We start from the raw sequence: 54,068 nt of genomic DNA, 5'->3' as shown, positions 1-54,068 counted from the left end.
CGGGGCTCGATGGTGATGGGAGTCGGGCGATGACGAGACGCATGGCGCCGCGCGGCCGCGCCGCCCGCGCCTGGCTCCGCGCCGCATTCCTCGCGCTCGTGCTCGCGCCCGGCCCCGAGGTGGCGGCGCAGCCGGCGCCTGCGGCGCCGGCGCCCATGCTCCGGGTCGCCACGGGGAGGCGCCGCCCTTCGTCATGCGGCGCGACGACGCCCTGACGGGCTTCAGCGTGGACCTCTGGAACGCCCTGGCCGAGAAGCTGAAGGTGTCGTCGCGCTTCGTCGACCTCGGCCGGCGCAGCGACGATGCGCAGCTCGAGGCGCTGCGCCGCGGCGAGGCGGATGTGGCGATCTCCGCGATCGCCATGACGCCGCTACGCGAGCAGCGCGTGGACTTCACCATAGCCTACTTCGATTCCGGCCTGCAGATCGGGGTGCATCCCGACGGCGGCGGCGGCGTGCCCGGCCTCGGCTTCCTGCGCGCGCTGCCCTGGAGCGCCATCGGCGACCTCGTCCTGGCTGGGGCGGTCATCCTCGTGCTGCTTGCCCATGTGCTCTGGTTGGTGGAGCGCCGGGGAAACCCCGGTTCCGGCGCGGCTACCTGCGCGGGGTTGCCGAGGGGCTCTGGGGCGTCGTCATGATCATCGCCACCGGCGAGCACGGCGACCGCGACGAATCGCTGCTCGGCAAGCGCCTGACGGTTGCCCTCATGTGGCTGTTCGGCGTGGTGCTGATCGCGCAGTTCACCGCGACGGTGACATCCTCGCTCACGGTCCAGCAAATGCAGTCGACCATCCGCGGTCCCGACGACCTGCCGGGCAAGGCGATCATCACGACGCCCGGCAGCATCGCCGAGGCCTGGCTGCGGGAACGCGGCCTGCCCTACCGCACGATCACGAGCGCCGACGAGGGACTGCGCCTGCTGCGGAGCGGGGAGGCGCAGGCGGCGGTCTACGAGGCACCCTCGCTGCGCTACTGGTCGCGGGTCTTCGGGCCTGACGAAGTCACCGTGGTCGGTCCGGTCTTTCGGCCGGAGAAGTACGGGCTGGCGGTGGCGCCCGGCGGCCCGCTGCGCAAGCAGATCAACGGCGCGCTGCTCGAGCTGTTCGCGGAAGGGCGGTACGAGGAGATCTCCCGGCGCTGGTTCTCGGACGTCCAATAGGATGGCCGGGGGCAAGCGGCCCATGGCGCGCGTGCAGCGGACAGGCGACATGCGGCCGGACGCTGCCATCGAGAGCGCTCCCGCGTGGCCCGGCTCCCTTGTCCGCCTGCAGGGGCGGCGCGGACACCGGCTTCGCTCGCCTCCACGCTCCGCTCCCCGCCCCGACGAGCGGCAGCCATGGTCGCGTCGGCGACCACTGCCCGAAGCCCCGAACGGACCCACGAAGCGGGTCGGATGGCGGCCTGGTGCCCGCCCTCGTCACGGCCAGACAGGGGCGCCCTCCAGCCCCGCGCTCTCCGGCAGGCCGCAGATCAGGTTCGCATTCTGCACCGCCTGGCCGGCCGCTCCCTTGCCGAGATTGTCGACCACCCCCATCGCGATCACCAGGTCGCGCTCCGGATCGGCCGCGTAGCTGACGAAGGCGAGGTTCGAGCCGGTCGCCCATTTGGTCTGCGGCGGCGTGTCGGTCACGCGGACGAAGGCCCGCCCGGCGTAGAAGCGCCGCGCCGCCTCCAGGCACTGGCCCGTGGTGGCGCGGCCGCGGCAGTAGATGGTGGCGAGGATGCCGCGGGTCATCGGCACCAAATGCGGCGTGAAGACCAGCCCGGCTGCGCTGCCGCCGCTCAGCCGCTCGATCGTGCTGGCCATCTCGGGCATGTGGACATGCCGGAGCAGGCCGTAGGGCACCAGGTTCTCGTTGCTCTCGGCATAGCCGAACCGGCTGTCGCCGCCGCCCCGGCCGGCGCCGGAGATGCCGGTCTTGGCGTCGATGACGATGTTGCCGGGCTCGATCAGCCCATCGGCCAGCAGCGGGGCCAGCGCGGTCAGCGTCGCCGCCGGGAAGCAGCCGGGGTTGGCGACGCGGGTCCGGCCCGCGATCCGGTCCGGCCAGATATCGGCAAGGCCATAGGCCCAGCCCTCGGCATAGCGGTGGTCGCCGCCGATATCGACGACCTTCACCTCCGCCGGCACGCGCGCCAGCGCCTCGGCCGAGCTGCCCGTGGGCAGCGACGCGAACAGCACATCGAGCTTCGGCAGGGAAGCGGGGTCCCACTTCTCGATCACCAGCCCGGCCAGCCTGGCCGGCAGGCCGGGGAAGCGGTCCGCCAGGCGGCTGCCGGCACTGCCCTCGCCCGCGGCGTAGACCAGCTCGAAGGAGGGGTGGCCGGCGACCAGGCGCATCGCCTCGCCGCCGCCGAAGCCGCTGATGCCGACGATGCCGACGCGAATGCTCATGGTGGTGTCCTTCTGGAGTTCGGGCAAAAGAAAACCCCCGTAGCCGAGGGCTGCGGGGGTTCGGGAAGACGGGCCGGGGCTGCTCCGGCGGATGGGGCCTAGATGAAGGCCGCCGCCACGCGGAAGGACGCCGATCGACGCGCAGCCCAAGGAGCCGCCGCAGGGGTGCAGCAGCGTCGGCGTCGGTCACAAGGCGTCCGGATCCTGGTCATGTCCCGCGACACTGTCGCTGCCCATGGCCGTCGTCAAGCGGAATGTCCGCTGGCCGCCGCGTGCGGAATCCGGCGCCCAGGCCGGTCGCGGCCAGCCCTACCGCTCCGCCCGCCAGCGCAGGAAGGCCGCCAGCTCCGGCAGCCGCCGCGGTGCCCCCACCGGCCCGGTCAGCCGCAGCCCCACCTCGGCCGAGTCCGCCACGGGCTGCGCCGCCACCCGCAGGTCCAGCGCCGCGCGGCCGAGATCGATCGCGCCGCTCGCCACCGCCTCCCCGCCCCCTCGGCGGTCAGCCGCATCCCCTCCAGCACCGCGCGGCCGGCCTCCAGCCTCGCCCCGCCCTCCAGCCGCTCGAAGGCCGTCGCGCCGCCGGCCAGGGCCTGGCGCAGCGCCGCTTCGGCCGCGCGCAGCTCGGGCAGCGCGCCGGCCGCCTGCAGCGCCGCCAGGTCGAAGCCCACCAGCACGCCGTCGCGCGCCGCGAGGCTCGCCTCCCCGCCAGGGTCGCCAGGATCGCCGCCATGCTGTGGCCCTCCGCCGTCAGCCGCGCCGTGCCCTCCACCCGTCCGGCGCCGAGGTCCAGCGGCAGGTCGAAGAGCGGGCCGGAGATGATGGCATCGGCCAGCGCGGCATCGAGCGAGAGGCGCGGCGGCGCCGCGGCGCCGTCGACCGCCAGCGTTCCCTTCAGCGTGCCGCCGCCGAGCCTGGCCTGCAGCCCGTCCAGCCGCAGCGTGCCGCCGGCCAGCTTCAGCGCCGTCGTGACGGCCTCGAGCACCGGCTCGCCGGCCGCCTCCACCCGGGCCACCTCCAGCGCCAGCTCGGCCTCCAGCGCCGCCAGCCGGTCGAGCCCGAGCGGCTGGCGCCCGCGCAGCGGCAGCGCCGGCAGGGGCAGCACCTCGGCGGCGAAGCGGCCGGTCAGCCGGGGCCGGGCGCCGTCCAGCGCCAGCGTCATCTGGCCGCGGCCGCGGACTGCGCCGGCGACCAGGTCCAGGTGCTCGGCGGTCACCGTCCGGCCCTGGCCGGACAACGCGGCGATGACGGAGAAGGAGCCGGGGCCGAGCCAGATCCCCCCTCGGGCCCGAGCAGCGGCGCCAGCAGCCGCGTCGCGCCGGGGTGCCGGAGGGTCAGCGTGCCGCTGCCGCGCCCCTGCAGCAGGTCGAGCGTCGCCCCGGCCTCGGCGCGCAGCGATCCGAGGTCGCCCTCCCCGCGCAGCGCCAGGGCCTCGGGCACGCCGCTGCCGGACAGCCGCAGCGCCAGTGGCTGGGCCAGCATCGGCGCCAGGCCCGCCCGGTCGGGCGGCAGCAGCGGCAGCAGCGCGGCACCGGCGCCGGCGAGCTCGAGGCTGGCATCCGAGAGGCGCAGCGGGGTGCCGAGCTGCAGGGCGCCGGAGGCGGCGGCATCCAGCTCCCCGGTCCGCAGCGCCAGCCGGCGCAGCGTGACGCGGCCGTTCTCGAGCGCGGCGTCGAGCGTGGCGCGCTCGGCGCTCAGCTCGCCCCATGCCACCTTCTCGGCGGCGAGGCGGAGGTTGAGGTCGAAGCCGGCGAGGCGGGCATTCAGCGTGGCGCCGTCCGGCAGCGGCGGCAGCAGGCCGTTGAGGTCGAGCCGGTCGATGGCGAGGCCGAGCCCGAAGGCGGGCCGTGTCGGCCCGACGGCACCCGCCGGTCCAGCCCCTGGCGCCAGACGCCGTTGCCGGTGAGGCGCGCGCCGTCGAGCGTGGCGACGAGGTCGGAGAAGGCGATCTCGTTGCCCTCCAGCGCCAGCTTGAAGCGGGCCTCGGCGCCCTGCAGCCGGGCGGGGTCGGTGCCGGCCAGGTTCAGCCCGAGCGCCGCCAGCGTCTCCCGCAGGGTCTTCGCCGCGACATGCACGGCGAGCTCCATCCGCGGCCCGGCGGTGGCGCCGGCGACCTCGATGCCGGTCTCGCCCGGCAGCAGGGCGGAGACGTCCGACAGCGAGAGCCGGTCGCCCTCGAGGAAGAAGGCGCCACGCAGCCGGCGCAGCGGCAGGCCGGCGAAGCCGGTCGACTCGGCCGAGAGGTCGATGCTGAGCGGCACCGCCTGGGGCAGCGCGTAGCCGCGCGACTGCCGCAGCGCCGCGACCCAGGCGTCGAGGTCGAGCCGCCCGGCCGCGAGCGCGATGTCGAGCCGCGCATCGGGCGCCAGGCGGAAGGTGGCGGCGCCGCGGGCGGGCTGGCCGTTGAGGTCGAAATTCAGGTCGTCGGCGGCGATCAGGTCGGCCGCCGCGGTCAGCCGCCCGGTGGCGCGCCAGGGACCGGAGGGCGCCGGCAGCAGGGCCGCGAGGTCGTTGCCGCCGGCTTCCATGCGCCCCTCGAAGCCACCCTCGGCGGCCAGCGCGCCGCGGGCCGAGAGGCTGGAGCCGCCGCCGGCGAGGCTGAGGTCGAGCGGGGCGACGCCGTCGAAGCCGGCGCGGCCGAGCTGCAGCGCGAAGCGGGCGGCATAGCCGCGCCAGGCGAGGCTGCCCTCGGCCACCACCGCCTCGGTCGCGCCGCCGGTCTGCAGCCGGGCATTCACCGCCTCGGCCTGCAGCCCGCCGATGCGCAGCCGGCTGTCCTCCAGCCTCGCGTCGAGCGGGCCGAGCCAGGGCGGCGCGCGGAAGCCCGGCAGCGCCACCGGCGGCCAGGGCAGCGCGATGTCGCCGCCGACCAGGGCCAGCTCGCGCGGCTCGAGCCGCCCGGCCAGCAGGGCGCCGAGGTCGAGCCGCAGCCGCAGCCGGCGGGCGGTGATGCTGATGCCGTCGGCGGCGGCGCCGACCGAGACCTGCTCCGCCTCGATCCGCGGCTGGGGCAGCAGGACCAGGGTGATGGGCCCGTCGAGATGCACCTCGCGGCCGAGCCGGGCGGTGGCGAGCTCGGCGAGCTGCGGCCGCCAGGATTCCCAGTCCAGCAGCCGCGGCACGAGCCAGAGCCCGCCGGCAAGGAGGAGGAGGAGGCCGGCGGCGGCCAGCCCGGCGCGGCGGATCACGCGGGGGCCGCGGCCGGCCGCGGCCGGAGGCGATGCGTCAGCCAGGGGAACCCCAGCCGCCGCCGCCGGGCGTCTCGAGCACCAGGGCATCGCCGGCGGCGAGCTCGGCGCTGCCGGTATTGCCGGGGATGGGGGTGATGCCGCCATCGGCGCGCTCGACCCATTGCCGGCCGGGCGCGCCATCGGCGCCGCCCTGCAGGCCATGCGGCGCGACGTTGCGGCGGGAGGCGACGACCACCGCCTGCATCGGCCGCAGGAAGCGGATGCGGCGGCGGGCGCCGTCGCCGCCGCGCCACCGGCCGGCGCCGCCCGAGCCACGGCGGATGGAGAATTCCTCGAGGCGGACGGGGTAGCGCAGCTCCAGGATCTCCGGGTCCGTCATGCGGGTATTGGTCATGTGGGTCTGCACCGGGCCCCAGCCGTCGAAGCCAGGCCCTGCGCCGACGCCGCCGCAGACCGTTTCGTAATACTGGTAGATCGAGTCGCCGAACAAAAGGTTGTTCATCGTGGCCTGGGCCGAGGCGCAGGCGCCGAGCGCGGCGAGCAGCGCGTTGCAGGTGACCTGGCTGACCTCGGTGTTGCCGGCGACCACCGCGGCCTCCGGCAGGGGCGAGAGGAAGGTGCCGGCGGGCACCACGATCTCGAGCGGCTTCAGGCAGCCGTCGTTCAGCGGGATCTCCTCCCCCACCAGGGCGCGGAAGCAATAGAGCACGACGGCGCGGCAGACCGCGGCGGGGGCGTTGAAATTGGTCGGGCGCTGGGGGCCGGTGCCGGTGAAGTCGATGGTGGCGCGGCGGGCGGCGCGGTCGACCCGGACGGCGACCTTCAGCGGGGTGCCGTCGTCGAGCCTCGTCTCGAAGGCGCCGTCCTGCAGCCGGTCGAGGACGCGGCGGACGCTCTCCTCGGCATTGTCCATGACGTGGCGCATATAGGCGCGGACGGTGTCGAGCCCGTAGTCGCGGACCGCGCGCTGCAGCTCCTGCACGCCCTTCTCGTTGGCGGCGACCTGCGCCTTGATGTCGGCGAGGTTCACGTCCGGGCTGCGCGCCGGGTACTTCGCGCTGGCCAGCAGGGCGCGGAACTCGGCCTCGCGCAGGTGGCCCTGCTCCACCAGCAGGAAGTTGTCGATGACGACGCCCTCCTCCTCCAGCGTGCGGGAGACGGGGGGCGTCGAGCCTGGGGTGAGGCCGCCGATATCGGCATGGTGGCCGCGGCTGCCGAGGAAGAACAGGATCTCCTTGCCGGCGGCGTCGAAGACCGGGGTGATGACGGTCACGTCCGGCAGGTGGGTGCCGCCGTTGTAGGGATTGTTGAGGGCGACCACGTCGCCGGGCCGCAGGGTCGCGCCGCGCTCGCGGATCACGGTGCGGACGCTCTCGCCCATGGCGCCGAGATGCACCGGGACATGCGGGGCGTTGGCCACCAGGGCGCCGGTCGCATCGAAGATGGCGCAGGAGAAGTCCAGCCGCTCCTTGATGTTGACGGAGAGGCTGGTGTTCTGCAGCACCGCGCCGGTCTGCTCGGCGATGCTCATGAAGAGGTTGTTGAACAGCTCCAGCATCACCGGGTCGGGGCGCCCGGTGGCCTCGACCCGCGTCGCGGCACGCGGCGTGGTGCGGCGGAGGACGAGGTGATTCAGCGTCGTCACCTCGGCAGTCCAGCCGGGCTCGACCACCGTCGTCGCATTGGCCTCGCGGATCAGCGCCGGGCCGGCCAGGCGGTCGCCGGCCAGCAGGGCGTCGCGGTCGAAGACCGGGGCGTCCTGCGCGCTGCCCTCGGCGAAGAGCGCGACGGTGTCGATCGGCGTCGGCGCCTCGCCCGCGGGGCGCGCGGCGAGGGCCGCCTCCGCCACCGCCTCGCCGGCCGCCGTCACCTCGGCGATGCAGGCCTCGACCACCACCTCGCGCTCCGGCGTGGCAAAGCCGAAGCGCTGACGATGCGCGGCGGTGAAGGCCTCCAGCACCGCGGCGTGCTCGCCGAAGGCGACGGGCAGGAAGCTGTCGGTGCCGGCATAGCGCAGGTGCAGCCGGCGGGCGGCGGCGATGCGGCCGGCCGGCGCGCCCTGGCGCAGCAGCTCGGCGCGGCCATCCTCGGCCAGGGCGTCGAGCCGGGCGGCGAGGCCCTCGATCGACTCCGCGGTGAAGGGCGCCTCGACCGCGCCCTCGCGGATCACGGTCTGGTCCGCGAGGCCCATGCCATAGGCGCTCAGCACCCCAGCGAAGGGATGGATGAAGACCGTCTCCATGCCGAGCTCGTCCGCCACCAGGCAGGCATGCTGGCCGCCGGCACCGCCGAAGCATTGCAGGGCGTGGCGGGTGACGTCGTGGCCCTTCTGGATGGAGACCTGCTTGATGGCATTGGCCATGTTGGCGACGGCGACGCGCAGGAAGCCCTCCGCGACGGCGCGCGGGTCCTGCGGCGTGCCGGTGGCGGCCTCGATCTCGCGGGCGAGCGCGGCGAGACCTCTCCCGCACCACCTCGGCGTCGAGCGGCGCGTCGCCATCCGGGCCGAACAGGCTCGGGAAATGCCGCGGCTGGATCTTGCCGACCATGACATTCGCATCGGTCACGGTCAGCGGCCCGCCGCGGCGGTAGCAGGCCGGGCCCGGCACCGCGCCGGCGCTGTCCGAGGCCGACCCGGTAGCGCGCCCCGTCGAAATGCAGGATCGACCCGCCGCCGGCGGCGGCGCCGTGTTGATCGCCATCATCGGCGCCCGCATCCGCACCCCGGCGACCAGCGTCTCGAAGGCCCGCTCGAAGGTGCCGGCATAGAGCGCGACATCGGTGCTGGTGCCGCCCATGTCGAAGCCGATGATCCTCTCGAACCCCGCCATGCCGGCGGTGCGGGCGGCGCCGACGATGCCGCCGGCCGGGCCGGAGAGGATGGCGTCCTTGCCCTGGAAGGAGCCGGCCTCGGCCAGGCCGCCATTGGATTGCATGAAATAGAGCCGCACGGGTTGTTCCCCGGCCGCGGCGGGCGCGGGATCCAGCTCGCCCGCCACCTGCTCCACGTAGCGGCGCAGGATGGGCGACAGGTAGGCATCCACCACCGTGGTGTCGCCGCGCGGCACGATGCGCGGCAGCGGGCTGGCCTGGTGGAGAGCGAGACCTGGGGGAAGCCGACCTCCCGGGCGATCGCGCCGAGCCGCAGCTCGTGGCCGGGATGCGCCCAGGCATGCATCAGGGCGATGGCGACGGCGCGGATGCCCTCGGCGAAGGCGGCCTCGAGCGCGGCGCGGGCGGCGGCCTCGTCGAGCGGCTCGATCTCCGCGCCGTCCACCGCGACGCGGCCGCCGATCTCGGCGACGCGCTCATGCAGCAGGTCGGGCAGGCGGACGTTCAGGTCGAACAGGCGCGGCCGGGCCTGGTTGCCGATACCGCAGCAGGTCGGCGAAGCCGCGGTTGACCAGCAGCAGCACGCGCTCGCCCTTGCGCTCGAGCAGGGCGTTGGTGGCCACCGTGGTGCCCATCTTCACCGCCTCTCGATCGTGCCGGGCGGGATCGGCGCGCCGGGCGGCACGCCCAGGATCTGGCGGATGCCGGCGACGGCGGCGTCGCGGTAGCGCTCGGGGTTCTCGCTCAGCAGCTTGGCGGTGGTCAGCCGCCCCTCGGGGGTCGCGCGCGACGATGTCGGTGAAGGTGCCGCCACGGTCGATCCAGAACTGCCAGGAACCGCTCATCGCATCCTCCGCCTGCCCGCGTCATCGCAATGCCGGGCCGCGGGCGCAAGGCCAGGGCCGCATCGCCAGTAATTCGTTGACGATTTATTGGTATCTTGTCAACGTCAGCGGGCAGGAGATCGCCCGCATGCCGAAGAATGCCAATGCCCCTGGCCCCATCGTCTCGTCCGCCCATCTCGCCGCCGGCGCCTCCCCCGGCCTGTCGGAGGTCGAATACGGCCTGATCCTGGCCGAGCCATGCCTTCCAGCGCTGGATGGTGCTCTGCGCGGCGGCGGCCGGGCAGCCCGGATTGTCGCCGGCCGAGGTGCTGATCCTGCACCCGTGCAGCACCGCGACCGGCCGAAGCGCCAGGCGGAGATCCTGCTGGCCCTGGCGATCGAGGACACGCACATCGCCACCTATGCGATCCGCAAGCTGGCCGCTTCCGGGCTGGTGAAGACCAGCCGGGCGGAGCAAGGAGAAGCTGGTGGCCATCACCCCGGACGGCGCGGCGCTCTGCGCCCTGCTATGCCGAGATTGCGGGAGCGGCTGGTCGCGGCGCCGGTCGGCCAGGGCGGGCCGGGGGCGGCGGAGGTTGTCGGCGGTGGCGGCGCTGCTCAGGACCCTGTCGGGGTTCTATGCACGCGGCGTCGCGGGCGGCGGCGACGCTCTAGAAGGAAGGAAGAGGACGGGAGCAAGGATTGCCCGAGCCCCTGCCAGCTTCCCGTGAGTCCGCAGGCTGCACCGCAAACCCGCAGGGATGGATGACGGGTTGGACGCATGCGTCCGGAGGGAGGGGAAATACCGTCTGCCCCAGCTCGCCGTCCTAGGCCGTCCGGGCCACCTCGTCATTCGTCGTCCGCCGCAGCTCCCGCGGCTCGTCCAGGTCATAGGCCCGGCCGCGATGCAGGGTGCAACGATTGTCCCAGATCAGCAGGTCGCCGACCCGCCATTCGTGCCGCCAGCGCCAGGCCTTGTCGGTCGCGTGCTCCAGCAGGTCCATCAGCAGCATCTTCCCCTCGGCCAGCCCCATCCCGAGGATTCGCCTGGCATGGATCCCGACGAACAGCGCCTTCCGGCCGCTGCCCGGATGGGTCCGCACCAGCGGCCAGGTCACGGCGGGCAGGGCGGCCTGCTGCTCCGGCGTGTAGTCGGTGTCGCCCAGCAGGGTCATCCGGGAATGCAGGGCGAAATGCTCGGCCTCCAGCCCCTCGACCCGCGCCTTCAACCGGTCCGGCAGGGCGTCCCACGCCGCCCGCAGGTCGGCGAACTCCGTCTCCCCGCCCCAGCTCGGCAGCCGCACCAGCCGACAGCATGGAATAGGAGACGGCGGGCGCCTGGAAGCTGCTGTCCGAGTGCCAGAGCTGGTTGGCCAGGCCGCTGACGATCTTCTTCGCGTCGCGCGCCAGCGGCTTGCCGTCGGAGCCGAGGTTCGAGATGTCGATCAGCGCATGCTGCGACATTCTTTCATGCTGCCGGCCGATCTGCTTGAGGCCGGGGTTGAACAGGCCGGAATGGGTGGCGAAGGCGACCTGCTCGGCCTCGGTCATCGGCTGGCCGCGGAACAGCAGGACGGCGTAGCGGTCCATCGCCTCGACCACCGCATCCACCTCCGCCGGGACGAGCGGCCCGGCGCAGGTCGAGACCGGAGGCCTCGGCGGCGAAGACCGGGTGCAATGGGCGCAAGGACAGCCGGCATGGCGGTTCCCCCAGGCGTTCCTGGCGGGGGATGTTAGCGCGCGGGCAGCGGGGGAACAGGGGGCGGGGCCAGCGGCTTCGCGCGGCGCACCTCCCCCGCCCCGCCCGCCGCATGGTAAGGGGCGTGGTGAGCCGGCTCTCGGCGAGGGGGATTCGGGCTTGAGCCTCTGGGGCAAGATCATCGGCGGGGTGGCGGGGTTCGTGACCGGCGGGCCGCTCGGCGCCGTCATGGGCGCGGCGCTCGGCCACGCGGCGGATGCGGGCGGCGGGCGCGGCCCGGGCGGGATGTTCGGCCGCCCCTCGGTGCGGGAAGCCGCCGACATCGCCGCGATGCTGGGCTCGAAGGAGCAGCTCTTCGCCATCTCGGTCGTGGTGCTGGCGGCCAAGCTGGCGAAATGCGACGGGCCGGTGAAGCGGCCGGAGATCGACAGCTTCAAGCGGCTGTTCCGCATCCCGCCGGAAAGCCTGCGGGAAGTCGGCCAGCTCTTCGACCAGGCGCGCGATTCGGCGGACGACTACCGACCCTTCGCGAAGCGGCTGGGCGAGGCCTTCCAGGACAACAAGGGAATGCTGGAGGACGTGCTGGCGGCGCTGTTCCAGATCGCCCCGCTCGGACGGCCCGCTGACCAAGTCCGAGGTCGCCTTCCTGCAGCAGGTGCAGCTCGGCTTCGGGCTGGACGCGCCGGCCTGCGGGAAAGGGCGCGGGATGGCCGGACGCAGCAGCAATCCTCCTCGGCGGCGGCGATGCCGACCGGGCCGGACCCCTATGCGGTGCTCGGCGTCAAGCGTGACGCCAGCGACGACGCGGTGCGCCAGGCCTGGCGGCAGCTGATGCGGGAGAACCACCCGGACAGCCTGGCGGCGCGCGGGGTGCCGCCGGGATTCGTCAAGCGCGCGACCGACAAGGTGGCCGAGATCAACGCCGCCTGGGACCGGGTGAAACGCGAGCGCAGGCTGTGAGGCGCGTCGCCGCGATCCCAGGCCGGAAAGCCGGGACCGTCCGCCGAGGCGGGCGACGGGGACCGCGCGAAGCGCGAGCGCGAGGTTGTGACCCTCCGCCTTCGGGACACCCCGAGCCCGAACCAGGACGACCGCCCCGCCGGCCTGCCGGTGGACATGCTGGTGCTGCACTACACAGGCATGCGCCAGCGGGGCGGAGGCGATCGCCCGGCTGCGCGACCCGGCGGCGCGGGTCTCCTCCCACTATGTGGTCGAGGAGGACGGCGCGGTCTTTCGCCTGGTGCCGGAGGAGCGCCGCGCCTGGCATGCCGGCGTCTCCGCACTGGCGCGGCGCCGAGGCGCTGAACGGCCGCAGCATCGGCATCGAGATCGTCAACCCGGGCCATGAATGGGGCTACCGTCCCTTCCCCGCGCTGCAGATGGCCGCGGTCTGCGACCTCTGCCTCCGAGATCCTCGGCCGCCACCGATTCCCGCCATCAACGTCGTCGCCCACAGCGACATCGCGCCGGACCGCAAGCAGGATCCGGGCGAGTTCTTCGACTGGGCGGGGCTGGCGGCCAATGGCGTCGGGCTCTGGCCGGAGGAGGGCGCCGCGCCGGCCGGCAGATCGGCGGGGCTGCTGGCGGCGATCGGCTATCGGATGGACCTGCCGCTCGACCTGTTGCTCACCGCCTTCCAGCGGCACTGGCGGCCGGAGCGGGTGGATGGCGTGGCGGATGCCGGCACGCTCGCCCGACTCGCCGCCGTCGCGGCGCTGATCGGGGCGTAACGGCGCGACCGGCGGCCACTACGCCGTTGACGCGGCGCCCCTGCCCTGCGCATGACACCGCCGCGTCAGGTGGCCAGACGACCGCTGGTCCCCGCCTCACGGCGGGGCTGGAGAAAGTCCGGGCTCCACGGGAAAACGGTGCCGGCTAACGGCCGGCGAGGGCGACCTCAGGGACAGTGCCACAGAGAGCAAGACCGCCCGCACGTCACGCGGTTCGCCGCGCGGCCTGCGGGTAAGGGTGAAAGGGTGCGGCAAGAGCGCACCGCGCCCCCGGCAACAGGGGCGGCATGGTAAACCCCACCGGGAGCAAGGCCGAATAGGGGTGGTCGGCGGCGTTCCTCCGGGAGCGTGACGCAAGGGCCTTCCCGCCCCCACCACCCGGGTTGGCCGCGTGAGGCACGCCGCGAGGCGCCGCAGAGGAATGGTCGTCACATCCCCGGCTTGCCGAGGTGGACAGAACCCGGCTTACCGGCCACCTGGCGCACTTTTTCCACAGGACTGTCCACATAGTTGCCGCGGCATGTTCAAGCCGCTCAAAGAACAATGTGGCGAACGGTTGGACTCTATACCATTGACAATCTCCCGTTTCCTAATGCGATCCCGAGTCTTCAAGCTAAACCTCTAGAATCCGCGGATTCGCCAAGAAAGCTTAGTGGCCCGCAACGGCATTCTCCCTTGTCGTCCCAGGTTGTGGCGTGCTATCCCATGGCATCCCGCCGAAGGACCCAGACGCTCGGGGGGCGAGGCTGGTCCGGAGGGGGGATGGTCGGGCGAGCCGGCGGGGTCGGGGGGCCTCGCCGGCCGCTCGATCCGGCCGGGGGCGCCGTTGGCCCGGGGGGCGGTCACTGGGCGATGTCCGGATTTGCGGGGACAGTTGGCGGTACGTTTGACGCGAAGAAGGGCCGCATCTCGGTGCCGTCCAGCTTCCGCGCCAACCCTGGCCCGCCTAGGCGCGGAGGAGATCATCCTGCGCCCGTCCGCCACGCGCCCTGCATCGAGGTCTGGCCGGAACCCGCCTACATGGCCGAGGTGCAGCGCCGCGTCGAAGGCCTCAGCCAGCTCTCTCCGCCGAATACCAGACGATCATGCGCAAGCTGGTCTCGCGCATCCACACGCTGCGCCCGGATGCCGAGGAGCCGCATCGTCATGCCGAAGGAGCTCGCCGAGAAGGCCGGGCTCGACGGCGAGATCCAGTTCTCCGGCCTCGGCGCCTTCTTCCAGATCTGGTCCGCCGCCCGCCTCGCCGAGGAGGAGGCCCGGCTCGAGGCCGAGGACGAGGGGGCGACGTATGAGCAGATCGCTGCCCGCGCCGCGAGGGCCCTCCCCGTCCCAGGGACACGTCCCGGTGCTGCTGGCCGAGGTGCTGGCGACCCTCGCGCCGCGCGACGGCGCGACCTATTGCGACGGCACCTTCGGCGGCGGCGGCTATGCCGGCGCGATCCTCGGCGCCGCCGCCTGCACGCTCTACGCCATCGACCGCGACCCGGACGCGATCGCCCGCGGCGCCGCGCAGGCCGCCCGTTTTCCCGGCCGGCTTCACTTACTGGAAGGGCGTTTCGGCGAGATGCTCGACCTGCTCGCGGCGCAGGGCGTCGCGGCGCTCGACTGGCGTCGTGCTCGATCTCGGCGTCTCCTCCTTCCAGATCGACGAGGGCCGCGCGCGGCTTCTCTTTCCACAGCGACGGGCCGCTTGACATGCGCATGGAGAAGGCCGGCAAGTCCGCCGCGGACCTCGTGAATACATTGGGCGATTCAGGGATCGGCCGACATCCTCTTCACGCTTGGCGAGGAGCGCCACTCGCGCCGCATCGCGCGCGCCATCGTCGCCGCGCGCGCGAGGCGCCCATCACCACCACCGGCCGGCTCGCCTCCATCATCCGCAGCGTCACCCCGCGCGATCCCTCCGGCATGGACCGCGCGACGCGCAGCTTCCAGGCGCTGCGCCTCGCTGGTGAACGACCAAGCTCGGGCCGAGGTCGAGCGCGGCCTCGACGCCGCGGCGAAGCTGCTCGCGCCGGGCGGCCGGCTGGTCGTCGTCGCCTTCCACTCGCTCGAGGACCGGATCGTGAAGCGCTTCATGGCCGGCCGCGCCGGACGCGCCGGCGGCGCCTCCCGCCACGATCCCGGCGCCCTGCTGTCGAAGGGCCCGCCGCCGACTTCCGTCTGCTCCGCCGCGGGCGCTGCGCCCGGCGAGGGCGAGACCGACGCCAATCCGCGCGCCCAGCAGCAGGCTGCGCGCCATCGAACGCCTCGACACCCGGGACGCCGCATGATCTTCCGTCCGCTCAGCCTCTGCACCTTCCTGGCCGCCGCCTTGGCGAGGCCTGCACCTGTACCAGAGCAAGCACGAAGTCGCCCTGCTGGACCGCGAGCTGCGCGGAATAGCCCGGCAAATCGACGAGGCGAACGACCGCAGCCAAGCGCTGCAGGCCGAATGGGCCTGGCTGAATGAGCCGGAGCGGCTGCGCGGCGTGGCCCAGCGGCACCTGCAGCTCGAGCCCATGCAGCCGACCCAGTTCCTGCGGCTGAACGAGGCCGAGCGGCGGCTGCCGCAGGTCGCCGCCTATGAGGGCCCGAAGGCGCTGTTCGCCGAGCGCCTGCCGGTGGCGCCGGAAGGCGCGGTCGTCCTCGCCCTGCTGCCGCGGGTTTCGGACCCGGTGCAGGTGGCGCATGGCGTGAAGCCGCCGCCGGCACCGCTCGCCCCGGTGGCCGCCCCGCTCGTCGCGCCGATCGCGCCGCCGGTCGCCGAGGCGCCGCCGCTGCCCCGATCGCGGTGCCGCTGCCGCTGCCCGAGGCGCCGCCGAAGCCGCCCGCGCCGCCCGCCGCGGAAGCCCGTCCCAGCCCGCCGCCGCAGCTCGCCACCCGGGCGCCCGAGCCGGTGCGCGAGCACGTGCGCGAGCCGGCGCCGCGCGCCGCCGAGCCGAAGCCAGCCCCGGCCGAGCCGGCCCGCATCGCCCGCCGGCCCGCCTGGTCGCCACCCGCCCGGTGCCACGCCCGGCGCCCGAGGTCGCCGCGCTGCCGCCGATCGCCGCGCCCACGCGCCCGGCCATGCCGCCGCAGGTCGCGCGTATGGCGCCGCCGCAGCCGACGTTGCGTCCCGCCATCACCCAGGTCGCCTCCCAGGTCGCCGCCGCGCCGCGCCGCGCATGGCGGAAGCGCCGGTCATCGCGCTCGGCTCCGCGCTCGGCGGCGGCCGGCCGCTGCTGGCCCCGCCGGTGCCCTTCGGCTCGGCCAATGCCGCGACCCTCGGGGGCGCTGCGGTGAACCGCGACTTCGAGTTCGAGGAGCTCCGGCCACCGCCCTCCCGCATGCGACGCCGGCCGGCCGGCCGCTGCCCTCCGGCGGCCTGCCCCATGGCGGCTCGGCCTCGCGCGCCCTGGTGCGGGTCAGCGGCCCCGAACTCGCCCGCCGCAACCAGCTGGAGACGACGCGCGGCCGGCTGCTGATCGCCGCCGGCGGCTTCGCCCTGCTGTTCGGCGCGGTCGGCCTGAAGCTCGCGGTCGCCACCGTGATCGACCCGATGCAGCCGAAGCTGCGCGCCGCGGCGCGGGTGCCGGATGGCACGCCGAATATCGGCCGCGCCCCGATCACCGACCGCAACGGGGAGGTCCTGGCGGTTTCCCTGCAGGTGACCGAGCTCTATGCCAACCCGCAGGAGATCAACGACCCGGTCGCCGCCGCGGACCGGCTGCGCACCGTGCTGCCCGGGCTCGACCGAGAAAGGCTGATCGGCCGGATCAGCCAGCGCACCGTGGGCGACAGCGACCGGCCCGTCCGACTCGCCTACATCGCCCGCAACCTGCCGCCGCGGCAGCAGCAGGCGATCAACGACCTCGGCATCCCCGGCTTCCATTTCCGCGCCGCCGAGCGGCGCTTCTATCCGCAGGGCCGGGCCGCCGCGCATGTGCTCGGCTCGGTCGATGTCGACGGCCACGGCATCGCCGGCGTCGAGAAGTCGTTCAACGAGCGGCTGCGCACCGATCATTCGCCGCTGCGCCTCTCGGTCGATGTCCGCGTCCAGGTCGCGCTGCGCGAGGCGGTGGAGAAGGCGATCGCCGACTTCAACGGCATCGGCGGCGCCGGCGTGGTGCTCGACATCAACACCGCCGAAGTCATGGCGATGGTCAGCCTGCCGGATTACGACGCCTCCGACCCCGGCGGGCTGCAGCAGCGCGCGAGGCCGAGTCGCCGATCCGCACCGTCGCCGCGCGGGCGCCGCTGCCGGTCGCGCCGCGCCAGGACCAGGACCCGCACTTCAACCGCGCGACCGTCGGGCTCTACAAGCCGGGCTCGACCTTCAAGCTGCTGACCGCCTCCATGGCGCTCGACAGCGGCGCGGCGAATATCTGGAGCAGCTTCGACGCCTTCACCCGATCCGCTACGGCCGCTTCACCATCACCGACTACAAGGGCAAGAACCGCGCCCTGGTCTTCCCCGAGGTGCTGGCCTACTCCTCCAACCTCGGCGCGGCGCACATGGCGCTGCTGCTGGGCCCCGGCCAAGCACCGCAGGTCATGGCCCGCATGGGCATGCTGAACCGGCTCGGCCTCGAGGTGCCGGAGACGACGCGCCCGCTCGCGCCCTCGGCCAATGGCTGGCGCGACATCAACACCATGACCATCGCCTTCGGCCACGGCATCTCGGTCACCCCGCTGCATGTCATCACCGCCATCTCGGCGGTCGCCAATGGCGGCATCCTGCGCCAGCCCACCATCCTGGCCCAGCCGGATGGCGTGGCGCGCGAGGGTACCCAGGTGCTGGCGGAGAAGACCTCGGAGACCATGCGCAAGCTGATGCGCCTGGTGGTCACCGACGGCTCCGGCAAGGGGCCGACGTCGCCGGCTACTTCGTCGGCGGCAAGACCGGCACGGCGGAGAAGTCGACCGCCCATGGCGGCTACCAGAAGGACAAGCGGATCGCCGCCTTCGTCGGCGCCTTCCCGATGAACCAGCCGCGCTACGCCATCTATGTCATGGTCGACGAGCCGAAGCCGAATGCGCAGAGCCACGGCTATGCGACCGCCGGCTGGGTCGCGGCGCCGGCCGCCGGCGCGGTGATCCGCCGGGTCGCGCCGATCCTCGGCATGGTGCCGGAGACCGACCGCATCCCGCAGATCCAGCAGACCATCAGCATCCCGCTGCAGCCCGGCCGCCCGGCCGGGGCCGCGCCGAAGCCGCCGGCCGCGGCCGCCGCCGCCCACCACCGCCGCGGGCCGCGGCAATGCGCCGGTCGGCAGATGCCGCCGGCGGAACCGCGCCGGCGGGCCGTCCGCTCGGCGCGCCGCTGCAGCAGGCGCCGGTGACGCCGGCTGTGCCGCAGCCCCCGCGCTGCGCCGCACCGAGCTGCCGGCCGCCTTCCGCCTCGCCGCCTTCCCGACCCCGTCGGACGAGGCCGGCCTTGCGCCTCGATGACCTCCTCGGCCGCGCCGGGCTGGCTGTGCCGGCCGCCGCCGCCGGCATCGACATCCTCGGCCTGACGGCCGACAGCCGGGCGGTGCGGCCCGGCTTTCTCTTTGCCGCCCTGCCCGGGGCGAAGGCCGACGGACGTTCCTTCATCGGCCAGGCCGTGGCGCAGGGTGCCGCCGCCGTGCTGGCGCCGGCCGGCACCGCCTGGCCCGCGGGCGTCGCGGCCCGGCCGCTGCTGGCCGAGCCCGATCCGCGCCGGGCGCTCGCACTGCTGGCCGCGGCGCGGGAGGGTCTGCAGCCGGCGGTGCTGGTCGCCGTGACCGGCACCAACGGCAAGACCAGCACGGTGGATTTCCTTCGCCAGCTCTGGGTGCTGGACGGCATGCGCGCCGCCTCGCTCGGCACGCTCGGCCTGGTGGCGGCAGGCCTGCCGCATGGCCCCTCGCTGACCACGCCCGACCCTGTGGCGCTGCATGCCCAGCTCGGCGTGCTGGCCCGGGCCGGCTTTGGCCATGCGGCGATGGAGGCCTCCTCGCACGGGATCGAGCAGCGCAGGCTGGACGGGGTGCGGCTGGCGGCGGCCGGCTTCACCAATCTCACGCGCGACCATCTCGACTACCACGGCACGATGGAGGCCTATCGCGCCGCCAAGCTGCGCCTGTTCGGGACGCTGCTGCCGGCCGGCGCCACCGCGGTCGCCAATGCCGACATGGATGCGGCGACGCTCGACGCGCTCCGCGGCATCGCCGCGCGGCGCCGGCCTGCCGCCTGGTCACGGTGGGCGAGGCCGGGGCGGACATCCGCCTGCTGGCGCAGCAGCCGCTGCCGGATGGCCAGGTGCTGGAGATCGAGGCCGACGGCGCGCGCACCGCCTGCACCTCGCCCTGCCCGGCCGCTTCCAAGCCGACAACGCGCTGATGGCCCTGGCGCTCGCGGTCGCTGCCGGGATGCCGACGGCGACCGCTTTGTCCCACCTGCCCCGGCTGGCCGGGGTGCGCGAGCGGATGGAGCTCGCCGCGCGGCTGCCGAACGGCGCCGCCGCCTATGTGGACTACGCCCATACACCTGATGGCCTCTCGACCCTGCTGCGCTCGCTCCGCCCGCATGTCGCCCCGGGCGCCGCGCTGCACGTGGTCTTCGGCGCCGGCGGCGACCGCGACCCGGGCAAGCGGCCGCTGATGGCGCCGCCTGCGCCGGCCTTGCCGACCGCTGCTGGGTCACCGACGACAATCCGCGCTCCGAGGACCCGGCGGCGATCCGCGCCGCGGTGCTGGCCGGCTGCCCGGGCGGCGTCGATGCCGGCGATCGCCGCGCCGCGATCGCCGCCGCGCTCGCCGCGCTCCGCCCCGGCGACCCGCTGGCGGTGGCCGGCAAGGGGCATGAGAGCGGCCGAGACCATCCAGGGCGTGACCACGCCCTTCGACGGCGTGGTGGTGGTCCGCGACCTGACCGGCGGTGCGGCATGAGCCTCTGGACCGCCGAGGCGCTGCGCGCCGCGACCGGGGAGCCTCGCCGGCAATGCCCCCGTGACCGGCATCCTCGATCGACACCCGTACGCTGGCGCCCGGCGACCTCTTCGTCGCGCTGCGCGACGCGCGGGACGGCACGACTTCGTGGCGGACGCACTGGCCGCCGGCGCCGCCGCCGCCATGGTGGACCGCGACATCCTCGGCCTGCCGGCCGACGCCCCGCTGTTGCGGGTGGCGGACACGCTGGCCGGGCTCACCGCGCTGAGCGCCGCCGGCCGCGCCCGCTGCGCCGGCGCGTCGCCGCCGTCACCGGCAGCGTCGGCAAGACCGGCACCAAGGAGATGCTGCGGCTGCTGCTGGGCTCCATCGGTGCGACCCATGCCGCCCATCGCTTCCTACAACAACCACTGGGGCGTGCCGCTCACCCTCGCCCGCATGCCGGCCGGCACCGCCTTCGCCGTCATCGAGATCGGCATGAACAACCCGGAGCGAGATCCTGCCGCTGGCCCGCCTCGCCGCGCCGCATGCCGCCGCCGTCACCATGATCGGCGAAGCGCCGCATGGTCATCGGCTCATATGGGCAGCATCGAGGCGGTGGCCGACGAGAAGGGCGACATCGCCGCCGGGCTGGTCCCTGGCGGCACCGCGGTGCTGCCGCGCGATTCGGCCTTCTTCGACCGGCTCCTCGGCCATCGCCCGCGCCGCGGCGCGGCCCGCATCATCAGCTTCGTGCCGCGCCGAGCCCGGGATCCGCCTCGGTGAGGCCAGCATCCTGCGCGACGGCCGGACCCGGGCGATGGTCGCCATCCGCGGCAGGCTGGTCGAGAGTGACGATGCCGGCCATGGGCCTGCACCATGCCGAGAATGCCTGCTGCGCGCTGGCCCTGGGTGGAGCGCTGGGCCATGACGCCGCCCGCGCCGCGCCAGCGCTGCTGGCCTATGCGCCGGGCGCCGGGCGCGGCGCCGCCGCGCAGATCGCGGTCGATGGCGGCACCGCCCTGCTGATCGACGAGAGCTACAACGCCGCCCCGCCTGCGATGCGGGCGGCGTTGCCAGGCCCTGGCGCTGCGGCCCGGCGCCCGCCGCATCGCGGTGCTGGGCACGACATGCGCGAGCTCGGCACCTTCTCCGCCGCGCTGCATGCCGGGCTCGCTCCAGAAGCTGGCAGGGCGGATCTGGTCTTCTGCTGCGGGCCGGAGATGGCGCGGCTGTTCGCGCTGTTGCCGGCGGCGAAGCGCGGGGCGCATGCGGCGGACAGCGCCGCGCTCGCGCCGATGGTGCGTGAGGCGCTGCGTCCCGGCGACGTGGTGCTGGTGAAGGGTGCGCTGGGGAGCCGGATGGCGCTCGTGGTGCGGGCGCCGACGGAGTCCTCGACGTGATCTTCAACCTGCTGGCGCCCTTGGCCGAGGAGTTCGGCGCTCTTCAACCTGGTGCGGTACACGACCTTCCGCGCCGGCGCGGCTCGCTCGACGGCGCTGGTCTTCTCGCTCGTGCTCGGCCCGGCGGTGATCCGCTGGCTGGCGCGGCTTCCAGCGCGGCGTGCGCAGCCGATCCGGGTGGACGGGCCGCAGAGCCACCTGGTGACCAAGAAGGGCACGCCGACCATGGGCGGCGTGCTGATCCTGCTTGCCCTGGTCCTGTCCACGCTGCTCTGGGCCGATCTCCGCAGCGGGCTGGTCTGGGCGGTGATGCTGGTGACCGTGACCTACGGGCTGCTCGGCTTCGCCGATGACTGGCTGAAGGTGACCAAGCGCAACACCAAGGGCGTTTCCGGCCGGATGAAGCTGCTGGTGCAGGCCGGCGCAGGCCTGGTCTGCGCCACCTGGATCTGGTGGCTGCATCCGCCGGCCATTGCCGGCGGCCTGGCGGTGCCGGTCTTCAAGGAGGTGCTGATTCCCTTCGGCCTCGCCTTCCCGCTCGTCGGGACGCTGGTGCTGATGGGCTCGTCCAATGCGGTGAACCTGACCGACGGGCTGGACGGGCTGGCGATCGTGCCGGCGATGATCGCCGCCGGCGTCTTCGCCCTGATCGCCTATCTCGTCGGCAACCGCGTGCTGGCGGACTACCTGCAGCTGCACTCCGTGCCCGGCGCCAACGAGCTTGCGGTCTTCCTCGCCGCGCTGATCGGCGCCGGCCTCGGATCCTCTGGTTCAACGCGCCGCCGGCCGCGGTCTTCATGGGTGATACCGGCTCGCTGGCCCTCGGCGGCGCGCTCGGCGGCGTGGCTGTGGCGACGAAGCATGAGATCGTGCTGGCGATCGTCGGCGGGTTGTTCGTAGTCGAAACTGTCAGCGTCATCATCCAAGTCTTCTGGTACAAGCGCACCGGACGGCGCGTCTTCCTGATGGCGCCGCTGCACCACCATTTCGAGAAGAAGGGTTGGGCGGAGCCGACCATCGTGATCCGGTTCTGGATCATCGCGATGGTGCTGGCGCTCGTCGGGCTCTCGACATTGAAGATCCGATGAACGCATTCACCCCCTTCTCCGGCGAGCGCATCGCCCTTGTCGGCCTGGGCCGCGCCGGCCTGCTCGCCGCGCGGCGGCTGGCCGACTGGGGCGCGGAGGTCACCTGCTGGGACGACCGGCCGGAAGGCCGCGCCGCAGCGGAAGCCGCCGGCCTCGCACTGGCGAACCCGGCCGAGGGCGCATTCCGCTGGGACGCGTTGCTGCTCTCTCCCGGGATCCCGCATTGGCTGCCGCGGGCCCATCCGGCGGCGGAGGCGGCACGTGCGGCAGGCCGGCCGATCCTTTGCGACGTCGAATACCTGTACCGCGCGGTGCGGGCGGCGGGCTCGGCGGCGCGCTTCGTCGGGATCACCGGGACCAACGGCAAGTCGACCACCACGGCGCTGCTGCATCACATGCTCGGGCATGGGAACATTCCGTCCGAGGCTGGCGGGAAATCCGGGCCCTGCCGCGCTTTCGCTCAACATGTTGTGTGATCAGGGTCTCTACGCCCTCGAAATGTCGTCTTACATGTTGGAGAGACTCGTAACGGTTCGCTTCAATGCGGCCGTCATGCTACAATTTATCGCCGGACCACCTGGACCGGCATGGCGACATGGCCGGCTATGCCGCGGCGAAGGCCCAGGTCTTTGTGCGGCAGCAGCCGGGCGATCTCGCCGTGCTCGGCATGGACGACGCGGGCAGCCGCGCGATGCGCGCCGCCGTCTGCGCCCGCCTGCTGCCGATCTCCGGCGAGGCGCCCCAGCCGGGCGGCCTCTGGGCCGAGGGATCGCTGCTGCGCGACGAGGCCGGCCCGCTGTTCGACCTGCGCGAGGCCCCTGCCCTGCCGGGCAGCCACAATGCCCAGAACGCCGCGGCGGCGACCGCCTGCGCGCGCTCGACCTCGGCCTGCCGCGCGGGGCGGTGGCCGCGGCGCTGCGGAGCTATCCCGGCCTGCCGCACCGGCAGGAGCGGGTCGGCGAGATCAGCGGCGTCCGCTTCGTCAACGACAGCAAGGCGACCAATGCCGACAGCGCCGCAAGAGCGCTGGCCAGCTACGACCGCGTCGTCTGGATCGCCGGCGGCGAGGCGAAGGAAGGCGGCATCGAGGGCCTCGCGCCCTGGTTTCCCGCATCGCCCGCGCCGTGCTGATCGGCCGCGACGCGCCGGCGCTCGCCGCGACGCTGGCCGCGCATGGCGTGCCGCACGAGATCGCCGGGACGCTCGACGCGGCGGTGCCGCTGGCCGCCGCGGCCGCCTTCGGCGGGGCGGCGCCGGTGGTGCTGCTCTCGCCGGCCTGCGCCAGCTGGGACCAGTTCACCGGCTATGACGCGCGCGGCGACCGCTTCCGCGCCCTCGTCGCCGGCCTGCAGCAGGAAAGGGCCGCCTGATGGCGATCAGCCGCGCCGACAATTCCACCCTCGGCCGCTGGTGGTGGACCATCGACCGCTGGACGCTGGCGGCGCTGCTGGCGCTGATCGGCTTCGGCTACATCATGATGCTGGCGGCCTCGCCCGCCGTCGCCGAACGCGTCATCGGCACCTCCGCGCGCTCCCTGCTGCTGGCCAAGCAGGTGGTCTTCCTCGGCCTCGCGGCCTCGCTCATGGGTGATCGTCTCGCTGCTCTCGCCGCGGGGCGTCAGGCGCTTCGCCCTGCTCGGCTGCCTCGGCGCGATCCTGCTGACGGCGGCGACCCTGGTGATCGGCTTCGAGACCAAGGGCGCCCGGCGCTGGCTGAACTTCCCGCTGCTCGGCACCATGCAGCCTTCCGAGTTCCTCAAGCCCTGCTTCGCGGTGGTGACCGCCTGGCTGATGGCGATGGGCAAGGACGCCGCCGCGGCGCGGCTGGCGGAGGGACGGCCGCAGGGCCTCGGCCTGCTGCATGGCCGCGTGCTCTGGCCGGGCCTCGCCCTGCTGCTGCTGGCGGTGATCGCGGTCATCCTGAAGTCGCAGCCGGATTTCGGCATGCTGATGGTGGTCGTCTCGGTCTTCCTGGCGCAGTTCTTCGTCGCCGGAGCTGAACCTGCTGCTGGTCGGCGTCTGCGCCACGGGCGGCGTCGGGTTGGCGATCGGCGCCTATTTCATCCTGCCCCACGTGCGCAGCCGGGTGGACCGCTTCCTCGACCCCGCCGCCGGCGACACCTTCCAGATCACCAAGTCGATGGAGGCCTTCGGCTATGGCGGGCTGTTCGGCCGCGGCCCGGGCGAGGGCCGGGTCAAGAACGCCCTGCCCGACGCCCATGCCGACTTCGTCTTCGCCGTGGCGGGGAGGGATTCGGCTTCGTCATCTGCACCGTGATCCTGCTGCTCTTCGGCTTCATCGTGGTGCGCGGCCTGTGGCGGCTGATGGCCGAGAGCGACATGTGTTCGTGGTGCTGGCCGCAACCGGGCTGCTGGCGCAGTTCGGGCTGCAGGCCTTCGTCAACATGGCCTCCACCCTGCACCTGATACCGACCAAGGGCACGACGCTGCCCTTCGTGTCCTATGGCGGCTCCTCGGTGCTGGCGATCGCGCTGGGGATGGGGATGCTGCTGGCGTTGACGCCGGCGCGGCCCGCGCCTGGAGGACGTGAATGACCCCCGCCGATCCATGCCGCCGGGCTGTGCCCTCCGGCGACCGGAGGGGAGGATGAGGGGCCCGGCCGTGCACCCCATCGTCATCGCCGCCGGCGGCACCGGCGGGCACCTGTTCCCGGCCGAGGCGCTGGCGGCCGAGCTGCTGGCGCGCGGCGAGCGCGTGGCGCTGATGACCGATGCGCGCTCCACCGCCTTCGACAGCCCGGCCTTCGCCAATGCCGAGCGCTTCGTGCTCAGGGGCTCGGGCCTCTCGGGCCGCGGCGTGCTGCGCGCGGCCAAGGGCGCCGCCGCGCTGGCCGCGGGCACGCTGCAGGCGCGCGGCCTGCTGCGCGACCTGCAGGCCGCCGCCGTGGTCGGCTTCGGCGGCTATCCCAGCGTGCCGCCGCTGCTCGCCGCGCTGACCATGCTCGGCCAGCGGCCGGTGACGGTGCTGCACGAACAGAACGCCGTGCTCGGCCGCGCCAACCGGCTGCTGGCGCCGCGCGCCGACCTGCTGGCGCTGTCCCACGCCGCGACCGCCCAGGTGCCCGCGCGCGCGCGGTCCGAGCTGGTGGGCAACCCGGTCCGCCCGGCGCTCGCGGCACTGGCCGGCACCGATTATCCGGGAACCGAGGCGGCGCTGCGGCTGCTGGTGCTGGGCGGCTCGCTCGGCGCCCGGGTCTTCGCCGACATCGTCCCCGCCGCCGTCGCCGCCCTGCCGGAGCCGCTGCGCAAGCGCCTGGTCGTCGCCCAGCAATGCCGGCCGGAGGACCTGGCCCGGGTCCGCGCCGCCTATGACGCCGCCGGCGTGCCGGCCGAGCTCTCCGCCTTCTTCCCCGATGTGGCTGGGCGGCTCGCCACCGCGCATCTGGTGGTGGCCCGCGCCGGCGCCGGCACCATCGCCGAGCTCGCCTGCGCCGGCCGTCCCGCCATCCTGGTGCCGCTGCCGCACGCCATCGACGACCACCAGCAGGCCAATGCCCGGGCGCTGGCCGAGGCCGGCGCCGCCATCGTCATGCCGCAGGCGACGCTGACCCCGGCGGCGCTCGCCGGCCAGCTCGCGGCGCTGCTCTCCGACCCGCGCGGCCTCGCCCGCGCCGCCGCCTCCGCGGCGAAGCTCGCCCGGCCCGAGGCCGCCCGGCGGCTCGCCGACCTCGTCCTTTCCCTCGTGCGGGCGAAAGCCTCGCAGGATTCCCCCTGAATGCGCGCCCTGCCCCTCACCATCGGTCCCATCCACTTCGTCGGCATCGGCGGCATCGGCATGTCCGGCATCGCCGAGGTGCTGCACAACCTCGGCTACCAGGTGCAGGGCAGCGACATCGCCGAGGGTTACAATGTCGCGCGCCTGCGCGCCGCCGGCATCGCCGTCTCGGTCGGGCATGACGCCGAGAATCTCGGCGCGGCGCAGGTCGTCGTCGTCTCGACCGCCGTCAAGAAGGACAACCCCGAGGTTCAGGCCGCCCGTGCCAAGCTGATCCCGGTGGTGCGGCGGGCCGAGATGCTGGCCGAGCTGATGCGGCTGAAATGGTCGATCGCGGTCGGCGGCACGCATGGCAAGACCACCACCACCAGCCTGATCGCCTGCGTGCTGGAAGCCGCCAAGATCGACCCGACGGTGATCAACGGCGGCATCATCAACGCCTATGGCACCAATACCCGCCTCGGCGCCGGCGAATGGATGGTGGTGGAGGCCGACGAGAGCGACGGCTCCTTCCTCCGGCTGCCGAGCGTCGTGACCATTGTTACGAACATGGATGCCGAGCACCTCGACCATTGGGGCACGGCCGAGGCGATGAAGGACGGCTACGCCCAGTTCGTCAGCAATATTCCATTCTATGGTTTCGCGGTTCTCTGCCTGGATCACCCCGAGGTGCAGGCGATGATCCCGAAGCTCGACCGGCGGATCGTGACCTATGGCTTCTCGCCACAGGCCGATGTCCGGGCGGAGAAGCTGCTGACCGACCGCCGCGGCGCGACCTTCACCGTCTCGGTGCAGGACCGCGCCACCGGCCGCTCGCGCACCATGAAGCCGATGCGGCTGCCGATGCTCGGCCAGCACAACGTGCAGAACGCGCTGGCCGCGATCGCCGTCGGCGTCGAGATGGAGATCGACGAGGACACGATCCGCAGCGCGCTGGCCGGCTTCAAGGGCGTCAAGCGCCGCTTCACCCATGTCGGCGAAGCCGGCGGGATCACCGTGATCGACGACTACGGCCACCATCCGGTGGAGATCGCCGCCGTGCTGAAGGCGGCGCGGCAGGCCGGCGCCCGCGACGTGATCGCGGTGGTCCAGCCGCACCGCTATTCCCGCCTCTCCCAACTCTTCGAGGATTTCTGCACCTGCATGAACGATGCGGGGACGGTGATCGTGGCGGATGTCTACGCCGCCGGCGAAGCGCCCATCGAGGGCATCGACAAGGACGCGCTGGTCGAAGGCCTGCGCGCCCGCGGGCATCGCAGCGTGGTACCGCTGCCTGGCCCCGACAGCCTGGCCGAGATGATCAACGCCATCGCCAAGCCGGGCGACTTCGTCGTCTGCCTCGGCGCCGGCAGCATCACCAGATGGGCGCATGCCCTGCCCGACCAGCTGACCGCATTGCAGCCGGGCGGCCGCGTCACGCCGATGCGGCGCGCATGAGCACGCGCGCCATGGACCGGGCGGTCCCCGCCATCCGCGGCCGCGTCCAGGCGGGGGCGCCGCTGGCGCCCTTCACCTGGTTCCGCGTCGGGGGCCCGGCGGAATGGCTGGTGCGGCCGGCCGATGCCGAGGACCTGGTGGCGCTGCTGGCCGGCCTGCCCGCCGGGCTGCCGCTGACCGTGCTCGGCGCGGCCTCCAACCTCATCATCCGCGATGGCGGCCTGCCCGGGGTGGCGCTGCGGCTCGGCGGCGCCTTCGGCGGCGTGCAGGCCGAGCCGGACGGCATCCTCGCCGGCGCCGCGGCGCTCGACGTGACCGTCGCGCAGCATGCCGCGGCGGCCGGGCTCGCGGGCCTCGAATTCCTCTCCGGGATCCCGGGCAGCATCGGCGGCGCGGTGGCGATGAATGCCGGCGCCTACGAGGCCGAGGTGAAGGACGTGCTGGACTGGGCCGAGCTGGCGACCGCGGAGGGCATCCGCCGGCTGGATGCCGCCGAACTCGCCTTCGCCTACCGGCACGCGGCGCTGCCGGCCGGCGCCGTCGTCACCCGCGCCCGCTTCCATGCCCGGCCCGGCGACGCGGCGGCGATCGCCGCGCGCATGGAGGCGATCCGCGCGGCGCGCGAGGCGACGCAGCCGACCCGCGCCCGCACCGGCGGCTCCACCTTCAAGAAGCCCGCCGGGGGCCAAGGCCTGGGCGCTGATCGATGCCGCCGGCTGCCGCGGCCTCCGCCTCGGCGCGGCGCAGGTCAGCGAGAAGCACTGCAACTTCCTGCTCAACACCGGCGGGGCGACGGCGGCAGAGCTGGAGGCGCTGGGCGAGCAGGTCCGCGCCCGCGTGCTGGCGCAGTCCGGCATCACGCTGGAATGGGAGATCAAGCGTATCGGGGCGGCGTCGTCGGCCGCGCCGATTGAGGCCTCCGGGCCATCCGGCCCTCCGGTCATCGGAGCGAAGGCATGACCCGCGTCGCGGTCCTCTACGGCGGCATCTCGGCGGAGCGCGAGGTCAGCCTCGCCTCCGGCACGCAATGCATCGCGGCGCTGCGCGAGGCCGGCTTCGAGGTCACGCCGGTCGATGTTTCGGCCGACCTGGCCGGCGTCATCGCGGCGCTCGCAGCGGCCAAGCCCGACGTTGTCTTCAACACCCTGCATGGCCGCTTCGGCGAGGATGGCTGCATCCAGGGCGTGCTCGACTGGCTGCAGCTGCCCTACACGGGCTCGGGCGTCCGCGCCTCCGCGATCGCCATGGACAAGCCGGCCGCCAAGGCGCTGCTCGCGGCGGCGAAGCTGCCGGTCTGCGCGCATGCCGTGGTGACGCCGGAACAGCTGGAAGCCGCCGACCCGATGCCGCGGCCCTTCGTGGTGAAGCCGCCGAACGAGGGATCCTCGGTCGGCGTCACCATCCTGCGCGAAGGCGACAACCGCCGCGCCGCGATCGCCCGCGAATGGCGCTTCGGCCCCGAGATCATGGTCGAGCCCTATATCCCCGGCCGCGAGCTGACCGTCGCCGTCATGGGCGACCGCGCGCTCGCCGTCACCGAGATCGCCACCCACCTGCGATCCTACGACTACGAGGCGAAATACGCCGATGGCGGCAGCCGCCACGCCATCCCCGCGCCGATCCACCCGGAGGCCGCCGCCCAGGCGATGGAGGCCGCCGTCGCGGCGCATCGCGCGCTCGGCTGTCGTGGCGTGTCGCGGGCCGATTTCCGCTACGACGACACTCAGGGCGAGCCTGGCCGGCTCTTCCTGCTCGAGGTCAACACCCAGCCCGGCATGACCCGCACCTCGCTGGTGCCGGAACAGGCCGCGCATGTCGGCATCGCCTTCCCCGCGCTCTGCGCCTGGATGGTCGGGCAGGCGCGCCATGGCAACTAGCCCCGCCGCGCGCCCGCGGCGCGACGCCGCCAGCCCGGCCCGCACGCGCGCCTCGCTCAGCAGCGCGCCGAGCCGGCCGACCTCGCTGCGGCTCTGGCTGCGCCGCCGCCGCGGCCTGCTGCGCCCGGCCGGGCTCGGCCTGCTCGGCGCCGGCGCGCTGGTCGCGGCCGCGCTCGCCGTCATGGCCGTCGATCCCTACGGCAAGCTCGCCGCGATCTGGGACGGTGCGGCGGAGATCGCCGCCGGCGGCGGGCTGCAGGTGACCGAAGTGCAGGTCGAGGGCATGCACCACACCGCGCCCGACCTGGTGCGCGAGGCGCTCGGCGTCCGCCGCGGCGACCCGATCCTCGGCTTCGACCCGCATTGGGCGCGGGAACAGCTGGAACAGATCGCCTGGGTCGGCCACGCCCATGTCGAGCGCCTGCTGCCCGGCACCATCAGGGTGCGGCTGGAGGAACGCCAGCCCTTCGCGATCTGGCAGCGCGACGGCAGGTTCTCGGTCATCGACCGCGAGGGCCGCGTGGTGGCGACCGAGAATGTCGGCGCCTTCGGCCGGCTGCCGCTGATCGTAGGCCTCGGCGCCGACCGCGCCGCGGCGCCGATGGTCGATGCGCTGCGCGGCGCGGCCGAGGTGCAGGAGCGCGTGCATGCGCTGGTCCGCGTCTCCGAGCGACGCTGGAACCTGCGCCTGCGCAACGGCACCGACGTGCTGCTGCCGGAAGGCCAGGAGGTCGCGGCGATCAACCGATTGGCGGAGCTGCAGGCGAAGCAGGGGCTGATGGACCGGCCGCTGCTGGCGATCGACCTGCGGCTGCCGGACAAGCTGGTGCTGCGGCTGCCGCCCGCCCCGCCCGGAACGCCGCCCGCCGAGACGCAGAAGGCCAGGAGCAGCCGCGGATGAACCAGCTCTCGCGCCTGCCCCCCGCGATCGACCCGCCGGCGCCGACCCGTCGCCGCCGCGGCGCCAAGCCCGGCGTGTTCGCGGTGCTCGACATCGGCACCACCAAGATCGTCTGCATCATCGCCCGCATCGAGAACGACGGGGAGGCCCGGGCGCTCGGCTTCGGCTGGCAGCGGGCGCGCGGCGTCAAGGGCGGCAGCATCATCGACCTCGAGGAGGCCGAGGGCGCGATCCGCGCCGCGGTCGGCCAGGCCGAGGAGATGGCCGACACGCGGCTGCGCAGCGTCATCGTCAACTCTCTCGGGCGGCCAGCCCGAATCGCGCCACCACAACATCCAATGGCAGATCGGCGGCCGCGCGGTGACCGAGGCCGACCTGCGCGCCATCATGAACGAAGGCCGCCGCCGCGGCGCCGAGGACGGGCGGGAGACGGTGCACGCCTTCCCGCTCGGCTTCACGGTGGATGCGACGCCGGGCGCCAACGACCCGCGCGGGATGATCTGCGACACGCTGACCGCGCGACTCCATCTGGTGGACGCGGCGCAGGCGTCGCTGCGCAACCTCGGCGCCTGCCTGATGCGCTGCGACCTCGAGGTGGAGGAGCTGGTCTCCGCTCCCTTCGCTGCCGGCCTCGCCACGCTGGTCGAGGACGAGAAGCATCTCGGCGCCACGGTCATCGACATGGGCGGCGGCACCACCAGCTTCGCGGTCTTCGCCGAGGGCCACCTGCTGCACACCGCGCAGCTGCCGGTCGGCGGCTGGCACGTCACCAACGACCTGGCGCGGCTGCTCTCGACGCCGGTCGCGCATGCCGAACGCCTGAAGACGCTGCATGGCGGCGTGCTCGGGTCGCCGGAGGACGAGCGCGAATGGCTGCCGGTGCCGCTGGTGGGGAGGAAGACGACCAGATCGCCCGCATTCCGCGCGCCATGGTGGTCGGGATCATCCGCCCGCGGCTCGAGGAAACCTTCGAGCTGATCCGCGACCGGCTCGACGCCGCCGGGCTGAGCCAGGAGATGGGCCGCCGCGTGGTGCTGACCGGCGGCGCCAGCCAGCTGGTCGGCGCGCGCGAGCTCGCGGCAAGGGTGCTCGATCGCCAGGTGCGGCTCGGCCGGCCGCATCCGGTGCGCGGCCTGCCCGAGACCGCGCAGGGCCCGGCCTTCGCCGCGCCGCTCGGCCTGCTCACCTGGTGCGCCGGCGAGGGCAGGCCGCTGCTCGACCTGCTGCCCGGCCTCGAACGCCCGCCGGGCGTGTTCCGGCGAATCGTCAACTGGCTGCGGGATCGCGCGTGATGCAGCAGACCAGTCACATCGTTGCGAAAAAACCTGTGGATGAAGTGCGATTACCCGCGTCACCCGCAGGACACGGATCGATTGATGTCTCTAGGATTGCCTGAGGAGATGCCCGCATGACGCTCAACCTCACCTTGCCTGTCGCCCAGCACACCGACTTCAGCCCGCGCATCACCGTCATCGGGGTCGGCGGCGGTGGCACCAACGCGGTCAACAACATGATCGCCATGGGGCTGGAAGGTGTGGAGTTCGTCGTCGCCAACACCGACGCGCAGTCGCTGGTGCACAGCAAGGCCGAGCGCCGCGTGCAGCTCGGCCCGCACCTGACGCAGGGCCTTGGCGCCGGCGCGAAGCCGGAGATCGGCCGCGCCGCCGCGGAGGAGGCGACCGAGGAGCTCGCCCGGCATCTCGACGGCGCGCACATGGTCTTCGTCACCGCCGGCATGGGCGGCGGCACCGGCACCGGCGCAGCGCCGGTCATCGCCCGCATGGCGCGCGAGCGCGGCGTGCTGACCGTCGGCGTCGTCACCAAGCCCTTCGACTTCGAGGGACCGAAGCGCAAGCGCTCGGCCGAGACCGGCATCGAGGAGCTGCAGTCGGTCGTCGACACGCTGATCATCATCCCGAACCAGAATCTCTTCAGGATGGCGAACGAGCGGACGACCTTCGCCGAGGCCTTCAAGATGGCCGACGCGGTGCTGTACGACGGCGTCCGCGGCGTCACCGACCTGATGATCAAGCCCGGCCTGGTGAACCTCGATTTCGCCGACATCCGCACCGTCATGGCGGAGATGGGCAAGGCGATGATGGGCACCGGTGAGGCCGAGGGCGAGGACCGCGCGGTGAAGGCGGCCGAGAAGGCGATCAGCAACCCGCTGCTCGATGACGCCTCGCTGCGTGGCGCCCGCGGCGTGCTGATCAACATCACCGGCGGCTACGACATGACCCTGTACGAGGTCGAGGAAGCCGCCAGCCGCATCCGCAAGGAAGTGGACGAGGACGCCAACATCATCTTCGGCACCTCGGTCGAGGACGACCTGAACGGCCGCCTGCGCGTCTCCGTCGTCGCCACCGGCATCGATGCGGTGCAGGCCCAGCCGGTCGCCGCCCCGGTGGCGAAGCCGGAAGGCCCTGACCCTGGTGCCGGGCGGCCGTCCCGCCGTCGCCACGGCGCCCGCGCCCCGCGCCGCCTCCCCTGTCGCCGGCGTGCACCCGGCCGGCCCGGCGCCGCGCCGCGCCGCGGGCGTGCCCGGCTCCTTCCTCGGCCGGGCGGTGAATGCCGCGCCGGTGGCGGCGCACGAGCCGATGCCGGTGCCGCAGCAGCTCGGCCCGCAGCCAGTGCTGGTCGAGGAGCACGAGGCCGCTGCCCCGGTGATGATGACCCCGGCCCCGGCGCCGAACTCCTTCCCCGGCGGCCGCCCGGCCCCGGTCGTCGGCCCGGCCGAGGTCCGCCCGGCGGCGCCCGCCGCGCCGGCCTCGGGCGGCGGCGGCTTCCGCAACCTGTTCCGCAACGTGACCGGCGGCGGGCTGATGCGCCGCACCGTATCGGAGCCGGCGCCGGTGGCGGACCGCCTGGTGCCCGACCAGCAGGCGCCGCGAGCGCCCGCGCGCGTGCCGCAGCAGGACGACATGGGGCTCGACATCCCGACCTTCCTGCGCCGCCAGTCGAACTGAACCACTCGCCGAGCGATATGGCAGGCCGCCGCGGGAGACCGCGGCGGCCTCTTCCATGCCGGTCGCAGCGTTAAGCAAGCGAAAGATTTTGCACCGCAAAAAACCAGAATTTTCAAAGATTTACAGCGTAATATGACGAAACAAGGCTTTATTCGCCGCGACGCACCAGGGATGGCACCTATGCGATGGGGCTGCCGCCAAAGGGCGCGCGCCCAGGGGTCGCAGGAACGGGAATGGACGGTTACATCGCGCTCGAGACAGGCCGCCGCCGGACGCTGAAAGCCGCCATCGGCTGCGTCGGGATCGGCCTGCACAGCGGCCGGCGTGCCCAGCTTCAGCCTGCGGCCGGCCGCCCCGGGGGCGGGCATCGTGTTCCACCGGACCGATATCGGCCTCGAGATCCCGGCGCTGTTCGACCAGGTCGTGGATACCCGGCTCTGCACCGCCCTCGGCGCCACCGAAGCCCCGCAGCACCGCATCGGCACGGTCGAGCACGTGATGGCGGCGCTGGCCGGCTGCGGCGTCGACGACGCCGTCATCGAGCTCGACGGGCCGGAAGTGCCGATCCTCGATGGCTCCGCCGCGCCCTTCGTCTTCCTGATCGACTGCGTCGGCCTGGCTGCGCATGGCGGCCTCGGCGCCGGCATGGCCGGATCGATCGAGGTGCTGCGCCCGGTGCGGGTGCAGGAGGGCGATGGCCCGAACGCCGCCTGGGCCGAGCTCGCCCCCGGCAGCGGCGACCGTTTCGACGCCTCGCTCAGCATCGACTTCTCGAACACCGCCATCGGCCGGCAGTCGGTCTCCATGCGGGTCACGCCGCAGAGCTTCCGCACCGGCCTGGCCGATGCCCGCACCTTCACCCTGGCCGAGGACGTGGCCCGGCTGCGCGCCGCCGGCCTGGCGCTGGGCGGCAGCCTGGCGAATGCGGTGGTGGTGGATGGCCCGGCCGTCCTGAACCCCGGCGGGCTGCGCCGGCCGGACGAGTTCGTCCGCCACAAGATGCTGGACGTGGTGGGCGACCTGGCCCTGGCCGGGGCGCCGATCGCGGCCGCTTCACCGGCCATCGCTCCGGCCACGCGCTGAACAACCGGCTGCTGCGGGCGCTCTTCGCCGACCGCGCCAATTGGCGTGCGCTGCCGACCGGTGCCAGCATCGACGGCGGGGCGCGCATGCCGCTCGCCCGCTGCCGCGGCCGCCGCCGTCGCCTGACAACGGGACGGCCGGGTCGCCTCCTGTCGACCGGCGCGGCAGCGTGCTATAGAGCCGGGCATCGCCGGGCAGGCTTGCCGGGCGATGGCATTCCGTCCCCGATTCCAGGCCTCGGGCGCCCGCATGCCTGCCTCCTCAGCGTGACGCCGCCCCAGCGCCACGGCACTCCAGCGACCGGGCCATGATGACAAGACGCCTTTCCACCCTGCTCATCCTCGGCCTCGGCCTGACGACCCTGCCGGGCTGTTCCTGGTTCGACAATTGGGACGGCAAGCAGGCCAGCCTGGATGGCGAGCGCCGGATCGCCAACGCCACGGTCGATCCTTCCCCGGAAGGCCTCTACGGCGCCGGCGTGGAGGCGCTGCAGGCCAGGCGCTATGCCGCGGCGGCCGACTATTTCGACCAGATCGAGCGCGACCACCCCTATTCGACCTGGGCGACCAACGCCAAGCTGATGTCGGCCTATGCCGAGTACCAGCGCAACCGCTACACCGAGGCCATCGGCGCGCTCGACCGCTTCATCCAGCTGCACCCGGCGCATCGCGACATCGCCTATGCGTTCTATCTTCGGGCGCTTTGCTACTACGAGCAGATCGCCGACGCGCAGCGCGACCAGCGCACCACCGAACAGGCCATGGCGGCGCTGCAGGACGTGGTGAACCGCTTCCCCGACACCGCCTATGCCCGCGACGCCCGGCTGAAGCTCGACCTCGGCCGCGACCACCTGGCGGGCAAGGAGATGAATATCGGCCGCTACTACCAGCGGCAGCGGCTCTATGCCGCGGCGATCGGCCGCTTTAAGCGGGTGGTCGAGGAATACCAGACCACCAACCACGTGCCCGAGGCGCTGCACCGGCTGACCGAGATCTACCTGACCCTCGGCCTGACGGAGGAAGCGCGGAAGACCGCTTCGGTGCTTGGCCACAATGTTTCCCGGCAGCCCCTGGTACCAGGACAGCTACGCCCTGCTGGTGGAGGGTGCCGAGGCCTCGGCCCCCGACCGGCCGGGCTTCGCGCGCCGCGCCTGGAACTGGGTCTTCTGAGGCCGGGGCGGACCGCACGCCAAGCATGCTGGCATCCCTCGCTATCCGCGACGTCGTCCTGATCGAGCGGCTGGACCTCACCTTCGGCATGGGGCTGACGGTGCTGACCGGCGAGACGGGCGCGGGCAAGTCGATCCTGCTGGACAGCCTGGGCCTTGCCTGCGGCGCCCGGGCCGAGGCCGGCATGGTCCGCGCCGGCCAGGCGCAATGCTCGGTCACCGCCGCCTTCGCGCCGCCCGAGGGCCACCCGGCCTTCGGCGTGCTCGAGGAGCAGGGGATCGAGCGGGACGACACGCTGGTGCTGCGCCGCGTGGTGCAGGCCGATGGCCGCAGCCGCGCCTTCGTCAACGAACAGCCGGTGGGCGTCGCCCTGCTGCGGCGGCTTGCGGCGACGCTCGTCGAGGTGCAGGGCCAGCACGACCAGGTCGGGCTGGCCGACCCGGCGACCCATGCCGGGCTGCTGGATGCCTTCGGCGGGCTGGAGCCGAAGCGCAATGCGGCGGCCGCGGCGCATCGCGGCTGGCGCGAGGCGACGCGGGCCCTGGCCACGGCGCGGGAGGCGATCGCCGCCGCCCAGCGCGACGAGGAATTTCTCCGCCACGCCGTGCAGGAACTCTCCGACCTCGCCCCGGTGGAGGGCGAGGAGGAGGAGCTGAGCAAGGAGCGCCAGCGCCTGCAGCAGGGCGAGCGGCGCAGCGAGAGCATCGCCGCCGCGCTGTCGGAACTGCAGCCGCGCGACCGCCGCCGCGGCGGCCCCGGCGATGCGCTGCGCGGCGCCGCCCGGGCGCTGGAGCGGCTGCCAGCGCCGAACGAGGAGGCGCAGCCCATCCTCGGCTTCCTGGCCCAGGCGCAGGACGCCCTGGCCGAGGCGGAGACGCTGCTGCAGCGGCTGATGCATGAGGGCGGGCCGGACCCGCGCCGGCTGGAGACGCTGGAGGACCGGCTGTTCAGCCTGCGCGCCGCCGCCCGCAAGCATGCCGTGCCGGTGGTGGAGTTGCCGGCGCACCTGGGCCAGCTGAAGGACCGGCTCGGCGCGTTGGATGCGGGGACCGAGCGGGTGGCCGGGCTGGAGGCCGCCGCCGCCACCGCCCGCGCCGACTACCTCGCCGCAGGCCGGGCGCTGACCGAGGCGCGCCAGGCGGCGTCGAAGCGGCTGGAGGCAGCGCTGGCGAAGGAGCTGCCGCCGCTGAAGCTCGACCGCGCCCGCTTCGTGGTGGAGGTGGCGCCGCGCGAGGAGAGCGGCTGGGCGGCGGACGGCATGGACCGGGTCACCTTCCTGGTCTCCACCAATCCGGGCCAGACGCCGGGGCACCTGCAGAAGATCGCCTCGGGCGGCGAGCTGTCGCGGCTGATGCTGGCGCTGAAGGTGGTTCTCGCCCGGGGATCGCCCGTGCCGACCCTGGTCTTCGATGAGGTGGATGCCGGCATCGGCGGCGCCACGGCGGCGGCCGTCGGCGACCGGCTGGCCCGCGTCGCGGAACGGCTGCAGGTGCTGGTGGTCACCCACAGCCCGCAGGTCGCGGCGCGCGGCGCGCAGCAGCTGCGGGTCGCCAAGTCGGTGAAGGGCCAGCGCGCGGCGACCACGGTCGAGCCGCTGGACAAGCGCGAGCGGCGCGAGGAGATCGCCCGGATGCTGGCCGGGGAACGCGTCACGGATGCGGCCCGCGCGGCGGCCGACAGCCTGCTGACGGGAGGGCTTCTATGACTCAGTCGACACTGCGTTCTCGTCTGCCTACGTCTTTAACCGAAGCTGAAGCTGCCGCCGAACTGGAACTACTAGCGCAAGAAATCCCAGCGCACCGGGCCGCGTACGACGCATCAAACCCGCTGATTACCGATGCCGAATTTGATCACCTCGTGAGAAGAAACGACCAAATTGAGGCTATTTTTCCGAATTTAATCCGCTCCGATAGTCCGTCTCAGAAAGTTGGGTCGGAGATAGAACTTGATCTTTTCAAAGTTCGCCATGGCGTTCCAATGCTAAGCCTAAATAATGTCTTTAATAGTTCAGAATTTCAGAAATTTTGCCAGAGAATTCGGAAACTATCTCAATGTACGCGATGAGCCTCTATGCTTTGTCGGCGAACCAAAAATCGACGGCGTTTCGGTGAATTTGTTATACGAGAATGGAAATTTAGTTCGCGGCTCAACTCGAGGGGATGGCATAGAAGGGGAAGATATCACTGCAAACGTTAAGACTCTTCAAGATATACCAAAGAGACTACGCACAAATTCGTCCCCAAATAGGATCGAAATCCGGGGCGAAATCTTCTGTACGAAAGCTGATTTTTTGGCTTTCAACGCAGAGGAAGCTAGTCACGGCAGAAAAATCTACGCAAATCCGCGCAAACTTTGCCGCCGGCGCAATAAGACAACTCGATGAGCGAGTTACTTCCCTAAGACCACTTAGCATGTTCGCCTATGCAATGGGAGAATGTTCTAACATTTCATGGAAAACTCATTTTGAGTACCTTGAGAATCTGAGCAACTGGGGATTCAGAGTTTATTCTGAAAACAAAATTTTGTGCAGCGAAGAAGAAGCCGAGGCCTTCCAGGCGCGGATGGCGGAGGAGCGCGCCGGCCTCGCCTACGACATCGACGGCGTGGTCTACAAGCTTGACCGGCTGGACTGGCAGACCCGGCTCGGCTTCGTCGGCCGGGCGCCGCGCTGGGCCATCGCCTGGAAATTCCCCGCCGAGCAGGCCATCACGAAGCTTCTTCGCATCGAGATCCAGGTCGGCCGCACCGGCGCGCTGACCCCGCGCGCGGTGATGGAGCCGGTCAATGTCGGCGGCGTCATGGTGCAGCACGCCACCCTCCACAACGAGGACGAGATCGCCCGGAAGGACATCCGCGTCGGCGACACGGTGGTGCTGCAGCGCGCCGGCGACGTCATCCCGCAGGTCGTCTCGGTCGTGCTGGACAAGCGCCCGGCGGACAGCACCCCCTTCGCCTTCCCCGATACCTGCCCCTTCTGCGGCAGCCATGCCGTGCGGCCGCCGGGCGAGGTGGTGAAGCGCTGCACCGGCGGGCTGATCTGCCCGGCCCAGACGATCGAGCGCCTCAAGCATTTCGTCGCCCGCAATACCCTGGATATCGACGGCTTCGGCGAGGAGCGGATCGTCCAGTTGCGCGAGGCAGGGCTGCTCGCCTCCCCGGCCGACATCTACCGTCTGCCGGCGCATGAGGCGCGGATCGCCGCGCTGGAGGGCTGGGGCGCGCTCTCGGCCCGCAATCTCGTCCGCGCCATCGAGGCGCGACGGCGGCCGCCCTTCGACCGCTTCATCTTCGCCCTCGGCATCCGCCGCATCGGCGAGGCGAATGCGAAGCTGCTGGCCCGCCACTACCATTCCCTGCCCGAATGGCGGGAGCGCATGCTGGCGGCCCGCATCATCGGCTCCGAGGCGCGGGAGGAGCTGGGCTCGATCCAGGGCATCGGCCCGGCGATCGCGCAGGAGCTAGTCGATTTCTTCGAGGAGCCGCACAACCTGGCGGCGCTGGACGACCTGGCGGCCTATGTCACGCCGGAACCGGTGGCTTTCACCGCGGCGGCCGATCCGCCTTTCGCCGGCAAGGTGCTGGTCTTCACCGGAACGCTCGAGACGATGACGCGGCCGGAGGCCGAGGCGCGCGCCGAGGGGCTCGGCGCCAAGGTGACCAAGAGCGTGTCGAAGAAGACGGATTTCGTCGTGGTCGGCGCCGATGCCGGCAGCAAGGCCGCCAAGGCTGCCGAGCTCGGCGTCCGGGTGCTGACCGAGGCGGAGTGGCGCGAGCTGGCGGGGCTCGGCTGAGCCCCGCCCGGCGGCTCAGCCGCCCTTGTTGCCTTCGCGGCGGCCGCCTGTCGGCAGCGGGACCGGCGTGGGGCTGCCCGCACCGCCGGCGGGCGCGGTCCCGGTATAGTCGATGGTCGGCTTGGCGCCGGTGTCGCCGGCGCTGCGGGTGCCGGTGAAGGTGGCGGTCCCGCCCGAGGCATTCGCGCTATTCGCGCCCATGGTGTCGCGCGCTTCCTGCTTCAGCGGCGCGGAGCCCGGCCCGGTCGAGGTCCCGGCGATCGGCGGGCCGCTGGTGGTCTTCACGTCGGCGCAGGCGGTCATCGCCAAGCCGGCGGCGAGGGCAAGCGTGAGAGTATGGATTCTGCATGCGGTGTCATCCCCCAAAAGGTTCCGTCGCCACCCTCGCCGCATTGTCGGTGCAATGCCGATCACAACATCTTGCCAGCCGCGCAATGTCGCAGCCATCCGCTTCACGATTTTGAGCGCGTTGCTCTACCACCCCAGCGTGCCGGGCCCGCCCTTGAAGGGGCCGACCAGTTCGGCGGTGATCCAGCCGCCGTAAAAGCCGCCGGGCTGCGGCACCACCCGTTCGCCATCCACGAAGCAGGCGTCCATCCGGCCGGCATAGACCGCGACATGGTCCTGGATGTCGGCGAAGGCCGGGGTCGGGTCCGGGTAGGACCAGCCCGCTGCGTCTGCAACCACCCCGCCGGCGGCCAGGCTCCAGTAGCGCGCCCGGCCCTTCCATTCGCAGAGGCTGCCGCCCGGCGCAGGGCGCAGCACGCCGGGGCGGAAGGCCTCGGGCGGCAGGTACCAGCTCGGCGGGTGGAAGGTCTCCAGCACCCGGAAGGCATCCCGCGTCTCGGCGATGGTCTCGCCGCCGAGGCGGATCGTGACCAGGCGGCCGCTGCGTTCCAGCCGCGGCGGGCGGGGATAGTCGGCGACGCGTTCGGTGGGGCGCTGGGTCATGCGCTGCAGGTGGCCCCCTTCCCCCGGGCTGCAACCGGGGCAATGTTGCGGCCATCCGAACGGAGGACCGCCATGACCAACGCCAACCTGCAGGTGCTGCTGCGTCGCCGCCCCAAGGGCGCCCCGGTGCCCGAGGATTTCGAGATCGTCGAGACGCCGGTGCCGGAGCCGCAGGAAGGCGAGGTGCTGATCCGCCACCACTATCTCTCCCTCGACCCCTATATGCGCGGCCGCATGGCGGAGGCGAAGAGCTACGCCAAGCCGGTCGAGCTCGGCGCCGTCATGGGAAGGCCGCGCGGCGGGCGAGGTCGTCGCCTCAAAGGCGCCGGGCTTCGCGCCGGGCGACATGGTGGCGGGCGGCTATGGCTGGCAGCGCTATTCCTGCGTGAAGGCCGCCGGCTTGATCAAGGTGGACCCGAAGGAGGCGCCGCTTTCGGCCAATCTCGGCGTGCTCGGCATGCCGGGCCTGACCGCCTGGGTCGGGCTCGAGGATATCGGCATGCCGAAGGCCGGGGAGACCATGGTGGTCTCGGCCGCCTCGGGCGCCGTCGGCCAGGTGGTCGGGCAGATCGGCAAGATCCGCGGCTGCAAGGTCATCGGCATCGCCGGCGGGGCGAAGAAGTGCCAGTACGTGACGGAGGAGCTGGGCTTCGACGCCTGCATCGACCATCGTGGCGACCTGAACGCGCAGCTGGACGCGGCCTGCCCGGAGGGGATCGACGTCTACTGGGAGAATGTCGGCGGCCCGGTGCAGGCGGCGATATTCCCGCGCCTGCGCGACTTCGCCCGCATGGTGATGTGCGGCGTGATCAGCCAGTACAACACGGTCGAGGGCGCCGACAGCTTCGGCGGTGCGCCGGGGCCGATCTCGGCGCCGTGGTGCGCAAGCGGCTGCGGATCGAGGGCTTCATCGTCAGCGACAAGGGCTGGCCGCGCTACGCCCAGTTCCGCAAGGAAATGCTGGGCTGGATGGCGGATGGCCGGATGACCTGGCGCGAGGACGTGGCCGAGGGGCTGAAGCGCGCGCCGCAGGCCTTCATCGGGCTGCTGGAGGGTAAGAACTTCGGCAAGCTGGTCGTGAAGGTCGACTGAAGAAAAGGTCGGGGAGGAAAACAGGTATTCCCTCCCCGAACCCCACCCTTCCCTTTTGCGGGTCGGCCCCCGCCGCGCGGCGACTGCCGACCCCTCTACCCCGCCTTCCGCGGCAGCGCGGCGATCGCGCCGGCGAAGGCCTGCAGCGTCTGCTCCAGGTCCTCGGCGGTATGGGCCAGCGACATGTAGTACTTGCTGTCGCCCTTCAGGATCCCGGCCGCTCGCAAGCGGGTGTTGAAGTGCTTCTGCAGCCCGGCATCGGCGCGCAGCGTGCTGCGGTAGTCGCGCACCGCCTCGGCGCTGAAGACCACGTCGAAGAGCGGCGGCTCGCCGACCACCTGCGCCGGCAGCCCGGCCTTCTTCAGCATCGCCTCGATGCCCTGCATCAGCGTCCGGCCGCTGGCGAAGACCTGCTCGTAGGCGCCGGGGCGGCGCAGCACCTCCAGCGTCGCCAGGCCCGCCACCGCGGCGACCGGATTGCCAGAGAGCGTCCCGACCTGCATCAGGAAGCCGTCCTCGCCGACGATCCCCTTGTCGAAATGCGCCATGATGTCGGCCCGCCCGGCGATCGCCGCCAACGGAAAGCCGCCGCCGATGATCTTGCCCAGCGTGCAAAGGTCGGGCGTCACCCCGTAGTAAGATTGCGCGCCGCCATAGGCGAAGCGGAAGCCGGTGACGACCTCGTCGAAGATCAGCGGGATGCCGTAGTGCGCGGTGATGTCGCGGATGCCCTGCAGGAAGCCCGGCGCCGGCGGGATCAGGCGCTGGAATGGCTCGAGGATCACCCCGCCCAGCTCGGCGTGATGCGCCTCGATCAGCGCGCGGGCGGCATCCAGGTCGTTGAAGGGGGCGACCAGCACCTCCTCCCGCGCGCTCCTCGGGATGCCGGCCGAATCCGGCACGGCGGTCGGAGATCCGCCAGGCGCTTCGGCGCCAGGCTCATCAGCCCCCAATCGGACATGCCGTGGTAGCCGCCCTCGGATTTCAGGATGCGGTCGCGGCCGCGGAAGGCGCGGGCGACGCGCATGGCGTACATGTCCGCCTCGGACCCGCTGCTGACGAAGCGGACCTGCTCGGCGCAGGGCATCGCCTCGACGATCGCCTCGGCCAGGCGGATGCCGTGCTCGTTGTTGGCGAAGAAGGTGGTGCCGCGCGGCACCTGGGCCAGCACGGCCTCCGTCACCTCCGGATGCGCATGGCCGATGAACATCGGGCCTGAGCCGAGGAGGTAGTCCACATACTCGTTGCCCGATACGTCCCAGACCCGCCCGCCACGGCCCTCCCGGATGATGATGTCCGAGGCGAAGTTGCCGAAGCCGCCGGCCGGCAGCACGCGATGCGCCGTCCGCACCAGCGCCTGCTCGTCCAGGCTGCGCGTGATCCCGTCCATCGGCCCGTCCCTATTGCTGCGACCGGGGAAGGCTAGAACAGGATCGGCCGCGCGTCATACCCGATGCGGGTCGTCCCGCGGCAGGATGTCGCGGATGTAGTCGCGGCCCTTCCATTCCGGCGGGATCTGGCTGCCATCCGACTGCGGCAGGTAGACGGAGGGCGCACCGCCGGCGAGGTCCGGGATGTAGCGCGGGCAGTTCGGGAAGATATCGGTGACTGCGACGCTGACCAGCCGCCGCGCCCCAGGGCTGGCGGCGATCCGCGCCGGATCCTCCACCAGCGATGCCTGGCCGCGCAGGCGGAGCCGCAGGGATTTCCCGTCGAAGGCGATGAAGAGCATGCCGATGGATGGGCTCTTCAGGATGTTCCCCAGACTGAGATACATCGAATTGCCGTCGTAGTCCGGCCATTCCAGCGTGGCCGGGCCGGTGACCCGGACGAAGCCGGGCGGACCGCCCTTGAAGCTGCAATCGACCGCGCCCTCGGCCGCGGTGGCCAGGAAGAAGAAGGGTGCCGTCTCGATCAGCGCGACATGCTGCGGCTCGAAGGCCGCGGCGCGGCGGCGCGCCTCCAGCGTATCGGCGACGCGGCGGCCGTCGTAGCGGTCCTGCAGCGCGCGGTTGCCGTCGTGGAACAGGGCGCTTTCCGGCGCGGCCGATCCATGCGCCGCGCCCGCGGCGCCCTGGGATCGGGCCGGGCCGGGGCGACCGGTTCACGCTCCGCGCCTGCGGCGCTCCGCGACCGGATGCGCTCACCAGATGGCATGGCCACCATCCACCACCAGCGTCGCGCCGAGCATGAACGAGCTGTCGTCCGAGGCGAGGAAGACGATCGCCCGGGCGATCTCCTCCGGCTGCGCCACGCGGTTGAGCGGGGAGCGTGCCGCCAGCGCCGCGGTGAAGGCCCCCGGGTCGTTGGCGCGCGCCAGCATGCCCTCGAAATAGGAGGTCGCGGTCGGCCCCGGCGCCACGGCGTTCACCCGGATGCCCTGCCCCGCATGGTCGATCGCCATGGCCCGGGTCAGCGCATCCACCGCCCCCTTGGTCGCCACGTAGGCCGCGCGGTCCTTGATCCCGACGATGGCGATGTTGGAGGCGGTATTCACGATCACCCCGCCTCCCTTCGCCGCCATAATCGGAATGGCGTGCTTGGCGCAAAGGAACACGCCCTTCACGTTCACCCGGAAGATCGCATCCCAATCCGCCTCGGTGGTCTCGGTCACCGCGCCCTGGATGCCGAAGCCCGCATTGCTCAGCAGGACGTCGATCCGGCCGAAGCGGTCGGCGACCGCCCGCATGGCGGCGGCGACCTCGGCCTCCGCCCCGACATCCGCCGCGATCGCCATGCCCGGCCGGGCCAGCGCCGCGGCGACCGCCTCGGCCGCGGCCGGATCGCGGTCGAGGCAGGCGACCGTCGCACCCTCCTCGGCGCAGAGCAGCGCCGTGGCGCGGCCGATGCCGGCCCCCGCGCCGGTGATGACGACGACCTTGTCCTTGAGCCGCATGGCGCTTCCCCCGTCCCTGGCGCGCAGTATGCCCAGGCGCCGGTCAGGCCAGCAATCCGCCCCGCAGGAAGGCCGCCGCCTCGGGCGAGGCGGCCCCGGCGAAGAAATCCGCCGCCGGCGCGCGATCCAGCAGCCGGCCGCGGTGCAGGAAGGCGACCTCCCCGGCGAGGCGCCGCGCCTGGGCCAGGTCGTGCGTGGTCATGACGATCTTGGTCCCGCGCCCGGCGATGCCGGCGATCGCCGCCTCCACCGCCTTGGTCGCCGCCGGGTCCAGGCTGGCGCAGGGCTCGTCGAGGAACAGCACCTCCGGCGCCAGGGCGGCGGCGCGGGCCAGGGCCAGGCGCTGCTGCTCGCCGCCCGAGAGCCGCCGGGCCGGCCGCCCGGCCAGCGCCGCCAGCCCCGCCTCGGCCAGCCCCGCCTCCGCCCGCGCCCGCCGCGCCGCGTGCGGCAGCCCGGCCAGGGCGAGCGGGTATTCCAGGTTGGCGAGTGCGCTCCGCCGCAGCATCACCGGGCGCTGGAAGACCATGGCATCGCGCTTCGGCCCGGTGCCCGCCCAGCGGATGCGCCCGGCGCCCGGGGCCAGCAGTCCGTGCAGCAGACGCAGCAGCACCGACTTGCCGGCACCGTTCGGACCGATGACCAGCAGCGGCGGCCCGGCCTCGACCGCCAGGGTGACCTCCTGCAGGATGGCGACGCCGCCGGCCGCATAGCCCAATCCCTCAGCCAGCAGCGGCAACGCGGTCTCCGTCGCCCGCATCAGCCGCCCGCCTGCACCGCGACGCCGCGCAGCAACTGCGCCGCGACGTTCACCGCCAGCACGATCGCCATCAGGATGCCGCCCAGCGCCAGGGCCAGCGGCAGGTCGCCCTTGCTGGTCTCGAGCGCGATGGCGGTGGTCATCACCCGGGTGAAGCCTTCGATATTGCCGCCGACCACCATGACAGCGCCGACCTCGGCGCTGGCCCGGCCGAAGCCGGCCAGCAGCACGGTCAGCAGCGCGAAGCGGCCGTCCCAGAGCAGCGTCGGCACCGCGCGCCAGGGCCCGGCGCCGAAGGAGCGCAGTTGCTCGGCATATTCCTCCCAGAGCTGCTCCATGGCCTGGCGCGACAGCGCGGCGAGGATCGGCGCGATCAGCAGGGTCTGGGCGATCACCATGGCGCCCGGGGTGAACAGCAGGCCGAGACCGCCGAGCGGCCGCGCTGCGCGACAGGGCCAGGTAGATCAGCAGCCCGGCGACCACCGGCGGCAGACCCATCAGCGCGTTCAGCCCGACGATGATCGCCTGCCGGCCGGGGAAGCGCGCCACCGCCAGCAGGGCGCCGAGCGGCAGCCCGAGCAGCGCGGCGCAGGCGGTCGCCAACAGGCTGACGCGCAGCGACAGTCCGACGATTCGCAGCACCGCCGGGTCGGCCCCGGCGACCAGCTGCAGCGCGGTGGCGAAGGCGACGCCCAGATCGGTCAAGGGATTCCTCGTTCCAGGCGAAGCTGCGGGCCCGCCCGGCCGGGGTCAACCGGCCCGCGGCGCCATCGCCTGCCGCGTTTTGCCGCAGCTTGCCGCCTCGCCGTGCCGATCGGGGCGTATCGGGGGCGAAATTTCATCGCCGCGTGCAGATTTCCAGGATGGGCTGGCGCGCGGTGCAGGAAGCCCTATGCTAGATGCTTGGCGAATGCCATTCGCTGTCCAAGGGGGCAGATGAAGGCAGGCCGGGTTCCGGGAACGGGGCGTGGCCAGTGGAGCACCGAAGAGTTCGAGAGATGGCCAAAAACGAAAGCTGGCGCCCCCGCAAGCCCCGCAAGCGCGGGTTTGACGACGATACCCCCGAGTTTGGCGGCGGTGGTGGTGGCTGGGGAGCCCCACCTCCTTTCCCGATCCCGAGCGGCTCCCCGGCCTCCCGCGGTCCCTCGGTCTTTGCCACGGGTCCCGAGGTCGAGGCCACGGTTAAGTGGTTCAACCCCGAGAAAGGCTTCGGCTTCGTGGAGCTCGGCAACGGCTCCGGCGACGCCTTCCTGCATGTCTCGGTGCTGCAGCGCTCGGGCAGCGACGCGGTCAACCCGGGCGCCGGGCTGCGCGTCCGCGTCGGGCCCGGCCAGAAGGGCCAGCAGGTGACCGAGGTAGTCGAGATCACCAGCCCCGGCGAGCCCGGCGGCGGTGGTCCCGGCGGCGCGCCGCGTGGCGGCTTCGGCGACCGGCCGCCCCGCTCTGGCGGTTTCGGCGACCGGCCGCCGCGGGCCGGCGGCTTCGGCGGCGGTGGCGGCTTCGCCCCCTCCGGCCCGGCCGAGGAGATGCGCGGCACCGTGAAGTGGTACAGCGCGGAGAAGGGCTTCGGCTTCGTCTCCCCGGAAGGCGGCGGACGCGACGTCTTCGTGCATGCCACGGCGCTCGAGCGCAGCGGCATCCCGCCGCTGACCGAAGGCCAGTCGGTGACCATGCAGGTCGTGCAGGGCAAGAAGGGCCCGGAGGCCTCGACCCTCTCCCGCAGCTGAGCGGCAGCGGACGAGGTCTGCAGGACAGGGCGGCGCCCCGGCGCCGCCCCGAGGGGTCGTCGCCCCTGGGAGGAAACACGCATGCTGCTGCGCCGGGAACGGGCGATGACCGCGGTGGCGATCATGCTGGACGTGGCCTTCCATGCCGGCCGTACCGAGGCAGTCAGCGCCGCCGACATCGCCGAGCGGCTGGGCCAGGCGCGCCGGGGCATCGAGCCGGTGCTGCAGGCCCTGTCGCGTGCTGGCCTGCTCGACAGCATCCGCGGCCCGAAGGGCGGCTACCGGCTGGGCCGGCCGCCGCGCGACCTGCGGCTGGCGGAGATCGTCTCGACCGCGTTGGACGAGGATGGCGGGGCCGAGGCACCCGCCGGGCGACTGCAGGCCGCCGTGGTGCAGCCGCTCTGGACCGAGCTGGAGACGCTCTGCCGTGACCATCTCTCCGGCCTGACCATCGCCGACCTGATCAAGCGGGCGGCCGCGGCCGGCGTGAAGCGGCCGACGGTGGAGCCGCTGAATTTCGTCATCTGACGTGACCGGGTAGGCTGCCCCCTGCACCCAGGGGAGAGCGCCATGGCCCGCGTCCGCAACATCGACAGTGCCGAGCTGCCGCCGGAGTTGGCGGAGGTCTACGAGCGCTTCGCCGGTAGTTACGGCCCGTTCCGCAACCAGGTCGCGGTCTTCGCCCATGTCCCCGCGGCGCTGCGCCACCTGTTCCCGATGCTGATGGAGCTGCGGGAGGCGAGGACGCTGCCGAAGCGGGCGCTGGAGATCGCCATCGTCGTCGTCTCCAATCTCAATGCCTGCCACTACTGCGTCGCGCACCACAAGCCTTTCCTGCAGGTCGAGGGCATCTCCTCGGCCGGCATCGACCGCATCATGGACTGGCAGGACCATCCCGAGCTGGATGCGACCGACAAGCTGGTGGTGCAGTATGCCATCGCCGCCTGGGAGACACCGAACCGCATCCCGGCGGCGCTGTTCCGCGCCATCCGCGAGGTCTTCACCGAGGCGCAGGTGGTGGAGCTGACCTTGCGGATCACGCTCTGCGGCTTCTTCAACCGCTTCAACGACGCGCTGCAGATCGAGGAAGAGCCGGAGGTTCACGCCGCCGGCTGAGCGCCCCGGATCGCCCGCCAGACCGTCTCGGCGGTCGCCGGCATCTGCAGCCCTGTGACGCCGAGCGGCCGCAGCGCATCCAGCACGGCATGCATGACGGTCTGCGGCGCGCCGATCGCGCCGGCCTGCCCCACCCCCTTCACGCCGAGCGGGTTGGAATGGGTCGGCGCCTCGCCAAAGGTCACCGCCAGCTCCGGCAGGTCGGCCGCACGCGGCAGGGCGTAGTCCATGAAGGAGGCGCTCAGCAGCTGGCCCAGAATCCGGGTCGTAGGCGATGCGTTCCTGCAGCGCCTGGCCAATGCCCTGGGTGAGGCCGCCCTGGACCTGCCCGCGGGTCAGCATCGGGTTCACCAGCGACCCGTAATCGTCCACCGCCTGGTAGCGCGCGAGCGTCACGGCGCCGGTCTCCGGGTCGATCTCCACCTCGGCGCAATGCGCGCCCGAGGGAAAGGTGACGAGCTCCGAGAGGTTCATCGCCTCGGCATCCAGGCCGAGCTCCATCCCTTCCGGCACGTCCTGCGGGTCGCGCGAGGCCTCGATCAGCGCATCCAGGGTGAAGGCCTGGCCAGTGGCGGTGCAGGTGAAGCAGCCCTCGGCGAACTCCACCGATTCCGGCGCGACCTGCAGCAGGTGGCCGGCCAGGCGGCGGGCCTTCTCGATCACCTTGTCCATCGCCAGGACCAAGGCGGTGCCGCCCACATGCAGCGAACGCGCGCCGCCATGGCCGTTGCCGAAGGCGACGAGGTCGGTATCGGCCTGCACCAGGCGGAAACGCGATTCCTCGAGGCCCAGCCAGGCGGCGGCGATCTGCGCGAAGCTGGTCTCGAGCCCCTGGCCGTTGTTCTGCGTGCCGACGCAGAGGTCGACCATGCCGTCCGCCGCGAAGCGCACCGCCGCCCATTCCTGGGGCGCGCCGCGCGAGGTCTCGAGGAAGCAGGCGATGCCGAGGCCGCGCAGCATGCCACGCGCCTCGCTCTCGGCCCGCCGCGCCGCGAAGCCGTCGCGGTCCAGCAGCGCCGCGAGGTCGCCGATATTGTCGCCGAAGCGGCCGGTATCCATCAGCATCCCCGTGGCGCTTCGGTAGGGGAAGGCGCTGATGGCATTGCGCCGGCGGATCTCGATCGCGTCGATCCCAGTCGCGTGCGCCGCGGCCTCGACCAGGCGCTCGGTCAGGTAGTTCGCCTCCGGCTTGCCGGCGCCGCGATAGGCATCGACGGGGAGGGATCGGTGAAGGCGCCCTCCACCTCCAGCAGGATGGCGGGGATGGCATAGATGCCACCGATCGCGGTGGAGACCGAGTTGGTCGGCACCGCCGGGCCGAAGGCCGAGCAATAGGCGCCTAGGTCGCCCGCCATCCGGGCATGCAGCGCGAGGAAGCGCCCCGCCGCATCGAGCGCGCCAGCCGCGCCCTGCCCTGGAAGTCGCGGGCATGCACGGCGCCCTGGGATTCCTCCGTATGGTCGGCGATCCAGGCGACGGGGCGGCCGAGCCGGCGGGCGGCGGCGAGCAGGGCGACATGCTCGGGGAAGAGGAAATTCTTCATCCCGAAGCCGCCGCCGACATCGGGGCAATGCAGGTGGAAGGCGGCCTCCTCCAGGCCGAAGACGGTGGCCGATTGCTTGCGGATGCCGTGCACGCCCATGCCGGAGAACAGCAGGTCGAAGCGGCGGCCGTCCCAGGCGGCGACGGCGCCGCGCGGCTCGATCGGCGCGGCATGGACCCGTTGGTTGACGAGGTCAGAGCTCGACGATGCGGGCGGCGGCGGCAAAGCCGGCCTGCATCGCCGCGCGGTCGCCGCGCTCGAAGCGGAAGGCGCGATTGCCCGGCGCCTCGGGCCAGATCTGCGGCGCGCCCGGGGCCAGCGCCGCGCGGCTGTCCACCACCGCAGGCAGCGGGTCGTACTCGACCAGGATCGCCTCGGCCGCGTCACGCGCTGCGGCCCGGGTCGCCGCCACCACCAGCGCCACCGGCTCGCCGACATGCTTCACCGCCTGATGCGCCAGCGCCGGGCGGTGCGGCACGACCAGCGGGCCGATCGTGGCGACCACCGCGGGACAGGGCAGCGAGCCGATGCCCTCGGCGGCGAGGTCGGTGCCGGTCAGCACCAGTGCGACCCCCGGCATGGCGCGGGCGGCGGCGGCATCGACCGCGACGATGCGCGCATGCGCATGCGGCGAGCGCAGCACCACGCCATGCAGCGCGCCGGCGGGGACGAGGTCCGCGAGGTAGCGGCCCTCGCCGGTCAGGAAGCGCAGCATCCTCGGTGCGGCGGCGGTTCTCGCCGATCATGCCGGGCCGCCGGGGCTCTGGTGCCGCATCGCTCGCTCCTGGGCTGTCGGGCGCGAGTGTAGCGAGCCTCCCCTACCCCTTGGCCAGCCGCTTCGCGACGAATCCAGCCGGTCCTGGCCCCAGAAGATGTCCTCGCCGATGACGTAGCTCGGCGCGCCGAGGACGCCGCGGGCCAGGGCGGCGGCGGTATCCGCCTCCCGCATCGCCGCCCAGCGCGGGTCGTCGCCCAGCGCCAGCACGGCCTTGGCATCCAGCCCGCACTCGCCGATCAGCCCGGCCAGCACGTCGCGGTCGGCCGGGTTCAGCTCGTCCTCCCAGACCGCCTTCAGCACCCGGTGCGCCAGCCGGATCGCCGGCGCGTCGCCCTCCGTCTCGCGCAGGCCGATGACGCAGGCGCTGCTCAGCGCCTCGGAGCTCGGGAAGTATTTCGGGTGGGTCTTGATCGGGATGCCCGTCGCCTCCCGCCAGCGGGCCAGTTCCTGCAGCCGGTAGGCTTGGCGCTGCGGGCTGCGCTTGGGAAGCGGCAGGCCGCCGGAGCCGGCGAAGATGGTGCCGAAATCGACTGGGTAGATGCGGATCGAGGCGCCATGCTGCCTTGCCAACGCCTCGATCCGCGCCGCGCCCAGATGCGTCCAGGGCGAGTTGAGGGAAGCGTAGTAGTCGATGTGCAGGGCCATCTCAGCGTCCTTCCGTCAGCGGTGCGCCCGTTGCCGCCTGGGCGGCCTCGAAGGTGATCCCCGGCGCCAGCTCGCGCACCGCGAAGCCCTCGCCGGCCGGCGCGAACAGACCGTAATCTGTCGCCACCAGCGTCACCACGCCACGCGCCGTCACCGGCAGCGAGCATCGCGGCACCAGCCGCGGCTCGCCCTTGCGGGTGGTGTGCTCGAGGATGATGAAGACCCGCTTCGCGCAGGCCGCCAGGTCCATGGCGCCGCCGATGCCGCCGCCCTTCGCCTTCCCGACCTTCCAATTGGCGAAGTCGCCGCCGGCCGAGACCTCGTAGGCGCCCATCACCGTCACGTCGATGCGGCCGCTGCGGATGATGCCGAAGCTGTCGGCATGGTGGACGATGGCCGCCCCCGGCCGCAGCGAGACATTCTGCCCACCGGCATTGACCAGGTGCAGGTCCTCCTCGCCCGCCGGCAGCACCGGGCCGTAGCCGATGACGCCGTTCTCCGCGTGATAGAGGATGTCGCGGTCGCCTATGTCGGTGTTGCTGCAGAGCGTCGGGATGCCGACGCCGAGGTTGACGATCCAGCCATCCTGGGATTCCTGCGCCAGGCGATCCGCCATCTGCTGGCGATCCCAGCCCGTTGGGCGTCCGGTGGCCGGAGCGCCCTCCGGCGCGAAGGCCTGAATCGGCCGGCTCAAACCGCTGCCGCTCATTTCGCGCGCTCCTGCCGCCGGACGGTCCACAACCCCTCGGGCGCCGGCGGCACCTTCACCAGGCGCTGGACGAAGATGCCGGAGAGATGCACCTGGTCGGGGTCGAGCGCGCCCGCGGGCAGGATGTCCTCTTCCACCTCGACGATGGTGAGCTTCGCCGCCATCGCCATCAGCGGGCAGAAATCCGCTGCGCCAGGCGGAATTGCAGGTTGCCCGCCATATCCGCCCGCCAGGCGCGGATGAAGGCGATATCGCAGGGCAGCGCGTATTCCAGCAGGTATTCGCGGCCATTGATGACCCGCGTCTCGCGCCCTCGGCCAGCTCGGTGCCGACTGCGGTCGGGGTGTAGAAGGCGGGGATGCCGGCGCCGGCGGCGCGCAGCCGCTCGGCCAGCGTGCCCTGCGGCACCAGCTCGGCCTCGACCTCGCCGGCCTCGTAGTACCTGGTGAAGGGCAGCACGTCGGTCGGGCGCGTCGCGGCGGTGAAGCTGCAGATGACCTTCGCCACCTGCCCGGCCTCGACCAGCATGCCGATATCCGGCAGCCGCGGCTGGTGCGCTCCGCCGGTGGTGTTGCCGATGCAGGTCAGCCGCTTCGCGCCCTGGTCCAGCAGCGCGCGGGTCAGGTTGTAGGGGGTGCCGGGCCCGGCGAAGCCGCCGAACGCGATCACCGCACCATCCGGGATGTCCGCCACCGCGGCGGCGAAACTCCCCACCTGCTTGCTTCGCTGCGCCATGCGCCATTCCCCCCGAACCGCTTGGCCGGAAGCTTAGGACGCGATCGGCGCGGCTGGAAACAGCGGTAGCGCCCACGGCTGCGCGGCTTGCACAGCCTGGGAGGCATCTGCCCGTAATTTAGGCGCCCGCCGGTCGCTGAGCGCAACCCTCCGCCCCGGGATCGTCATGCCGCGCGTGGCGTCGGTTTTGCTGTAAACCGGGCCGACTCTTCGCAGGCTGACCGATCATGCCGCTTCACGTAGCCCTGAACCACGCGACCCATTACCGCTACGACCGGGCCATCCAGCTCGGGCCGCAGACCATCCGCCTGCGGCCGGCGCCGCATGCCCGCACGCCGATCGTCAGCTACGCCCTGAAGATCGAGCCGAAGCCGCACTTCCTGAACTGGATGCAGGACCCCCAGGGCAACCACCTCGCCCGCGTCGTCTTCCCCGACCGCGTCACGCATTTCAGCGTCGAGGTCGACCTCGTCGCCGACATGGCGACGATCAACCCCTTCGACTTCTTCCTCGAGCCCGAGGCGGAGACCTTCCCTTCGCCTATGACGCGGTGCTGGACCAGGAGCTGGCGCCCTTCCGCAAGCTGGAGGCACCGGGTCCGCTGCTGCGGGAGTTCCTCGCCGAGATCCCGCGCGGGGAGCGGCGCACCGTCGACATGCTGGTCGACCTGAACCGCCGGGTGCAGGAGCGCACCGCCTATGTCGTGCGCATGGAACCCGGCGTCTGGACGCCGGAGGAGACGCTCGGCAACCGGAAAGGCTCCTGCCGTGACAGCGCCTGGCTGCTGGTACAGACCCTCAGGCATCTCGGTCTCGCCGCCCGCTTCGTCTCCGGCTACCTGATCCAGCTCGTCGCCGACCAGAAGCCGCTCACCGGCCCGGAAGGCCCGGCCGAGGACTTCACCGACCTGCATGCCTGGGCCGAGGTCTACCTGCCCGGCGCCGGCTGGGTCGGGCTCGACGCCACCTCCGGCCTGATGACCGGGGAGGGCCACATCCCGCTGGCGGCGACGCCGGAGCCGGCCTCCGCTGCGGCGATCAGCGGCATGGCGGAGAAGGCGGAGACCGCGTTCGACTTCGCCATGAGCGTCACCCGGGTGCGGGAGACGCCGCGGGTCACCAAGCCCTACAGCGACGCGCAGTGGCAGGGCATCCTGGCGCAGGGCCAGGCGGTGGATGCGGCGCTCGCGGCCGGCGAGGTGCGGCTGACCATGGGCGGCGAGCCGACCTTCATCGCCACCGACGACATGGACGCGCCGGAATGGAACACGGCTGCGCTCGGCCCGACCAAGCGCCGCTATGCCGGGCGGCTGCTGCGCCGGCTGGTGCCGCTCTGGTCGCCCGGGGCTGCGCTGCAATACGCCATGGGCAAGCACTACCCGGGCGAGCAGCTGCCGCGCTGGGCGCTGTACTCCCACTGGCGGAAGGACGGCGAGCCGGTCTGGCAGGACCCGGCGCTGCTGGCCTCGGATGACGACACCGACGACGCGACGGCGGCCGACGCCGACCGCTTCGCCCGCATCCTGGCCGAGCGGCTGCAACTCGACCCCGGCCTGGTCAACCCGGCCTATGAAGACATCCACTACTTCCTCTGGCGCGAGAAGCGCCTGCCGGCCAACGTGGTGGTCGAGGACGCGAAACTGAAGGACCCGCTGGAGCGCGCCCGGCTCGCCAAGGTCTTCGGCCAGGGGCTGGCGAGCCCGGTCGGCTCGGTGCTGCCGATCCGCCGGGTCATGCAGGACGGCACGCGGCGCTGGCACTCCGGCCGCTGGTTCTTTCGCGGCGACCACATGTTCCTCGTGCCCGGCGACAGCCCGATCGGCTTCCGCCTGCCGCTGGAAAGCCTGCCCTGGATGTCCGAGGAGGATGCCGCGAGGGTCTTCGAGCCCGCGGCCGATCCCTTCGCCCCGGTCGGCCCGCTGCCGCCGCGCCAGGCCTTCGAGCACCCGCGCGGGGATGTCCCCGCCGGCACCACGCCCGGTGCCTGGCGGCTGGTCCCGCAGCACGACCCGCGCGGTGCCGGACAAGGCGCCGGCCATGGCGAAGGCTTCGTCCCCGGCCTGGGCGCCGAGGGCTTCCGCCCGGTGGCGCAGGACCTGCCGGTGGTTGGCCGCCCTGACCCCGGCGTGGTCCGCACCGCCATGGCGGTCGAGG

The 54,068-nt window shown here is 72.7% G+C and carries 50 protein-coding genes, 1 other RNA gene and 17 pseudogenes (1 of these 68 running past the window's edge); 41 read left to right on the top strand and 27 right to left on the bottom strand.

What is annotated here, in order from left to right; all coding sequences use genetic code 11:
* Positions 1-29 precede the first annotated feature (29 nt).
* Genes ACQ86J_RS29810 through ACQ86J_RS29800 form a run of 3 tightly spaced genes read left to right on the top strand, consistent with a single transcriptional unit; the run spans position 30 to position 1,158 of the window.
* On the top strand, positions 30-215 hold the full coding sequence (locus ACQ86J_RS29810; RefSeq protein WP_431268355.1) for a hypothetical protein: 186 nt from the start codon (positions 30-32) through the stop codon (positions 213-215).
* Entirely contained in the window at positions 194-637 is a 444-nt protein-coding gene (locus tag ACQ86J_RS29805) for a transporter substrate-binding domain-containing protein (RefSeq protein ID WP_431268354.1), read from the top strand. Before ACQ86J_RS29810 ends, ACQ86J_RS29805 begins: the two co-directional genes overlap by 22 nt.
* Positions 634-1,158: a hypothetical protein gene (locus ACQ86J_RS29800; protein ID WP_431268353.1), complete on the top strand. Its 525-nt coding sequence runs from the start codon at positions 634-636 to the stop codon at positions 1,156-1,158. Before ACQ86J_RS29805 ends, ACQ86J_RS29800 begins: the two co-directional genes overlap by 4 nt.
* A 258-nt stretch (positions 1,159-1,416) precedes the next feature.
* Here the strand turns inward: ACQ86J_RS29800 and argC are convergent, their stop codons facing one another.
* From argC to ACQ86J_RS29755, 9 genes and pseudogenes are all read right to left on the bottom strand, one after another.
* Complete coding sequence (argC, locus tag ACQ86J_RS29795; protein ID WP_431268352.1) at positions 1,417-2,394, bottom strand: N-acetyl-gamma-glutamyl-phosphate reductase; 978 nt, start codon at positions 2,392-2,394, stop codon at positions 1,417-1,419.
* 309 nt (positions 2,395-2,703) lie between these two features.
* The gene (locus tag ACQ86J_RS29790; protein WP_431268351.1) at positions 2,704-2,871 is read right to left on the bottom strand and encodes a hypothetical protein; all 168 of its coding nucleotides are present in this window, start codon (positions 2,869-2,871) and stop codon (positions 2,704-2,706) included.
* A 22-nt stretch (positions 2,872-2,893) separates the two neighbouring features.
* A complete protein-coding gene (locus ACQ86J_RS29785; RefSeq protein ID WP_431268350.1) occupies positions 2,894-3,607 on the bottom strand; it encodes a hypothetical protein in 714 nt (237 codons plus the stop codon).
* Positions 3,604-4,104 carry a hypothetical protein gene (locus ACQ86J_RS29780; protein ID WP_431268349.1) on the bottom strand — a complete coding sequence of 167 codons (501 nt, stop codon included), beginning with the start codon at positions 4,102-4,104 and terminating at the stop codon, positions 3,604-3,606. Before ACQ86J_RS29780 ends, ACQ86J_RS29785 begins: the two co-directional genes overlap by 4 nt.
* 50 nt (positions 4,105-4,154) lie before the next feature.
* Positions 4,155-5,579: an AsmA family protein gene (locus ACQ86J_RS29775; RefSeq protein ID WP_431268348.1), complete on the bottom strand. Its 1,425-nt coding sequence runs from the start codon at positions 5,577-5,579 to the stop codon at positions 4,155-4,157.
* Positions 5,580-5,616: 37 nt separating this feature from the next.
* On the bottom strand, positions 5,617-8,082 hold the full coding sequence (locus tag ACQ86J_RS29770; protein ID WP_431268347.1) for a hydantoinase B/oxoprolinase family protein: 2,466 nt from the start codon (positions 8,080-8,082) through the stop codon (positions 5,617-5,619).
* Between the two features lie 25 nt (positions 8,083-8,107).
* Positions 8,108-8,590, bottom strand: a pseudogene (locus ACQ86J_RS29765) (hydantoinase/oxoprolinase family protein); the annotation flags it as partial.
* Between the two features lie 167 nt (positions 8,591-8,757).
* Positions 8,758-8,901: pseudogene (locus ACQ86J_RS29760) on the bottom strand (hydantoinase/oxoprolinase N-terminal domain-containing protein); the annotation flags it as partial.
* Complete coding sequence (locus ACQ86J_RS29755; RefSeq protein WP_431268346.1) at positions 8,891-9,259, bottom strand: hydantoinase/oxoprolinase N-terminal domain-containing protein; 369 nt, start codon at positions 9,257-9,259, stop codon at positions 8,891-8,893. The pseudogene ACQ86J_RS29760 and the gene ACQ86J_RS29755, both read right to left, overlap by 11 nt.
* A gap of 127 nt (positions 9,260-9,386) precedes the next feature.
* Between ACQ86J_RS29755 and ACQ86J_RS29750 the strand changes: the two genes are divergently transcribed.
* Complete coding sequence (locus ACQ86J_RS29750) at positions 9,387-10,007, top strand: winged helix DNA-binding protein (RefSeq protein ID WP_431268345.1); 621 nt, start codon at positions 9,387-9,389, stop codon at positions 10,005-10,007.
* 58 nt (positions 10,008-10,065) lie between these two features.
* Here ACQ86J_RS29750 and ACQ86J_RS29745 read toward each other — a convergent pair whose 3' ends face one another.
* Both ACQ86J_RS29745 and ACQ86J_RS29740 read right to left on the bottom strand, forming a co-directional pair.
* Entirely contained in the window at positions 10,066-10,542 is a 477-nt protein-coding gene (locus ACQ86J_RS29745) for a TauD/TfdA dioxygenase family protein (RefSeq protein ID WP_431268344.1), read from the bottom strand.
* 61 nt (positions 10,543-10,603) lie between these two features.
* A pseudogene (locus ACQ86J_RS29740) lies at positions 10,604-10,828 on the bottom strand (TauD/TfdA family dioxygenase); the annotation flags it as partial.
* Between the two features lie 268 nt (positions 10,829-11,096).
* On the opposite strand from ACQ86J_RS29740, the gene ACQ86J_RS29735 reads away from it, so the two are divergent.
* From ACQ86J_RS29735 to ligA, 30 genes and pseudogenes are all read left to right on the top strand, one after another.
* Entirely contained in the window at positions 11,097-11,897 is an 801-nt protein-coding gene (locus ACQ86J_RS29735; protein WP_431268343.1) for a TerB family tellurite resistance protein, read from the top strand.
* Positions 11,898-12,099: 202 nt separating this feature from the next.
* On the top strand, positions 12,100-12,285 hold the full coding sequence (locus ACQ86J_RS29730) for an N-acetylmuramoyl-L-alanine amidase (protein WP_431272583.1): 186 nt from the start codon (positions 12,100-12,102) through the stop codon (positions 12,283-12,285).
* Positions 12,203-12,667 carry an N-acetylmuramoyl-L-alanine amidase gene (locus ACQ86J_RS29725; RefSeq protein ID WP_431268342.1) on the top strand — a complete coding sequence of 155 codons (465 nt, stop codon included), beginning with the start codon at positions 12,203-12,205 and terminating at the stop codon, positions 12,665-12,667. Before ACQ86J_RS29730 ends, ACQ86J_RS29725 begins: the two co-directional genes overlap by 83 nt.
* Before the next feature lie 65 nt (positions 12,668-12,732).
* Positions 12,733-13,151, top strand: an RNA gene (gene rnpB / locus ACQ86J_RS29720) — RNase P RNA component class A.
* 601 nt (positions 13,152-13,752) lie between these two features.
* A complete protein-coding gene (locus ACQ86J_RS29715) occupies positions 13,753-13,959 on the top strand; it encodes a hypothetical protein (RefSeq protein ID WP_431268341.1) in 207 nt (68 codons plus the stop codon).
* Positions 13,956-14,405, top strand: a complete 450-nt coding sequence (mraW, locus tag ACQ86J_RS29710; protein WP_431268340.1) for a 16S rRNA (cytosine(1402)-N(4))-methyltransferase — start codon at positions 13,956-13,958, stop codon at positions 14,403-14,405. Before ACQ86J_RS29715 ends, mraW (ACQ86J_RS29710) begins: the two co-directional genes overlap by 4 nt.
* A pseudogene (locus ACQ86J_RS29705) lies at positions 14,363-14,557 on the top strand (16S rRNA (cytosine(1402)-N(4))-methyltransferase RsmH); the annotation flags it as partial. The gene mraW (ACQ86J_RS29710) and the pseudogene ACQ86J_RS29705, both read left to right, overlap by 43 nt.
* A gap of 61 nt (positions 14,558-14,618) precedes the next feature.
* Positions 14,619-15,119, top strand: a complete 501-nt coding sequence (gene mraW, locus ACQ86J_RS29700; RefSeq protein ID WP_431268339.1) for a 16S rRNA (cytosine(1402)-N(4))-methyltransferase — start codon at positions 14,619-14,621, stop codon at positions 15,117-15,119.
* On the top strand, positions 15,025-16,113 hold the full coding sequence (locus tag ACQ86J_RS29695; protein ID WP_431272582.1) for a hypothetical protein: 1,089 nt from the start codon (positions 15,025-15,027) through the stop codon (positions 16,111-16,113). The genes mraW (ACQ86J_RS29700) and ACQ86J_RS29695 overlap by 95 nt, the downstream gene beginning before the upstream one ends.
* Complete coding sequence (locus tag ACQ86J_RS29690) at positions 16,047-16,976, top strand: hypothetical protein (protein ID WP_431268338.1); 930 nt, start codon at positions 16,047-16,049, stop codon at positions 16,974-16,976. The genes ACQ86J_RS29695 and ACQ86J_RS29690 overlap by 67 nt, the downstream gene beginning before the upstream one ends.
* On the top strand, positions 16,859-17,203 hold the full coding sequence (locus ACQ86J_RS29685) for a penicillin-binding transpeptidase domain-containing protein (protein ID WP_431272581.1): 345 nt from the start codon (positions 16,859-16,861) through the stop codon (positions 17,201-17,203). The genes ACQ86J_RS29690 and ACQ86J_RS29685 overlap by 118 nt, the downstream gene beginning before the upstream one ends.
* Positions 17,107-17,969: pseudogene (locus ACQ86J_RS29680) on the top strand (penicillin-binding transpeptidase domain-containing protein). Before ACQ86J_RS29685 ends, ACQ86J_RS29680 begins: the two are co-directional and overlap by 97 nt.
* Positions 17,888-19,538: pseudogene (locus ACQ86J_RS29675) on the top strand (UDP-N-acetylmuramoyl-L-alanyl-D-glutamate--2,6-diaminopimelate ligase). Before ACQ86J_RS29680 ends, ACQ86J_RS29675 begins: the two co-directional pseudogenes overlap by 82 nt.
* Positions 19,539-19,598: 60 nt before the next feature.
* Positions 19,599-20,303 carry a Mur ligase family protein gene (locus ACQ86J_RS29670; RefSeq protein ID WP_431268337.1) on the top strand — a complete coding sequence of 235 codons (705 nt, stop codon included), beginning with the start codon at positions 19,599-19,601 and terminating at the stop codon, positions 20,301-20,303.
* Between the two features lie 71 nt (positions 20,304-20,374).
* Positions 20,375-20,920: a glutamate ligase domain-containing protein gene (locus ACQ86J_RS29665; RefSeq protein WP_431268336.1), complete on the top strand. Its 546-nt coding sequence runs from the start codon at positions 20,375-20,377 to the stop codon at positions 20,918-20,920.
* Positions 20,917-22,008: pseudogene (gene mraY / locus ACQ86J_RS29660) on the top strand (phospho-N-acetylmuramoyl-pentapeptide-transferase). The gene ACQ86J_RS29665 and the pseudogene mraY overlap by 4 nt, the downstream one beginning before the upstream one ends.
* A pseudogene (gene murD / locus ACQ86J_RS29655) lies at positions 22,005-23,378 on the top strand (UDP-N-acetylmuramoyl-L-alanine--D-glutamate ligase). Before mraY ends, murD begins: the two co-directional pseudogenes overlap by 4 nt.
* A pseudogene (locus tag ACQ86J_RS29650) lies at positions 23,375-24,562 on the top strand (FtsW/RodA/SpoVE family cell cycle protein). The pseudogenes murD and ACQ86J_RS29650 overlap by 4 nt, the downstream one beginning before the upstream one ends.
* A gap of 52 nt (positions 24,563-24,614) precedes the next feature.
* Positions 24,615-25,742, top strand: a complete 1,128-nt coding sequence (gene murG, locus ACQ86J_RS29645; protein WP_431268335.1) for an undecaprenyldiphospho-muramoylpentapeptide beta-N-acetylglucosaminyltransferase — start codon at positions 24,615-24,617, stop codon at positions 25,740-25,742.
* Positions 25,743-27,179: a UDP-N-acetylmuramate--L-alanine ligase gene (gene murC / locus ACQ86J_RS29640; RefSeq protein WP_431268334.1), complete on the top strand. Its 1,437-nt coding sequence runs from the start codon at positions 25,743-25,745 to the stop codon at positions 27,177-27,179.
* Positions 27,176-28,139 (top strand): annotated as a pseudogene (gene murB, locus ACQ86J_RS29635) (UDP-N-acetylmuramate dehydrogenase). The gene murC and the pseudogene murB overlap by 4 nt, the downstream one beginning before the upstream one ends.
* Positions 28,136-29,056 carry a D-alanine--D-alanine ligase gene (locus tag ACQ86J_RS29630; protein WP_431268333.1) on the top strand — a complete coding sequence of 307 codons (921 nt, stop codon included), beginning with the start codon at positions 28,136-28,138 and terminating at the stop codon, positions 29,054-29,056. Before murB ends, ACQ86J_RS29630 begins: the two are co-directional and overlap by 4 nt.
* On the top strand, positions 29,046-29,957 hold the full coding sequence (locus tag ACQ86J_RS29625; RefSeq protein WP_431268332.1) for a cell division protein FtsQ/DivIB: 912 nt from the start codon (positions 29,046-29,048) through the stop codon (positions 29,955-29,957). Before ACQ86J_RS29630 ends, ACQ86J_RS29625 begins: the two co-directional genes overlap by 11 nt.
* A 360-nt stretch (positions 29,958-30,317) precedes the next feature.
* Entirely contained in the window at positions 30,318-30,935 is a 618-nt protein-coding gene (locus ACQ86J_RS29620; RefSeq protein WP_431268331.1) for a cell division protein FtsA, read from the top strand.
* A complete protein-coding gene (locus ACQ86J_RS29615; RefSeq protein ID WP_431268330.1) occupies positions 30,887-31,249 on the top strand; it encodes a hypothetical protein in 363 nt (120 codons plus the stop codon). The genes ACQ86J_RS29620 and ACQ86J_RS29615 overlap by 49 nt, the downstream gene beginning before the upstream one ends.
* 116 nt (positions 31,250-31,365) lie before the next feature.
* Positions 31,366-32,923: pseudogene (gene ftsZ, locus ACQ86J_RS29610) on the top strand (cell division protein FtsZ).
* A 233-nt stretch (positions 32,924-33,156) separates the two neighbouring features.
* Positions 33,157-34,132, top strand: a pseudogene (gene lpxC / locus ACQ86J_RS29605) (UDP-3-O-acyl-N-acetylglucosamine deacetylase).
* A gap of 181 nt (positions 34,133-34,313) precedes the next feature.
* Positions 34,314-35,237 (top strand): outer membrane protein assembly factor BamD, encoded by a 924-nt coding sequence (locus ACQ86J_RS29600; protein ID WP_431268329.1) that lies wholly within the window; start codon positions 34,314-34,316, stop codon positions 35,235-35,237.
* Positions 35,201-36,880 (top strand): DNA repair protein RecN, encoded by a 1,680-nt coding sequence (gene recN, locus ACQ86J_RS29595; RefSeq protein ID WP_431268328.1) that lies wholly within the window; start codon positions 35,201-35,203, stop codon positions 36,878-36,880. Before ACQ86J_RS29600 ends, recN begins: the two co-directional genes overlap by 37 nt.
* Positions 36,877-38,966, top strand: a pseudogene (gene ligA / locus ACQ86J_RS29590) (NAD-dependent DNA ligase LigA). Before recN ends, ligA begins: the two are co-directional and overlap by 4 nt.
* A 15-nt stretch (positions 38,967-38,981) precedes the next feature.
* Here the strand turns inward: ligA and ACQ86J_RS29585 are convergent.
* On the bottom strand, positions 38,982-39,269 hold the full coding sequence (locus ACQ86J_RS29585; protein WP_431268327.1) for a hypothetical protein: 288 nt from the start codon (positions 39,267-39,269) through the stop codon (positions 38,982-38,984).
* 171 nt (positions 39,270-39,440) lie between these two features.
* Positions 39,441-39,917: a DUF427 domain-containing protein gene (locus tag ACQ86J_RS29580; protein ID WP_431268326.1), complete on the bottom strand. Its 477-nt coding sequence runs from the start codon at positions 39,915-39,917 to the stop codon at positions 39,441-39,443.
* Between the two features lie 42 nt (positions 39,918-39,959).
* On the opposite strand from ACQ86J_RS29580, the pseudogene ACQ86J_RS29575 reads away from it, so the two are divergent.
* Positions 39,960-40,142, top strand: a pseudogene (locus ACQ86J_RS29575) (hypothetical protein); the annotation flags it as partial.
* 121 nt (positions 40,143-40,263) lie between these two features.
* On the top strand, positions 40,264-40,905 hold the full coding sequence (locus ACQ86J_RS29570) for a zinc-binding dehydrogenase (RefSeq protein ID WP_431268325.1): 642 nt from the start codon (positions 40,264-40,266) through the stop codon (positions 40,903-40,905).
* A 199-nt stretch (positions 40,906-41,104) separates the two neighbouring features.
* On the opposite strand, the gene ACQ86J_RS29565 is transcribed toward ACQ86J_RS29570, so the two are convergent.
* The 6 genes from ACQ86J_RS29565 to ACQ86J_RS29540 form a co-directional block, all read right to left on the bottom strand.
* Positions 41,105-41,911 carry an aspartate aminotransferase family protein gene (locus ACQ86J_RS29565; protein WP_431268324.1) on the bottom strand — a complete coding sequence of 269 codons (807 nt, stop codon included), beginning with the start codon at positions 41,909-41,911 and terminating at the stop codon, positions 41,105-41,107.
* Positions 41,824-42,399 carry an aminotransferase class III-fold pyridoxal phosphate-dependent enzyme gene (locus tag ACQ86J_RS29560; protein ID WP_431268323.1) on the bottom strand — a complete coding sequence of 192 codons (576 nt, stop codon included), beginning with the start codon at positions 42,397-42,399 and terminating at the stop codon, positions 41,824-41,826. Before ACQ86J_RS29560 ends, ACQ86J_RS29565 begins: the two co-directional genes overlap by 88 nt.
* Positions 42,400-42,453: 54 nt before the next feature.
* A complete protein-coding gene (locus tag ACQ86J_RS29555) occupies positions 42,454-42,900 on the bottom strand; it encodes a pyridoxamine 5'-phosphate oxidase family protein (RefSeq protein WP_431272580.1) in 447 nt (148 codons plus the stop codon).
* 252 nt (positions 42,901-43,152) lie between these two features.
* A complete protein-coding gene (locus ACQ86J_RS29550) occupies positions 43,153-43,905 on the bottom strand; it encodes an SDR family oxidoreductase (protein ID WP_431268322.1) in 753 nt (250 codons plus the stop codon).
* Positions 43,906-43,948: 43 nt separating this feature from the next.
* Positions 43,949-44,662 carry an ATP-binding cassette domain-containing protein gene (locus ACQ86J_RS29545; RefSeq protein ID WP_431268321.1) on the bottom strand — a complete coding sequence of 238 codons (714 nt, stop codon included), beginning with the start codon at positions 44,660-44,662 and terminating at the stop codon, positions 43,949-43,951.
* Positions 44,662-45,060 carry an ABC transporter permease gene (locus ACQ86J_RS29540; RefSeq protein WP_431268320.1) on the bottom strand — a complete coding sequence of 133 codons (399 nt, stop codon included), beginning with the start codon at positions 45,058-45,060 and terminating at the stop codon, positions 44,662-44,664. Before ACQ86J_RS29540 ends, ACQ86J_RS29545 begins: the two co-directional genes overlap by 1 nt.
* A 600-nt stretch (positions 45,061-45,660) precedes the next feature.
* Between ACQ86J_RS29540 and ACQ86J_RS29535 the strand changes: the two genes are divergently transcribed.
* From ACQ86J_RS29535 to ACQ86J_RS29525, 3 genes are all read left to right on the top strand, one after another.
* Entirely contained in the window at positions 45,661-46,389 is a 729-nt protein-coding gene (locus tag ACQ86J_RS29535) for a cold-shock protein (protein ID WP_431268319.1), read from the top strand.
* A gap of 81 nt (positions 46,390-46,470) precedes the next feature.
* Complete coding sequence (locus tag ACQ86J_RS29530; RefSeq protein ID WP_431268318.1) at positions 46,471-46,917, top strand: RrF2 family transcriptional regulator; 447 nt, start codon at positions 46,471-46,473, stop codon at positions 46,915-46,917.
* Positions 46,918-46,959: 42 nt separating this feature from the next.
* On the top strand, positions 46,960-47,505 hold the full coding sequence (locus ACQ86J_RS29525) for a carboxymuconolactone decarboxylase family protein (protein WP_431268317.1): 546 nt from the start codon (positions 46,960-46,962) through the stop codon (positions 47,503-47,505).
* Here ACQ86J_RS29525 and ACQ86J_RS29520 read toward each other — a convergent pair.
* The 8 genes and pseudogenes from ACQ86J_RS29520 to ACQ86J_RS29485 form a co-directional block, all read right to left on the bottom strand.
* On the bottom strand, positions 47,490-47,735 hold the full coding sequence (locus ACQ86J_RS29520) for a hypothetical protein (protein ID WP_431268316.1): 246 nt from the start codon (positions 47,733-47,735) through the stop codon (positions 47,490-47,492). The two genes, ACQ86J_RS29525 and ACQ86J_RS29520, sit on opposite strands and share 16 nt — an antisense overlap.
* Positions 47,736-47,817: 82 nt before the next feature.
* Positions 47,818-48,860: pseudogene (locus ACQ86J_RS29515) on the bottom strand (xanthine dehydrogenase family protein molybdopterin-binding subunit); the annotation flags it as partial.
* Positions 48,845-49,273, bottom strand: a complete 429-nt coding sequence (locus ACQ86J_RS29510; RefSeq protein ID WP_431268315.1) for a molybdopterin cofactor-binding domain-containing protein — start codon at positions 49,271-49,273, stop codon at positions 48,845-48,847. The gene ACQ86J_RS29510 and the pseudogene ACQ86J_RS29515, both read right to left, overlap by 16 nt.
* Positions 49,242-49,763 carry a hypothetical protein gene (locus tag ACQ86J_RS29505; RefSeq protein WP_431268314.1) on the bottom strand — a complete coding sequence of 174 codons (522 nt, stop codon included), beginning with the start codon at positions 49,761-49,763 and terminating at the stop codon, positions 49,242-49,244. Before ACQ86J_RS29505 ends, ACQ86J_RS29510 begins: the two co-directional genes overlap by 32 nt.
* Before the next feature lie 27 nt (positions 49,764-49,790).
* Positions 49,791-50,471 (bottom strand): 2-hydroxychromene-2-carboxylate isomerase, encoded by a 681-nt coding sequence (locus ACQ86J_RS29500; protein WP_431268313.1) that lies wholly within the window; start codon positions 50,469-50,471, stop codon positions 49,791-49,793.
* Between the two features lies 1 nt (position 50,472).
* On the bottom strand, positions 50,473-51,432 hold the full coding sequence (locus tag ACQ86J_RS29495) for a CoA-transferase (RefSeq protein ID WP_431272579.1): 960 nt from the start codon (positions 51,430-51,432) through the stop codon (positions 50,473-50,475).
* Positions 51,431-51,475 (bottom strand): annotated as a pseudogene (locus tag ACQ86J_RS29490) (hypothetical protein); the annotation flags it as partial. The gene ACQ86J_RS29495 and the pseudogene ACQ86J_RS29490, both read right to left, overlap by 2 nt.
* 68 nt (positions 51,476-51,543) lie before the next feature.
* A pseudogene (locus ACQ86J_RS29485) lies at positions 51,544-51,915 on the bottom strand (CoA transferase subunit A); the annotation flags it as partial.
* A gap of 227 nt (positions 51,916-52,142) precedes the next feature.
* Here ACQ86J_RS29485 and ACQ86J_RS29480 point away from each other — a divergent pair.
* Positions 52,143-52,586, top strand: coding sequence for a transglutaminase N-terminal domain-containing protein (locus ACQ86J_RS29480; protein WP_431268312.1), 444 nt, complete (start codon positions 52,143-52,145; stop codon positions 52,584-52,586).
* Positions 52,469-54,068: the 5' portion of a transglutaminase family protein gene (locus ACQ86J_RS29475; RefSeq protein ID WP_431272578.1), read on the top strand. It continues 80 nt past the right edge of the window; the window shows 1,600 of its 1,680 coding nt (coding positions 1-1,600); the start codon lies at positions 52,469-52,471; its stop codon lies beyond the right edge, outside the window. Before ACQ86J_RS29480 ends, ACQ86J_RS29475 begins: the two co-directional genes overlap by 118 nt.

Origin of the sequence: Dankookia sp. P2 (genome assembly GCF_050632255.1) — a bacterium.
GTDB lineage: Bacteria > Pseudomonadota > Alphaproteobacteria > Acetobacterales > Acetobacteraceae > Paracraurococcus.
This window is presented reverse-complemented; position numbering and strand designations above follow the sequence as displayed.

Bases quoted from the DNA above. Each gene is read 5' to 3' on its own strand.
- ACQ86J_RS29810 (WP_431268355.1), top strand. From the start codon at position 30: ATGACGAGACGCATGGCGCCGCGCGGCCGCGCCGCCCGCGCCTGGCTC.
- ACQ86J_RS29805 (WP_431268354.1), top strand. From the start codon at position 194: ATGCGGCGCGACGACGCCCTGACGGGCTTCAGCGTGGACCTCTGGAAC.
- ACQ86J_RS29800 (WP_431268353.1), top strand. From the start codon at position 634: ATGATCATCGCCACCGGCGAGCACGGCGACCGCGACGAATCGCTGCTC.
- argC (WP_431268352.1), bottom strand. From the start codon at position 2,394: ATGAGCATTCGCGTCGGCATCGTCGGCATCAGCGGCTTCGGCGGCGGC.
- ACQ86J_RS29770 (WP_431268347.1), bottom strand. From the start codon at position 8,082: ATGGCGACGCGCCGCTCGACGCCGAGGTGGTGCGGGAGAGGTCTCGCC.
- ACQ86J_RS29755 (WP_431268346.1), bottom strand. From the start codon at position 9,259: ATGAGCGGTTCCTGGCAGTTCTGGATCGACCGTGGCGGCACCTTCACC.
- ACQ86J_RS29750 (WP_431268345.1), top strand. From the start codon at position 9,387: ATGCCGAAGAATGCCAATGCCCCTGGCCCCATCGTCTCGTCCGCCCAT.
- ACQ86J_RS29725 (WP_431268342.1), top strand. From the start codon at position 12,203: ATGCCGGCGTCTCCGCACTGGCGCGGCGCCGAGGCGCTGAACGGCCGC.
- ACQ86J_RS29715 (WP_431268341.1), top strand. From the start codon at position 13,753: ATGCGCAAGCTGGTCTCGCGCATCCACACGCTGCGCCCGGATGCCGAG.
- mraW (WP_431268340.1), top strand. From the start codon at position 13,956: ATGAGCAGATCGCTGCCCGCGCCGCGAGGGCCCTCCCCGTCCCAGGGA.
- ACQ86J_RS29665 (WP_431268336.1), top strand. From the start codon at position 20,375: ATGCCGGCCATGGGCCTGCACCATGCCGAGAATGCCTGCTGCGCGCTG.
- murG (WP_431268335.1), top strand. From the start codon at position 24,615: ATGAGGGGCCCGGCCGTGCACCCCATCGTCATCGCCGCCGGCGGCACC.
- murC (WP_431268334.1), top strand. From the start codon at position 25,743: ATGCGCGCCCTGCCCCTCACCATCGGTCCCATCCACTTCGTCGGCATC.
- ACQ86J_RS29630 (WP_431268333.1), top strand. From the start codon at position 28,136: ATGACCCGCGTCGCGGTCCTCTACGGCGGCATCTCGGCGGAGCGCGAG.
- ACQ86J_RS29625 (WP_431268332.1), top strand. From the start codon at position 29,046: ATGGCAACTAGCCCCGCCGCGCGCCCGCGGCGCGACGCCGCCAGCCCG.
- ACQ86J_RS29615 (WP_431268330.1), top strand. From the start codon at position 30,887: ATGGTGGTCGGGATCATCCGCCCGCGGCTCGAGGAAACCTTCGAGCTG.
- ACQ86J_RS29600 (WP_431268329.1), top strand. From the start codon at position 34,314: ATGATGACAAGACGCCTTTCCACCCTGCTCATCCTCGGCCTCGGCCTG.
- recN (WP_431268328.1), top strand. From the start codon at position 35,201: ATGCTGGCATCCCTCGCTATCCGCGACGTCGTCCTGATCGAGCGGCTG.
- ACQ86J_RS29585 (WP_431268327.1), bottom strand. From the start codon at position 39,269: ATGACCGCCTGCGCCGACGTGAAGACCACCAGCGGCCCGCCGATCGCC.
- ACQ86J_RS29580 (WP_431268326.1), bottom strand. From the start codon at position 39,917: ATGACCCAGCGCCCCACCGAACGCGTCGCCGACTATCCCCGCCCGCCG.
- ACQ86J_RS29570 (WP_431268325.1), top strand. From the start codon at position 40,264: ATGGTGGCGGGCGGCTATGGCTGGCAGCGCTATTCCTGCGTGAAGGCC.
- ACQ86J_RS29560 (WP_431268323.1), bottom strand. From the start codon at position 42,399: ATGGACGGGATCACGCGCAGCCTGGACGAGCAGGCGCTGGTGCGGACG.
- ACQ86J_RS29550 (WP_431268322.1), bottom strand. From the start codon at position 43,905: ATGCGGCTCAAGGACAAGGTCGTCGTCATCACCGGCGCGGGGGCCGGC.
- ACQ86J_RS29545 (WP_431268321.1), bottom strand. From the start codon at position 44,662: ATGCGGGCGACGGAGACCGCGTTGCCGCTGCTGGCTGAGGGATTGGGC.
- ACQ86J_RS29540 (WP_431268320.1), bottom strand. From the start codon at position 45,060: ATGGTGATCGCCCAGACCCTGCTGATCGCGCCGATCCTCGCCGCGCTG.
- ACQ86J_RS29535 (WP_431268319.1), top strand. From the start codon at position 45,661: ATGGCCAAAAACGAAAGCTGGCGCCCCCGCAAGCCCCGCAAGCGCGGG.
- ACQ86J_RS29530 (WP_431268318.1), top strand. From the start codon at position 46,471: ATGCTGCTGCGCCGGGAACGGGCGATGACCGCGGTGGCGATCATGCTG.
- ACQ86J_RS29525 (WP_431268317.1), top strand. From the start codon at position 46,960: ATGGCCCGCGTCCGCAACATCGACAGTGCCGAGCTGCCGCCGGAGTTG.
- ACQ86J_RS29520 (WP_431268316.1), bottom strand. From the start codon at position 47,735: ATGGACTACGCCCTGCCGCGTGCGGCCGACCTGCCGGAGCTGGCGGTG.
- ACQ86J_RS29505 (WP_431268314.1), bottom strand. From the start codon at position 49,763: ATGCTGCGCTTCCTGACCGGCGAGGGCCGCTACCTCGCGGACCTCGTC.
- ACQ86J_RS29500 (WP_431268313.1), bottom strand. From the start codon at position 50,471: ATGGCCCTGCACATCGACTACTACGCTTCCCTCAACTCGCCCTGGACG.
- ACQ86J_RS29480 (WP_431268312.1), top strand. From the start codon at position 52,143: ATGCCGCTTCACGTAGCCCTGAACCACGCGACCCATTACCGCTACGAC.